The following is a 56769-nucleotide window of genomic DNA, read 5'->3' as shown; positions in this document are numbered from 1 at the left end:
ACCAACATGATGTCTACGCTGAAGGTCGGCAAATGCCGCTATGGCCTGATGTGTTCCGAGAACGGCTTCTTGATCGACGACGGTGTTGTCGCGCGTATCGACGAGGACACGTGGCTGTGCCACACCACCACCGGCGGGGCCGAGCGTATCCATGGCCACATGGAAGAATGGCTGCAGACCGAATGGTGGGACTGGAAAGTCTATGTCGCCAACGTGACCGAGCAATACGCTCAGGTCGCCGTGGTTGGCCCCAATGCCCGCAAGGTGTTGGAAAAGCTGGGCGGCATGGACCTCAGCAAAGAGGCGCTGCCGTTCATGGAGTGGCGTGACGGGAAGATCGGCGAATTCGATTGCCGTGCCTATCGCATCTCGTTCTCGGGCGAGCTGTCCTATGAGATCGCAGTTCCTGCGAGCCAAGGGCAGGCGTTCTGGGATGCTTTGATGCAAGCAGGCAAAGAGTTCGGTGTGATGCCCTATGGCACCGAATGTCTGCACATCCTTCGCGCCGAGAAGGGCTTTATCATGATCGGGGACGAAACTGACGGCACCGTTATTCCACAAGACTTGGGGCTGCACTGGGCGCTGTCTAAAAAGAAAGAGGACTATCTGGGAAAACGTGCCCATTCGCGGACCCATATGGCCGATCCCGAGCGTTGGAAACTGGTGGGGCTTGAGACTGTGGATGGTTCTGTCATTCCCGACGGTGCTTACGCAGTGGGCGAAGGCGTCAATGCCAACGGTCAACGCAACATGATCGGACGTGTGACCTCGACCTATTACTCGGCCAATCTGGATCGAGGAATTGCGATGGGGCTGATCAAGTTCGGCCCGGACCGGATGGGCGAGATTGTCGAGTTTCCGGGAACCGACGGCAAAACCTTTAAAGCCAAGATCGTCGATCCGATCTTCTTCGACAAGGACGGGGAGAAGCAGAATGTCTGAACCCATCAGCGCATTGAACCACGCCAGCTATGACGGCATCGCCAAGGTCGCGGAATGCGGCCTCCAGGGGATGATAACGCTGCGCGGCGATCTGTCCGATAAGGTGCTTGTCAAGGCCGTCAAGGACGCCACTGGACAGAAAGTACCCGGCCAGCGCGAGGCGTTCGTCGACGGGGACACTGGCGTTTGCTGGATGTCGCCGGATGAGTTGCTGGTGCTGGTGCCTTATGCCGAGGTGAACACAAAACTGGCTGCGATGACCAAAGCACTGGGCAGCACGCATTCGCTGGCGGTGAATGTCTCGGATGCGCGGGCGGTGTTCAGCATTTCAGGCGCAAATGCGCGCGAAGTGTTGGGTAAACTGGCCCCGGTTGAGTTGTCAGCCGAGGCCTTCCAACCCGGTCAGATCCGCCGTTCACGTCTTGCGCAGGTGGCAGGGGCGTTCTGGATGGACGACGCGGAAACCTTCCGCGTGGTCTGTTTCCGCTCGGCTGCGGATTACGTTTTCAAGCTGCTGAAAGTTGCCGCCCAACCGGGCAGTGAGGTAGGCGTTTACTGAACCTGGTTTCGGTCTTGAGAGCTGGGTGAGGGGGCTTTGCCCCCTCGGCCTTGCGGCCTCACCCCCAGGATATTTTTAGCCAGATGAAGAGCGGATCTCTGGTCAGGGTTTTGTGCTGAACAGGAAAGTGGGGAACTGGGTCAGGGCGCGGTTTCCGGTGAGGATCGACGCCCCGGCTTCGCCGGTGAACGGATCCTGACACTGGTCATAGAAGGCCAGTGTGTCGGCCAGTTGTTTCATCGCGGGTGCGCGGTTTTCCGCGTCGAGATAGGGCGCGTGGGTCGACAGCAGCAGGGCGGGGTTCGTGGCCTGTAACCACGGGGTTAAAGACGGCAGGACCGGGTATTCGGCACCTTCGATATCCATTTTTACCAAAGCAACGTCCGACAGATCGACCGCGGTTGCGAATTGATCCCAGCCGATCGTCATTGCATCCGTTCCGTGGCTGCCGTCATGCAGCAGGGACGATGTTGAATCGCCAGCCTCGCCATGGGCGGACGCCATGCGCGTCACGCCGAACCCATCCGACAGGGCGATGCTGAAGGCCGAGACGTTTCGGATGTCGTTCAGATGCAGGTTCCAGACCAGATGGCGGTAGGCGACGGGGTCGGGTTCAAAACACCAGACATGCCGGGCGCGGCGTGCGGCATAGAGGACAGTGGGACCAATCCATGCGCCGATATCCAGATAGTCGCGGTTGGGCGACAGGTATTTGTCCAGTACCGCAAAGGTCTCAGGCTCCCAATTGCCTTGGGACGCCTTGCGCCAGAATTTCGAATGGTAGGGGTCCAGACGGAACCGCTCGCCGTTCAGATTGCCCGCATAGTACCCGCGGGCGCGGTAAAACATCTTGCGCGCCTGCGTCAGCATCGCGGACCTCCGGGTTTTCTTGTCTCTGCCCTTGACCTATCGGCGTAGCCAAAGCATTTAACCTTGGGAACCGCAACTTACATTTAACAGGGGGCCGACATGGCTTTTGAACTTCCTGATCTTCCTTATGCACATGACGCGCTGGCAGCCAAGGGTATGTCCGCGGAAACATTGGAATATCACCACGACCTGCACCACAAGGCCTATGTCGACAATGGCAACAAGCTGATCGCCGGGACCGAGTGGGACGGCAAGACGCTGGAAGAGATCATCGTTGGCACCTATGACGCGAACGCTGTCGCCCAGAACGGCATCTTCAACAACATCAGCCAATTGTGGAACCACAACCAGTTCTGGGAGATGATTGGCCCCGGCAGCAACGCAATGCCCGGCGAGCTGGAGAAGGCTCTGACCGAAAGCTTCGGCTCGGTTGACGAATTCAAGTCGCAATTCAGCGCCGCTGGTGCCGGTCAGTTCGGCTCGGGCTGGGCATGGCTGGTCAAGAACACAGATGGCTCGCTGGCCGTGACCAAGACCGAGAACGGTGTGAACCCGCTGTGCTTTGGTCAGACCGCGCTGCTGGGTTGCGACGTGTGGGAGCATTCCTACTACATCGACTTCCGCAACAAGCGTCCGGCTTACCTGTCGAACTTCCTCGACAATCTGGTGAATTGGGAAAACGTCGCTTCGCGGATGTGATCCTTGACCCGTCGAGGGTTTATCAAGGGCCTGCTGGCGGTGACGCTGGCAGGTCTTTTTGTTGCGGCCTATGGGTTTTTCATCGAACCCGCGCTTCGGTTGCGTGTAAGGCGCTGGCGGGTTCGGCGTGATGACTGGGCTGCGCCTCCGCTTCGGATTGCGGTTTTGGCGGATTTACACGTCGGGGAACCCCATGTCGGGCTGAAACGCATCGAACAGGTTGTTAAGCGCACGAATGCGCTGGCACCGGATCTGATTCTGCTGTTGGGCGATTATACGGCCGGGCACAGGATGGTTTCCCAACCGGTTCCGATTGCCGATCTGGCACCTGTGCTGGCCGGGCTTGAGGCAAAACACGGCGTCTTTGCCGTTTTGGGCAACCACGATTGGTGGGATGATCTGGCTGCGCAACGGCGTGGGGGTGGGCCGAATATCTATGCTGAGGCCTTGCGCGAGAATGGCATCCGGGTTCTGTCGAATGACGCGGTGAAACTGGACGGCGCAGGGTGCTGGCTAGCCGGGGTTGAGGATCAACTCGCCATTGTTACAGGGCGGGGGCGATATCGGGGGTTGGATGATCTACCCGCGACATTGACCCAAGTCACCGATGAAGCTCCGGTCGTATTGATGGCCCATGAGCCTGACATTTTTCCGAATGTGCCAGACAGGGTCGCGCTGACACTGTCGGGCCACACACATGGAGGGCAAGTGCGCCTGTTCGGGTGGTCACCCATGGTACCGTCGCGGTTTGGCAACCGTTTTGCCTATGGTCATGTTCGCGAAGGTCAGCGCGATTTGGTTGTGTCCGGAGGCATTGGATGTTCGATCCTGCCAGTCCGATTTGGCGTGACCCCTGAAATCACGGTCATAGACCTGTCCGCCTGACCGATGGGTGGAAACCCGCCGTTTGGTTCGCTTTTGACTGTGAACGGGATTGTATGGACGGCAACAGTGCTTACGTAAGGTGAGCGGAGGGAGAGAGCCGCCAATCAAATGGATAACAGACTGGAAACGCGCAAAAAACCTTGGGCGCGTCACTGTATAACTGTGTCTGACGGATGAGGGATGGTCACATAAAACCATAGCAGGAGATCACAATGGTCGCACTTTCACAGGGAACTTGGGTTGTCATTGCCGACGGGGAAAAGGCGCTGTTCATGGAGAATATCACCGACGCCGACGACCCCAATCTGGTCGTTGTTTCGGTTGAGGAAAACGATGCGCCTGTGGCCCGTCCCACTGATCGGGCAGGGCGCCGCCCTGACACCGGACCGAACCAAAAATCGGCAGTCGAGGAGGCCAAGTGGAAAACCCATGCAAAATCCCTGTTTGTGCAGGATGTGGCCAACCTGCTGAACCGCAAGGGGCTGAAGGGCGCGTATAAGCGTTTGGTTCTGGTTGCGAGCCCGCACGTGCTGGGCTTGCTGCGTCGACGTCTTCACAGCGAAGTTCTGAGCAAGGTCGTCGCCGAAGTCGACAAGACCCTTACCAATCACCCGCTTCACAAAGTCGAACAGGTCTTGACCAACCGTCTGAAACCGGCGGTTTAAGACCCAATCCCATAGCGGGCGGTGACGCCGCCCGTTTACGCACCGGGTTCGGACAGGGGTGGCCGCAAGGCAGACATCGCCGCGTGTGGGCTATCGACCCATGTGATGAAATCGGCCAGAGAGCTGTCTGCGAAACCCTGATCGATGACCTGCTGTACCAGGTCGTGCAAGGCGTTCCAGTATCCATCCACGTTCATGACCAGAATGGGCTTGTCATGCAGGCCCAGTTGACGCCATGTCAGCGCCTCGAACAGTTCGTCCAGCGAGCCCGGACCACCGGGTAGAACCACGACGGCGTCCGCGTTCATGATCATGACTTTCTTGCGTTCGTGCATCGTTTCGGTGACCACGAAACGCGTCAGGTCGGTTTTGCCAACTTCGCGCTGTAGCAGGTGAACGGGGATGACGCCGAACGTATCCCCTCCGGCGGCTTGTGCGGCACGCGCGACCTCGCCCATCAACCCTACATCCCCGGCACCGTACACCAGCCTCCAGCCTTCAGTTGCAAGAAGCTGGCCGAATGTGCGGGCGGCTTCGGAATAGGCTGAGTTCACACCATTGCGTGACCCGCAATACACACAGACGGATTTCTGGGACATAAGAGGGCTTCTCCGGGGTTGTATCTGGGGTTTTGACCCCTGATAGCGAGATTGATAGATTGGCTCAACCGTCTGGCAGAATGCGTTGCTCTGAAACCATTTGCGCGGCGGACTGAAAGGAAAATGATGGACGCGAAGTCGGAAAACGAAAGCCCGGGCCCGAACACCTGGGTTGTGATTGTCGGTATTCTGGTTCTTGTCGGCGCAGGTGGTGCGTATTGGTCGGGTGTCTTTGACGCTGCCCCAGAGGAAGTTACGACAGAAACTGAAGTGGCGGCACAAGCACCGGACGAAGCTGCCGAAGAGGAAACCCCGACAGAAACCGAGGTAACGTCGACCGAGCCGCAGCAGACAGAACCGTCCGTCGATCAGACACAAACGACTGAAGAGACCGCGAACCAAGCCCAGCCCGAAGCAACGGATGGCGAAGCGCAGCCGCAGGTCGCGGCGGAAGCTACGCCACCAACCCTGGACCAGATTTTTGTTGAGCCGGACGGCAATGCAGTCTTGTCCGGAAATGCCGAGCCGGGTGCCGTAATTCGCGTTCTGCTGGACGGTGAGGCTGTCCACAGTTTCACGGTGGACGGCAGCGGACAGTTCGCAGAGTTCGTCAGTATCCCGTTTTCCAACACCGCGCGTGGCCTGACGTTGGAAACAGATGCGGGCGAAGAACAACTGCGCTCCGATGACTACCTCATCGCGGCATTGCCGGAACCACAAGTCGAATCACCGGCGCTGGAAAACTCTGAGAGTGGGGAGGCACAGACCGACGTTGCGCAAGAGTCGAACACAGAAATCGACGAAGCCGCGCCGACCGACACAGCCGAAGCCTCCATCGAACCGCAGACAGAGCAGACCGCGCAAACCGCTGAGCCACAGACTGAACAAACCGCTGAGCCACAGACTGAACAAACCGCTGGGCCGCAGGCGGAGCAGACCGCGCAAACCGCTGAAGCTGCGCCTGAAGCTGTTCAGAACCAGCAGGTTACGGTTTTACGTTCAGGTGAAGATGGTGTGGAGCTGGTGCAGCCTCCGGCGTCTCAGGCAGGAGAGGCCGCACAGGTCGCGCTGGATACGATCGGGTATTCAGACGAAGGCGAGGTTGAACTGACAGGCCGCGTACCGGACGGGTCTGTTGTGCGACTGTATTTGAACAACCGCCTTGTCGCGGATTTGCCGCCTGCGGATGACGGAAAGTGGCGCAGCGAGCTTGAGGGGGTTGATCCCGGTGTCTACACCCTGCGGGTGGATGAAGTCGGCTCGGACGGGACCGTCGTCAGCCGCCTAGAGACTCCGTTCAAACGCGAACCGCTAGAAGTTTTGCGCGCAAGTGATGCGCCAGACAGTTCCGCAGAGCAATCGACACAGGCCACTATCCGGTCGGTGACCGTTCAAGAAGGCGACACCCTTTGGGCCATTTCACGCGAGCGGTACGGTGACGGCATACTGTTTGTGCGCCTGTTCGACGCTAACCGGGACTCGATCCGCGATCCGGATCTGATCTATCCTGGGCAAGTCTTCACCATTCCGGAATAAACCTGTACCTCTGGCCCTCTTGGGTCGGGGGTCTATCTCTGACCGCAGTATTGGTACGTGATGAGACGAGCAGCCCCTATGCATTCTGATGATATGTCCGAGATCGACGAGCAACGATCCGGTTTGCGCACGATCCGCAAAGTCGCGCCCTATCTTTGGCCCGAGGATGAACCCTGGGTAAAGCGGCGTGTTGTACTGGCAATGGGAATGCTGGTGCTGGCAAAGCTCATCGCGGTCTATACGCCGATTCTCTATAAAGGCGCGGTCGATGGTCTGGCGGGTGAGGGGGTGCCACCGCTGGCGTTGGGGGCCGTTGGTCTGACCGTTGCCTATGGCGTGGCCCGGATGATGACTGTGGGCTTTCAACAGCTTCGCGACGCGGCCTTTGCACCTGTTGGTCAGCGCGCGCTGCGCGCCTTGGCCCTTGAGACGTTCAGGCATATTCACCAGCTTTCTATGCGATATCACGTCACGCGCCGGACCGGGGGCCTTAGCCGTATTATCGAACGGGGTGTAAAGGGCGTTGAGTTCCTGCTCCGGTTTCTGCTGTTTTCGATTGGTCCTCTGATTCTTGAGCTGTTGCTGGTGGCTATCATCCTGATGTGGCTGTTCGATGTCTGGTATCTTGTGGTCGTGGCCGTCACGATCGCCCTGTATATCTGGTTTACCTTTGCGGTCACCGAATGGCGCGTGAAGCTGCGCCGCGAGATGAACGATCAGGATACCGAGGCCAATCAACGCGCCATCGACAGCCTTCTGAACTTTGAAACGGTCAAGTATTTCAATGCGGAAACGCGCGAAGCGGAGCGCTATGATGTGTCGATGAAGGCGTATGCGGGCGCTGCGCTAAAGACGGCTTATTCGCTGGCGTTCCTGAATTTCGGTCAGTCTTTCCTGATCACCTGTGGCCTGATCGGTGTTATGGTTCTGGCGGCCATCGGCGTGCAAAATGGCACCCTGACCGTTGGTGATTTCGTGATGGTGAACGCCTATATGATTCAGATTACCGTACCTTTGAACTTTCTGGGTACGGTCTACCGGGAAATCCGTCAGGCCCTTGTTGATATGGGCCAGATGTTTGACTTGCTGGAACAACCTGCCGAAGTCACGGACAAACCCGGCGCGCCGGATTTGGTGGTTTCAGGTGGAGAGGTGACGTTAGAGGATGTCCGCTTTGGCTACGACGCGGATCGGGAAATCCTGAAAGGCGTATCTCTGACCGTTCCGGCTGGTCAAACGGTTGCGATTGTCGGAGCGACGGGTTCTGGCAAGTCCACCATTGGCCGCTTGCTGTTCCGGTTCTACGACGTAACCGGCGGAACGCTCAGGATTGATGGGCAGGATGTGCGCGATGTGTCCCAAAACAGTTTGCACGCGGCCATAGGCGTCGTGCCGCAGGATACCGTGCTGTTTAATGACACCATCGGTTATAATATTGCTTATGGACGTGACAATGCCACGCAAGACGACGTGGAAGCGGCGGCCAAGGCGGCACAGATCCATGACTTCATCATTACTTTACCCGAAGGCTATGACACCAAGGTTGGTGAGCGTGGTTTGAAGCTGTCAGGCGGTGAAAAGCAACGCGTCGGGATCGCGCGGACGTTGCTCAAGAACCCGCCGATCCTCTTGCTGGATGAGGCGACATCGGCGCTGGACACAGACACTGAAATGGACATCAAGGACGCCTTGGCGCGCGCGGGTGAAGGGCGAACCGTCATTACGATTGCCCACCGGCTCAGCACTATTGCCGAGGCGGATCGTATCGTCGTTCTGGAACGTGGTGAGATCATCGAACAAGGCACACATGATGAGTTGCTAGATCAAAACGGGCGCTATGCCCAATTGTGGAACCGGCAGCAAAACGACTTGGAAGCCGCGTAGTATTCTTGTGCGAGGCGTAAAGAAAAGGGGGCCGGTTCTTGACCGGCCCCTTCTGATTCATTCGGCTGCTTTGAGAGGAGAGCCCGGCGGTGCATCCGGTGTGCGATCCGTTTCGAGCTCCGCCGTCCATGGTTCGTCGGTCCAAATTACCTCGGTGGCTTGCGCCTGACGCGCCGCTTTTCCTATGGCCATATCCTGCGCGACCTGACTGGATCGACCCGCCGTTGCGCGTGCCAGAAGTTTGCCCAACCAGATCGTATAGGTCGAAACCCACACACGCAGCGCCAGGAAAGAAGGCGTCACGATCAGGGTAAGAACGGTCGCAATGCCAAGCCCGAACACCACCGCCGTTGCAAGCTGTTTCCACCACAAGGCGGTGGGGCTGTTGATGGAATAGCCGCCGTTGATGAAATCGAGCGAAAGGCCGAACATCATCGGTGTCAGGCCTGCCATCGTGGTCAGGGTGGTTAGCAGAACCGGGCGAATGCGGGCTTCGGCGGTGCGCACAATGGCCTCAATCCGCGGCATATAGCGGCTGTATTCCTGATAGGTGTCAATCAGGACAATATTGTTGTTCACCACAATTCCCGCGAGGGCCACAATCCCCGTTCCGGTCATGATGATCGAAAACGGCTGTTGCATAACCAGCATCCCGATCAGGACCCCGGTGGTCGAAAGAACAACCGCCAACAGGACAAGAACGGAATTGTAGAACGAGTTGAACTGCGCCAACAGGATGACAAACATCAGACCCAAGGCACCGGCAAAAGCGTTCATGAGGAACGCACCGGATTCTTCCTGATCTTCCTGATCGCCGGTCCATTCCCAGCTTACTGGGCTGCTAAGCGGATCGGTCTCAAGCCATTCTGTCAGGACGGCGATCCGTTCATTGGGATTGATTGGCGCGATGCGCGCGTCGCCCGAGGTGATCTGCGACCGTATCTGTTCGGCATCCAAGGCACCAGTTGTCTTTACGACCTCGTATTCGGATCCGTTGGGTCCGGTGACAGTCGTGCCTTCGGGAATTGCGTCGTCGGTCAACTCTCTGACGACGGCCACACGCTCTTCCGATCCATCAGAGGCTTCTATGGTCACCTTGCTCAGGCCGGGTTCTACGTCGGCTTTGACATCGTAGTACCGCTGCTGATTCACGCGGTCGATCTGGGCCAGTTTCGCAACGGGCTTGCGGGTGACAAAGTTCGACAAGGGTACAAGGCCATCCGGCGTTCGAACCTTGAGGGTATCGAGGGTCGAAAGAACGCGATCTTCGTCGGGTAGGCGGACGCGGATTTCAATTTCTTCATCCACGTTTTCCGGACGCATTTCACCCAGCAAAAGCCCACGGGTCACCAACTGAACCATGGCACCGACCGTGGCGACATCGGCACCAAAACGACCTGCCTTGGCCACATCGACGTCTATTTGCCAATCAATGCCGGGCAGGGGCAGCGTGTCTTCAATCTTGATCAGGCCGGGTGTGTTATCAAACACGTCGCGCGCAGCCAGAGTTGCCGCGGTCAGCTCTTCCCAGCCATCGCCCTTGATGCGCAGATGCACCGGTTTGGCCGAGGCCGGACCTTGGGACAGCGGCAGAATCTCAACAATGATGCCCGGAATCTCGGCAAGTTCCGCGTTTAGCTGATCCAGCACGAAATCGCCGTCATAGTCTGGCGCAACAGTTTGCCGATCGACCAGCCCACCTAGGATGGGTTCGGACACGTTCGGCCGATCTTCCCATGGAATGATTTCAAACTGAACGCGACCAACCGTGTCAGCGGGCGCTTGTGCGCCGCCATTATTCTGGCTTAGGCCACCTTCGCCCGCGAAGGAAAAGACATTGATGACCGCAGGGTGCGCGCTGATGATTTCTTCGGCCGCCAGCACCATCTCGTCTTTTTCCGCCAGAGAGATGTTGCCACGCGCCCTGACATATGCCGTTGCTTGCTCAGGCTCATTCTCGACGAAAAACTCTACGCCGCGGTTGTTGCTGCCATAGATGGACATGACCGTGACAACGGCAAATCCGACGGCGACGATAGACACGATCGGCATGATCGGATTGCCAACGAGGAACTTGATGACGTGGCCAAAAGGTGTGTGTTCGCGGACCGTGTGCACATGTTGATCCGGGGTACGCTCGATCTTGGCCGCGCTCAGGGTCACGGACCCTGCAAACGCGCCAAGGATAAACAGAAGCGCACCAAAGAGCATTCCACCCGGCGCTCCCGCAGGCAGCAGATAGGCAGGGTTCAGAACCTGCATGGCCCCGAGGAAAATCATGTAAAGCGACGGGGGGACCATCACGACACGCAACCACCAAGGTGTACGCGCTTTCAGCCATTCGGAAGAATGGTCGAAGAAACGGCTCAGCCGCCCGGATACACCGCCCATTACGGGCAGATAAATCAAAGCTACGATCAACGAAGCAGACAGAACAAAGATCAGCGTGACAGGCAGCATTCCCATGAACTCACCCGGAACACCGGGCCAGAACAGCATAGGAAGAAAGGCGCAGAGCGTTGTCGCCGTGGATGACACGATAGGCCAGAACATCCGCTGCGCTGCCTCGACATAGGCGTGCATCGGGCCAACACCTTCCTTGATGCGCTTGTCGGCGTATTCCACAACAACGATCGCCCCGTCGACTAGCATACCCACCGCCAGGATCAGGCCGAACATCACGATGTTGGAAACACTGACGCCCATCACGGCGAGGAAGGCAAAGCACAGCAGGAACGATGTCGGAATGGCAAAGCCCACCAGCAGCGCCGCGCGCGTACCCAGCGACGCCAAAACCACGATCATCACCAGCGCAATGGCTGTCAGGACCGAACCCTCAAGCTGGCTGACCATCGAACCGACGATGCGGCTTTGGTCGTTCGACGTGCCCAGTTCGATGGCGGCCTGCATCTCGGGCGGCCACTTGGCCTGCGCTGCGGCAATGGTCGTTTTGACGGCCTCGACCGTGTCGATCAGGTTGTAACCTTTGCGCTTGACCACTTGCAGGGCAATTGTGGGCTCGCCGTTAAAACGTGCCGTGCCTTCGCGATCTTCGAATGTATAGTTGATCTGCGCAAGCTCGCCCATCGTGACGACCCGGTCGCCATTGACCTTGACCGGCAGGTCATAAACGTCTTGTGCTGTTTTGAAGGACGAAGGGATCTTGACCGAGAATGTTCCTTGCTCAGTCTCGACTTCGCCTGCTGCGATAAGCTGGTTGTTGTTTTGGACGACGTTGATCAGCTCGGCTGCGGTGACGTTGTACGCCTCGAGCCGGAGCGGGTCGATGATGACCTCAAGCAGTTCGTCACGATTGCCTGCAATCCCTGCCTCAAGCACCGAATCCAGCGATTCAAGCTCGTCCTGCAAATCTTTGGCGACGCGGGCCATTGTGCGTTCCGGCACAGCCCCGGTCAGGTTGACGATGACGATCGGGAATTCCGAAAAGTTGATCTCGAACAGTGAATACTGCTCAGCGCCTTCGGGGAATTCAGCCTGTGCGCTGTTCATCGCGTCGCGCACGTCGGCCATGATCGCGGTTTTGTCCCAGCCAAAATCGAATTCCAGCGCGACCCCTGCATAACCTTCCGAGGCCGTAGACGTCATTTCCTTTAGGCCGTCCAGATCGGCCAGCTCGGTCTCCATCGGCTTGACCAGCAGGTTCTCGGAATCTTCAGCCGAAATGCCGGGGAATTGAACCGAGACAAACAGGGCAGGGATTTCAATGTCGGGCTCACCCTCTTTGGGCAAATTGACATAGGCAAACCCGCCCACAACAAGCGAGATTGCGATAAAGGCCAGAACCATTCGCGCCCGGCCAGCAGCCCAACTGACGATTCCGGTCATTTTGCAGCGTCCCGATAGGTGGGCTTAACGCTTACGCCACTTGTCACGAATTCCTGCCCGATGACGATTATGTCCACGGTTTCAGGAAGGCCGCCGACCCATACGCCTTCCGACGTGTCACGCAATAGCTCGACAGGGAAGAAATCGGCAACGTCGCCTTGCCCGACGCTTCGAACGCCAACCTGACCTTCTTTATTGAGCGTCAGGGCAGATTGCGGCAGCAGATGCGCCTTGGCACCTTCGGCAGAAATGCGGATGTCTGCGGTTTGCCCGTCCCGAATGGCAAGTTCGGGGTTCGGAACAGTGATCTCAACTTCGAAGGTCCGGGTTGTTTCGTCGGCGGACCGGCTCAGGAATGTCACGCGACCCGCAACCTGCAGGCCTGTGACCAGTTGCGCCGAGGCCTCGGAGCCTACGATGACGCGGTTAACTTCGGCCTCGGGGACAAAACCTACCAGTTTGATCGGATCAAGCTGAATGACGGTTGCGCAAAGCGATCCGGGCTGCATCAGGCTGCCCAACTCAGCCGTGTCGCTTTCCAGCAGACCCTTGAACGGGGCCTCGATGGTCTGGCGGTCAATTTCGCGTTCTGCGGCGGCGACCTCGGCTGTTGCCGCTTCAATCCCTGCGCGCGTCGCCTCTAGACCAGCTTCGGCTGTCTTTACGCCTGCTTCGGCGCTTCGCATTGCGGCCTGGCTGGATATCCTGCGCGTTTCCGAGCCGAACCCGGTTTCCGAAAGTTTCTGCGCAGCCGTCAGGTTGATCTGAGCTTCGGCGACCAAGGCATGTGCTTCTTCAAGACGCGCTTCAGCTTCGGGGATGCGGCTCTCGGCCTCAAGCTTGCCTGCCATCGCCTCAGCAAGGCTGGCGGGGCGGGTGCCGGGATCCAGTTCACACAGCAGGTCGCCCGATTCTACGAACGTTCCTTTGCGCTTTGGTTCCGAAATGACCGTCGAGGTCGTTTCGGCCAGAACTTCGACCTGTCGGTTGGCTTTTGTTTGGCCGCGCAGCAACACGGCGCTGTCAATCTCGCGCGCTACCGAGCGGACGGCCACCACGCCGATAGCATTCCGATTCTCGGATGCGGAGCCTTCGGATTCATCCGCAGATGACGGGCTTGCCTCGGCTTCGGCCCGGCCAGCAATCGCAAATAGGGTATCGCGTTCAAACACAAGCAGGAATAGTGCAACGACCACCAGCAAAGCATTTACGATTGAAATCAAACGCATTCAGAATTTCTCCCCAAATTCTTCGCCCGGATTTCTACGGCGCCTAATCTTAAATGTGGGGCGCATTATGTATCTTTTCCACACTGAACTGAATAGTTCGGTTTGTTTTTTTCCGCAAGCGGTGTTCAACCCGCCTTAAATGCCCAAAATCGCACCCTTGGCTTGGCAAGGTCGCCGGGGTATGACATTGCGCCATACGTAATTGAATTAGCCCGGAGCGCAGGGATGAGCGACGTCGACAGTTTTATTGATGAGGTGACCGAAGAGGTGCGCCGTGACCGTCTGTTTCTGCTGCTGCGCCGGTGGGGATGGGTTGGTGTGCTGGCGGTTGTCCTGATTGTTGGCGGCGCCGCATTCAATGAAATCCGCAAAGCACGCGCAACGTCGCAGGCCGAAGAACTGGGCGATGCGATTCTTTCGGCGCTAGCTCAGAATGACTCGGTTGAACGGGCCGGTAGCCTGGAAAGCGTCGCGGCGGCTTCACCGGGTGGCGATGCGGTAGTAGATATGCTGTTGTCTGCGTCCCAATCCGAGGCCGGTTCGGTGGAAGAGGCTGTGAACAGCCTGAATGCGATTGCGGTTCAGGGTGATCTGCCGGAAATCTACCGCGCGATTGCGACGTTTAAGGCGTTGCTTCTGCAAAGCGATACCCTGCCAGCAGCGGACCGGCGTCAGCAATTCGAGGCTTTGGCCGCACCCGGCGCTCCACTTAGGTTGTTGGCCGAAGAGCAACTGGCCCTAATCGACATATCCGAAGGCAATGTCGACGCCGCTATCGAAAGATTGCAGGCGCTACGGCAGGATGCCGAGATTGGCGTTGACCTTCAGCAGCGCGCAGCCCAGTTGATCGTGGCACTGGGGGGTGAACCCGAACCGTTGGTAGCCCGGCAGGGATGATCCGCAGCGTAACGAATAATGGCAGGCGAGTTCGGAAAACCATGGTAACAAATCTTCTTTCCCGAGTTGGATTGTCGGTTGCGGCTGTATCCCTGACTGTTCTTGCGGCTTGTGAGGAACCCGAAGTCATCCTGCCCGGTCCGCGCGAAGACATCCGTCCTGCGGCGGATACGGAAACCGTCGAGACGCGCGGGTCTAAGCCAATCAGCCTGCCGGCTCAGAAGGCGAATGCAAGTTGGCCGCAAAGCCCGGGAACGGCAGCGTTTCGCACGACGAACGCTCAACTTCGGGCCACGCCACAGCGGGTTTGGTCCGCGTCGATCGGCAAAGGTGACTCGCGCAAGCAGCGGATCACGGCGGAACCGGTCGTTGCTGGTGGATTGATCTACACGCTCGATTCCGGGGCGACGGTTTCCGCCGTTTCGCCCCAGGGTCAGCGGGTCTGGAGCACGGATCTTATTCCTGCTTCGGACGGTGACTCGGACGCGACTGGCGGCGGCATCGCTTATGCCGATGGTGTATTATATGTCTCGTCGGGATTTGGGCGGCTGACCGCGCTGGATGCCAGATCAGGGGCAATCCGGTGGCAAAAACGTCTGAATGCGACTGGCAGCGGCGCTCCGCTGGTGAATGGTGGCCTGTTGTATCTTGTGGCCGGTGATGAAACCGGTTGGGCCATTGATACCAAAGACGGCCGCATCGCGTGGCAGATTCAAGGCACGCCAAGCGTCGGCAATGTGCTGGGCGCGCCTGCGCCTGTGATCGCGTCCGAATTCGCGGTCTTCGCGTTCGGGTCTGGAGATGTTTCCGCAACCTTCCGCAAGGGCGGTATCCGTCGGTGGAACGCCTCGGTCGCCGGAGGACGGCGGGGTCGGGCCGCAGCTCAGATCATTGACGTGACCGGTGGTCCGATGGTGTCTGGTGACACGATCTTTATCGGGAACCACTCGGGCCGGACCGTGGCCTTTGATGCAAGCTCGGGCGAGCGGAAATGGACGGCGGATGAGGGTGCGGTCGATACGGTTTGGCCCGCCGGGAACAGCCTTTTCCAAATCAGTGACCGCAGTCAGCTTATTCGTCTGGATGCTGCGACGGGTGAAGTTGTCTGGGCGCAGGACTTGCCCGGCTTTGTGAAGGACAAGCCTAATCGCCGGGGCCCCATTGTGGCGCATTACGGGCCGATCATGGCTGGGGGGCGTCTGGTGATTGCATCCAATGATGGATACCTTCGGTTCTTCAGCCCGGTTGACGGCACCCTTGTGCACCGCGTCGAAGTACCCGGCGGTGCGACCACGGCACCGGTTGTTGCCGGGCAGACGCTTTATGTCGTGTCCACCAAAGGTGATCTACACGCTTTCCGTTGACCGAAAGATGCGCTAAAGGGCGCGTCTGAGTCTTGAAAGTTGAGTATCATGTCGCTGACCCTCGCCATTGTGGGGCGCCCCAATGTGGGCAAATCCACCCTGTTCAACCGCCTTGTGGGTAAACGTCTTGCTTTGGTCGACGACCAACCCGGCGTGACGCGTGACCTGCGCGAAGGCGAAGGGCGCTTGGGCGATCTGCGGTTCACCGTGATCGACACCGCTGGGCTTGAGGATGCGACTGACGACAGCCTGCAGGGCCGGATGCGTCGCCTTACAGAACGCGCCGTGGATATGGCCGACGTGTGCCTGTTCATGATCGACGCGCGGGTGGGGCTGACGCCGACGGATGAAATGTTCGCCGAAATCCTGCGCAAACGCTCCAAGCACGTTATCCTTGCGGCCAATAAGGCAGAGGGCAGCGCAGCGGATGCAGGTGTGCTTGAGGCCTATAACCTTGGTCTTGGCGAACCGGTGCGTTTGTCCGGCGAGCATGGCGAGGGGATGACAGACCTTTATGCGCAATTGATGCCTCTGGCCGACGCTGCGGCTGAAAAGGCGCAGGATGATGCGCCGGAAACCGATATCGAATTGGATGAGGATGGCGAGGGCGAAACGCCGCTCATCTCCGCTGACAAGCCGTTGCAGGTCGCCGTTGTGGGCCGTCCGAATGCCGGGAAATCCACGCTGATCAATAAGATCATGGGTGAAGATCGCCTGCTGACCGGCCCCGAGGCCGGGATCACCCGCGACGCGATCAGCCTTCGGATCGACTGGGCCGACCCAGATGGCAACAGCACCCCGATGCGCATTTTCGACACCGCCGGGATGCGCAAAAAGGCCAAGGTGCAGGAAAAGCTGGAAAAACTGTCGGTCTCGGACGGTCTGCGTGCCGTGAAGTTTGCCGAGGTCGTGGTGGTCCTGCTGGATGCGGCTATTCCGTTTGAACAGCAAGACCTGCGAATTGCGGATCTGGCAGAGCGCGAAGGGCGTGCTGTGGTCGTCGCCGTGAACAAATGGGACATCGAAGAGGACAAGCAAGAAAAGCTGCGCGACCTCAAAGAATCCTTTGAACGCCTTCTTCCGCAATTGCGCGGCGCGCCGTTGATTACCGTGTCAGCCAAGACGGGCAGGGGTTTGGAACGTCTGCGTGCCGCCATCCTGCGCGCCCATGACGTGTGGAATCGTCGTGTGCCGACCGCTGCGCTAAACCGCTGGCTGACTGCAATGCTGGAACAACATCCACCTCCAGCACCGCAAGGCCGTCGCATCAAGCTGCGTTATATGACTCAGGCCAAAACCCGCCCACCTGGATTTGTCGTCATGTGCTCGCACCCTGACAAGATGCCCGAAAGCTATAACCGGTATCTGGTCAACGGACTGCGCGAGGATTTTGATATGCCGGGCACTCCGATCCGCCTGACGTTGCGTGGGCAGGGCGACAAGAACCCCTATAAGGGACGCCGCAAGAAAAACGCGGGCGCGCTGGCAAAGCATCTCAAGGGCCGCGCGTAACTGCGCCAATTTTCAGCATTTTTGGCTCAGGGGCGTGACAGCCCGAGTTCCCCGCGCTAGCATTCAGGTGCGTGCATTTGTTTTCGCACGCGCTGCTTGTTTGCGGAGTTTCCGCACATAGTTTCGAACCCATATTGAAGCGGGCCATCGTGGGGAGCGGACGTGATGGATTTGAGGGAATACACTAGGCAATATGCGGTGCAAGATAATCGTCTGGCCGCGCTAAGTTACTTCGGGACTTTTGCGGTGTATTTTGCATCGCTGGCTTTGGCGATCATCTATGTGGATCGCTGGTACATCATGGTCCCCGCCGGAATCGTCTTCGCGTTCTCGGCTGTGCGTCTTTACGTTCTGCAACATGACTGTGGGCACCATTCCCTGTTTGAAACGCGTCAACAGAATGAATGGGCCGGGCATGGGCTGTCTCCGTTCACATTTGCTCCGTTTGAAGTGATGAAGCAAAACCATAACCTTCATCATTCGGGCATCGGCAACCTCGAACATCGCGAGACCGGCGAGATTCATACGATGACTGTGCGCGAGTGGAATGAGGCGGATTGGAAGGCGCGGTTGTTCTATCGCCTTTACCGCAACCCGTTTATCCTTGTCCCGGTGGGCGCGCTGTTTACCTATTTCATCCGGTACCGCTGGCCCAAGAATACAGTCCGGTTTGGTGTCACGGGTGTCCTGTTGCACAACCTGTCAATTGTTGTGTTCCTTGGGCTGCTTTACTTGATCGCAGGGATGACCGGTATTCTGGTCTGGCTTATATTTTCCCTTTTGGGCGGGATGTTGGGTGTGTTCCTTGTCTACCTGCAACACAATTTCGAGGACACTTATTGGGACCGCCGCCCGGATTTGGACCCCAAGCTGGCAGCGTTGCAAGGATCGTCGGCGCTGGATTTCGGCTGGTGGTTTGACAATGCCGTGGCCTGCATCACGTTACACGATATTCACCACTTCAACGCACGTATTCCGTCGTATCGACTGCGTGCATGTCATTATAACCTGCCACCGGAATACACCCCGCGGCGGATCAAATTCCCCGAGGCGGTCGCGGCCCTGAACCTGAAATTGTGGGATGAGGACGCAAAGCGCCTTGTTCCGTTTCCCAAAAAGGATCGGTCTGCCGGGCTTGCCCACAGTAATTGACGCCCGATCGGGATCTACGTGTTACCCTGTCTTGTGGATGCGTATATCCAGCGTATATACGTATGTGCTGGGAGAAACTGAAAGGACAAAGAATGACCGCAGTGACCGACGTAAATGGTGTAGGTGAGGCGCTTGGCCAATTGCTGACCGCCAATGGCTTCAAAACTGCCGAAGCCATCGCCAAGGCAACCCCCGACGCTCTGGTCAAAGTCCCTCGAATAGGTGCGGCACGTGCTCCAGTGCTGATCGCCGCCGCGAAACAGGCGATCGCAGCCAAACCCGCTGCGAAGCCGGCGACGCGCCGTGCGCCTTCGCGAAAAACTGCGGCCCGAAAGCCAGCCGCGCGTAAAACCGTGGCCGCCGCCGCAGCAGAAAAGCGAGCCGAGGAAGCGGCCCGTAAAGCAGCCGAAGAAAAAGCAGCGGCTGCGATGGCAGAGGCTAAAGCCAAGAAGAAGGCAAAGGCCAAAGCCAAGGCTGAGAAAGCTGCCAAGAAGCGCGCCGAAATGGAGGCTGTGTTCTCGAAAGCCAAGGACAAGGTAAAGGCCAAGGCGAAAAAGGATAAAAAGTCCAAAAAGGACGGTAAGAAGAAAGACGATAAGAAAAACAACGATAAGAAAAAGGGCGACAAGAAGAAAGACGCCAAAAAGAGCGACAAGAAGAAGGATAAGAAAAAGGCGAAGAAGTAGGCCTTCCTCGCCTTTGATCGAATAGAAACCGGCGGCTGTGGCGCGTCGGTTTTCTTATGCCAATGTGCCGTCCAGTTGCAGCGTCAGCTTGCCACCCAGATAGGGGGCCAACACCTCGGGCAGGGTGACGGTGCCATCGGCGTTCTGGCCGTTTTCCAGCACCGCGATCAGGCAGCGCCCCACCGCCAGGCCCGAGCCGTTCAGCGTGTGGACATATTCCGGTTTGCCGCCACCTTCGGGCCGGAAGCGCGCATTCATGCGGCGGGCCTGAAAATCGCCGCAGGTCGAAACCGAGCTGATCTCGCGATACGTGCCCTGACCGGGCAGCCATGCTTCGATGTCATAGGTACGGCGTGCGCCGAAGCCCATATCGCCGGTACACAGGATCACGGTGCGATACGGGACGCCCAGTTTCTCAAGAATCCCTTCAGCGCACCGCAACATACGCTTTTGTTCATCGTCGGAATTGTCCGGGTGCGTGACCGAGACCATCTCAACTTTCTCGAATTGGTGCTGGCGCAACATCCCGCGGGTGTCCTTGCCCGCGCTGCCTGCCTCGGACCGGAAGCACAGCGAATGCGCGGTATAGCGGCGGGGCAGGTAGCTTTCCTCGATCATCGTGTCGTTCACGATGTTGGTCAGCGAGACTTCGGAGGTCGGGATCAGCCACCAACCTTCACGGGTCTGATAGCTGTCTTCGCCGAATTTCGGCAACTGGCCAGTGCCCTGCATCATCTCGGACAGAACCAGAACGGGACCGTTGACCTCGGTCAACTCGTTTTCGTTGATATGCGTGTCCAGCATGAACTGCGCCAACGCGCGGTGGATGCGTGCAACGCCGCCCGACAGCAATACAAAGCGCGAGCCGGACAGTTTGGCAGCGGTCTCGAAATCCATGCCGGTTTGGACGGCCTCAACCTCAAAATGCTCTTTCGGGGCAAAGTCCAGTTCGCGCGGGGTGCCCCAGCGGTTCACCTCGACATTGTCGTTTTCATCTGCGCCTTCGGGCACATCCTCGGCGGGTAGGTTGGCGATGCGGATCAATTGATCTGTCAACAGCGCGTCCAGATCCTTAGCTTCGGTCTGCATCCGGGCGACTTCGGCCTTCTTTTCGGCGACCAGAGCCCTCAAACGCTCGAATTCGGCCTCATCACCGCGACCCTTGGCAGCGCCGACTTCTTTGCTGGCCTTGTTCTGTTCGGCCTGCGCGGTCTCAGCCGCCAAAATCTTGGCGCGGCGGCTTTCGTCCAACCGCAACAGGTCTGACGACACCGGCGCGTCCCCACGGCGCGCAAGTGCGGCGTCGAAGGCGGCTGGGTTTTCGCGAATGGCGCGGATGTCGTGCATGGTTCAGGTCCTTGAATGCGTGAATCACTGAAACCGCTTATGCACCATCTGAAAGGCGGGGTGTAGCACCGGTTACGACTTATCGGTGTCCTCGTGGGTTTCATGCGCCAGATGCCCGTTCCAGTCCTCGGTCGGGATTTTCGGTTCGGGCGGGTCAGCCATGTAAGAGGGCGTCATGATCTGCACGTTGTTCTCATTGAACACAGCGACGATGTTGCGATGCAGGTCCGAGCGGATCTTTGGGATAATACTGCCGCGCGTCGAATATCCGTTGATCTGATAGTTGATCGCGTAATCGGCCAAAGCCGTCCATAAAACAAAAGGTTCCGGCTTGGCCTTGATCCCCTTGGTGCGGCTTGCTGCTTCGATCAGCATGGCCTCAACTTTTTCAGGCGGTTCCTCGTATCCGATTCCCACGGTGGTGTGCAAAAGCAACCCGCTGCCGTCGGTTTTCTTGGAGAAGTTCACCACATCCGAATTCATAAGCTGCGCGTTGGGGATCGAGATTAGCTCGTTCTTTATCGACTTCAGATGTGTTTCCATCAGCTTGATCTGGACGACATCGCCGATGTGATCGCCGATTTGAATCCGATCCCCGATTGAGGTTGACCGGCGATAGATCACGAACAGCCCGGCTAGCATGTTTGATACGACCGAGTTCGCACCCAGCGAAAGCATCGCGCCGACCAGAATGGTCAGCCCTTGGAAGGCGGCAGAATCTGAACCGGGGATGTAAGGCACGGCAAATACAAGCGCGATCAGGATGACGACGACGCGGGCGATGTTGAAGGTCGGGTTGACCCAGTGACGCTCGAAATCGCCCATGTCGAATGTGCCAGCCTCGACGGCATCGAAGAAAACGCGCATTCCCTTGATGATGTACATCGCCACCCACGAGATCAGCGCAAGCATGATCAGGTTGGGGATATAGCTGATGATCCCCTTGAAGATCAGAAGAACCGGCTCGGTCAGGTACGTCAGCAATAATTGGGCGAAATAACGAGTCTCGGCAAAGGCCAGCAGGACGAAAGACAGGTAGTAGTAGAACCCAAGGAAGAAAATCACGAGCAGGACGAAGTTCAGCCCGTACCGTACTAAGGCTGCGATTGCTTCGGCCTGAACGCTTTTGGCTGTGGCGGTCTCGACATCTCTCAGATGACGCTTCACGAATTTTACGGTTCGGCGTCTGATCCGTCGATGTATCCAAAGGATCAGGGCGACGAATGCTGCAAAACCGGCAGTCCACGCGATGGCTTCGATTGCGCCGGACACTCGCGCCTGGTCGGTCCGATTGGCCCTGTATGCCACGATTGCATCTTCGATCGCTTCACCATGGAGGAAGCTGAGAACGTCCAGCTCCATTTGTTCCAGTTCGGAATCGGCGACGGTGACCACTGAAACCGCAAAACCGTCAACAAGGATGCGGGTGCCAAGATCCGTTTCCTCGTAGGCAATCGTCACGGTCGGGCTGTCGGAGGATTCGGCCGCTTTGACGATGTTGTCCTGAACGGTTTCGGCACGCTCTTGCGCGGGAAGGGCGCTTGAACCCCTTAGGAAAAACAGCGTATCGCCATCCACAATCACGGGGGCTTTGAACGTATCAGATTGTTCTTCGGCAATTTCGGTTTGCGTGTCCGTTTCCTGCGCAAATGCAAAGGGTGCCAGCAACGCGAAGAATAAGACTGCAATCAGCAGTTGGCGAAACAGGCCAAGGGTATGGATTAATTGCGTCATTCGCCCTCCCACGGCTCAACTATATCTACCCAATCCGGTGTTCCTAGAACGCAGTCGCAACTTCGGCCTGCCACTGTGATTAATATGAGCCAATCATTGAAAAAACCTGCGCCACCATTCCTTGCAAACAGGCGGTTCAAAGAATAGGTTCTCGCCAAATTTGCGGAGCGCTTCCGCAAGACCAAACCAAAAGGAATATCCCATGGAAGGTGGCGCAATCGCCCAGTTTCTCCCGCTGATCCTGATCTTCGCGATCATGTATTTCCTGCTGATCCGTCCGCAGCAGAAGAAGATGAAGGAACATCAGGCCATGGTCGAAGCCGTGCGCCGGGGCGATCAGGTGGTCACCCAGGGTGGCCTGATCGGCAAGGTGTCAAAGGTCAAGGAAGGCGACAACGAGATCGAGGTTGAGATCGCAGAAGGCGTCAAGGTCCGTGTGGTCAAATCGACCATTGCGCAGGTTCTGAACAAGACCGAGCCAGCGAAGTAACTTCGCACGACATCTCGTTGAAAAGGCAGGGTAATGCTGCAAATTGATACCTGGAAGCGGGTTCTGATCTGGGCGGTCTGTGTGATCGGTCTGCTGATGGCCCTGCCGAATGCGTTTTACACGCGCGTCGAGCAATCCAACGATGCCAAGGCCGCAATTGAGCTTGGCATCGACACCCCCGAGATGCAGGCCGAGGCGGGGCAATGGCCGAATTGGTTGCCGTCATCTCTGGTCAATCTTGGCCTTGATCTTCGTGGGGGCGCGCATCTGCTGGCCGAAGTGCAGGTTGGCGATGTCTACGAATCTCGCATGGATGCGATGTGGCCGGAAATCCGCGATGCATTGCGTGATGAGCGGGGCACAGTTGGCACAATTCGCCGGCAGGATTCGGCTCCGGACGAGATTCGGGTGCGCATCAGCCAGCCAGAAGGCATGCCTCGCACGCTGGAAGTCGTGCGCGGATTGGCCCGTCAGGTGCAGACTCTGACCGGCGTAGGCGCCACGGATATCGAAGCGCGGGCCGAGGGTGACACGATCATTGTGCGATTGTCCGAGGCTGAACAGCTTGCCTCGGACGACCGCACAGTGCGTCAGTCGCTTGAGATCATTCGCCGCCGGATCGACGAAGTCGGCACCCGAGAGCCGACGATTCAGCGCCAAGGCACAGACCGGATTTTGATTCAGGTTCCGGGCATCGGCAGCGCGGGTGAGTTGAAAGAGATTATCGGCACAACCGCGCAACTGACGTTTAACCCGGTTGTCAGCCGTGGCACCAACCCCGATGCGGTTGCTGGTGTGGGTGAGAAAGTTGTCCCGTCCATCGACGAAGATGGCGTGTATTACACGCTTGACGCTGCGCCCGTGGTGACGGGCGAAGAATTGGTGGATGCGCAACCTGCGTTCGACCAGAACGGTCGCCCTGCGGTGAACTTCCGGTTCAACACGTCCGGAGCCCGCAAATTCGGCGACTATACGCTGGAAAATATCGGTGCGCCCTTTGCTATTGTTCTGGATGATGAGGTGATCTCGGCCCCCGTAATCCAAAGTCATATTCCGGGCGGATCGGGGATCATCACCGGTAACTTCACCGTTGAAGAAAGCACCAATTTGGCTGTTCTGTTGCGTGCAGGTGCTTTGCCAGCCGGGTTGGAGTTCCTGGAAGAACGCACCATCGGCCCGGAACTGGGGCAAGACAGCATCGACGCCGGTAAGGTCGCAACCATCGTGGCATTCGTCGCCGTGCTGGTCTTTATGGCGCTCAGCTATGGTCTGTTTGGTGTTTTTGCCAATATCGCGCTGATCCTGAACGTGGGACTACTGTTTGGCCTGCTGTCTATGATCGGGGCCACGCTGACCCTGCCGGGGATCGCGGGTATCGTACTGACGGTCGGTATGGCGGTGGACGCCAACGTGCTGATCTTTGAACGTATCCGCGAGGAACTGAAATCCGCCAAAGGCCCCGCCCGCGCCATCGAACTGGGCTATGAAAAGGCGCTGTCAGCCATTCTGGACGCAAACGTGACCACCTTCATCACTGCCGTGATCCTGTTTGCCATGGGCAGCGGGCCGGTGCGCGGCTTTGCCATCACTCTGGGTCTGGGTATCCTCACCTCGGTCTTCACCGCGATCTTCGTGACGCGCCTGATGATCGTGATGTGGTTTGAACGCCGCCGCCCGAAAACGATCGAGGTTTGATCATGAGACTGAAACTTGTCCCGCAAAACACCTCGTTCGATTTCTTCAGTCGCTGGAAGATCTGGCTTGGCATATCCGGTCTGATGATGGTGATCGCCTTCACGTCCTTCCTGTTGCAAGGGCTGAACTTCGGTATCGACTTCCGAGGAGGCACTACGATCCGCACCCAATCAGCGCAGGAAATCGACGTAGGCGCTTATCGCGATGCCATTGCGCCGCTGGAATTGGGTGATGTAACTATTACAGAGATTTTCGATCCGACCTTCGGTGAAGACGAAAACGTCGCAATGATCCGTATTCAGGCGCAAGCCGATGCCGAGGCTGTTTCGGCCGCAACCGTCACGGCCGTAGAAGCAGCGCTGAAAGGGGCGGCCCCGGACATTGTTTTCGTATCCGTCGAATCCGTCGGCCCCAAGGTTTCGGGTGAGTTGATCCAGACTGCTGTGATCGCCGTTGTCCTCGCGATTGGGGCTGTGCTGGTCTATATCTGGCTGCGCTTTGAATGGCAGTTCGCATTGGGTGCGGTCGCCGCACTTGTGCACGATGTGATCCTGACAATCGGTATCTTCTCGGAACTGCAAATCCGCTTCGACCTTGCCATCATCGCGGCGCTTTTGACCATTGTGGGCTATTCGCTGAACGATACCGTGGTTGTCTTCGACCGCGTCCGTGAAAACCTGCGCAAATACAAAAAGAAAGAGCTGAAAGAGGTTCTGAATATCTCGATCAACGAAACCCTCAGCCGGACGGTCATGACCTCGGTCACAACCCTGCTTGCGCTGATATCGCTGTACGTACTGGGCGGGGACGTCATCCGAGGCTTTGTCTTTGCGATGATCTGGGGTGTGATCGTGGGGACGTATTCCTCGGTCTTCGTGGCGTCGACCATCCTGCTGTGGCTGGGGGTCAAACGCGACTGGTCCAAGCCCTCGAACACGGCGGGCAACCAGTTTGCCAACGTCGATGCCTGATGTTTTCGGCCAGTCCCCGACGGGGCTGGCCGTCATTATTTTCGCGGCCTTTCTGGGCGGTATAGTTCGCGGCTTTTCCGGCTTTGGAACCGCGCTGATCTTTTTACCGATCGCGACGCCCTACCTTGGCCCGTTTGGGGCGCTGATCGGCCTAACCATTATGGATATCTTCGGACCCCTGCCGAATTTGCGCCGCGCTTGGGGGGCTGTCGATCGGGGCGACTTGCTTCGGCTTGTCGGAGGCTGCGCGATACTGCTGCCTGTGGGATTGTGGCTGCTGACGCAAGTTGAGCCGGACGTTTTTCGCTATACGGTCAGTATTCTGGCGATTGCAATGCTGGTGATCTTGATTTCGGGGCTGCGCTATCACGGTCGCGTCGGTCGAAAGATGGTTATGAGTATCGGTGCCGCGGCAGGTTTTCTGGGCGGTGTGGCGGGGCTGCCAGGGCCAGCCGTCATTCTTTTCTACATGTCTCGCCCTCTGCCGATTGAAGTTATCCGCGCCACTATTTTGCTTTTTCTGTTTGCCTTCGATTTCCTGATCTTGGGTTATTTGTCCGGCATGGGATTGGTCACGTTGTCCGCGGCTGCATTGGGATTTCTGCTGGCGATTCCGAACTTTTTGGGCAATTGGCTCGGTGGCTGGCTGTTTCGACCCTCGCGTGAAAAGGCCTATCGCATTGCTGCCTATCTTGCGATCGCGCTTGCGGCCTTGTCCGGCCTGCCTCTTTGGGGCTAGAACGCATCCATGCGCCTGAATGAGATCACGTATAACAACGCAGTACCCATTGACGGCTATGGCCCGGGGTTCTTCCGGATTGGCGGTGAGGTCCACGAAGGGACGGTTCTGACCAGCCCTCAGGGGACAACGGTTTGGAATGGCTATTCGGACGAAGCCGCATTGTTGGCGTTGGCCGATCACATAGATGTACTGTTCATCGGTACCGGGGCCGAACTTGTCCATATTCCGGCCGATCTCCGGACCAAACTTGAAAGCGCGGGCATCGGGGTCGAGATCATGAGCTCTCCCGCTGCCTGCCGCACGTATAATGTACTGCTGTCCGAGGGGCGCCGCGTCGCGCTGGCCCTAATCCCTGTCTAAGGGATCCGTCTTCATCTGGCCAAAAATATCCCGGGGAGCCGGCATAGGCGCGCCTTTGGTTCAAGCGCCATTGGCGGCGGGGCAGGCCCCTCGCTTCCTCCAGTGTCACTACAAACCCTATTCAAGTTCTGCTGCAAATCCTTCCTTTTGTCCGTTCGTGCAATCCGTTAAGCGAAGGACATGACACTGACTGTAACTGAACTGGCCATCGCCCGAGGGGGCGTTCCCGTGCTCGAAGGGCTCAACTTTGCGCTTCAGCCCGGCAAGGCGCTTATCCTGCGCGGCCCGAACGGGATCGGGAAGACAACCCTTCTTCGGACACTTGCGGGGCTGCAACCTCCTATCGCAGGTCAAATCGAGGGGGGCGAGGATCAGATCGCCTATGCCTCTCATTCAGACGGGATTAAGCCAACTCTGACAGTGGTCGAGAATTTGGCGTTTTGGGCATCGGTTTTTGGCACAAGGGGTATACAGCCTGCATTGGACGCATTTGCTCTGAATGAGCTATCGGACCGGCATGCGGGCAACCTGTCGGCCGGACAAAAGCGGCGGCTGGGGTTGGCCCGGATGCTGGTCACGGGGCGGCCGATCTGGATGCTGGACGAACCCACCGTATCGCTGGACAAAAATGCGGTGAAAATGTTCGCTGATGCCGTACGTGCGCATCTGGGGCAGGGGGGCTCGGCCCTGATCGCCACCCATATCGACCTCGGCCTGGACGGGGAGGTTTTGGATGTCGGCCCCAACAAGGCCAAACCCAAACTTATTGACGATTTCGACGGAGGTTTCCTGTGATCGCTCTGCTGCTGCGTGACCTGAAACTCGCCTTCCGCGCGGGCGGAGGGTTTGGCCTGGGACTGGCCTTCTTCCTGATTGTCACTGTGCTGGTGCCGTTCTCAGTCGGGCCGCAATCCTCGCTGTTGTCGACCATCGCGCCGGGTATCCTGTGGCTAGGCGCGCTGCTTGCCTGCCTGCTATCGCTGGACCGCCTACTGGCGCTGGATTGGGAGGACGGCTCGCTTGACCTGCTGGCCACCGCGCCGCTGCCACTGGAATCGGTAGTGACGATCAAGGCTCTGGCCCATTGGCTGACCACTGGCCTGCCGCTGGTTCTGGCCGCACCCTTTTTGGGCGTTCTGCTGAACCTGCCGGTGCCGGGGTATTTCTGGCTGGTCATCTCGCTGCTGATCGGCACCCCGGCCATGAGCGTTATCGGAACCTTCGGCGCTGCCCTGACCGTGGGCCTGAAACGTGGCGGCTTGCTGCTGTCGCTGCTGGTCCTGCCGCTTTATGTCCCCACGCTGATCTTTGGCGCCGAAGTCGCCCGGCGTGGTGCCACGGGGATGGAGACACAGACCCCACTGCTCATGCTGGCCGGGATCACCGCCGCGACAATTGCGCTGTTGCCCTTTGCCAGCGCCGCCGTTTTGCGTATCAACCTTCGGTGACCCATTTAAAGATTGACCAAGGTCAATTGAGAACGAAACCGACTCGGACTAGATAAGGCCCATGTCTATCGCAGCTAAAGCCAACGCCCTCTGGGAATACGCCAATCCGCGCAAGTTCCTTGCCACCAGCGAACGGGTAATGCCGTTTTTCTGGATCACCTCTGTCGCGAGCATCGTGGTGGGGCTGGTGTGGGGGTTTTTCTTTACGCCGGATGACTACAAACAGGGCTCGACCGTCAAGATCATCTACCTGCACGTTCCTGCGGCGCTGATGGCGATCAACTGCTGGCTGATGATGCTGGTAACCTCGTTGGTCTGGCTGGTACGCCGTCACCATGTCAGCGCGCTGGCGGCCCGCGCGGCTGCCCCCATCGGCATCGTGATGACACTGATCGCATTGGCGACGGGCGCAATCTGGGGTCAACCCATGTGGGGTACCTGGTGGGCGTGGGATCCGCGCCTGACCTCGTTCCTGATCCTGTTCCTGTTCTACCTGGGCTACGTGGCCCTCTGGGAAGCGATCGAAGACCCTGATACAGCCGCCGACCTGACATCGGTCCTGTGTCTGGTGGGCTCGGTCTTTGCGATCCTCAGCCGCTATGCGGTGAATTTCTGGAACCAGGGCCTGCATCAGGGGGCTTCGGTAATGCGCGCTGCTGCGATTACCGGAGTGGATACAGAAGAAAAGGTCAGCAACATCTATTTCTACCCGCTGCTTCTGTGCATCATCGGGTTTGTCCTGCTGTTCATTGCGCTGGTGCTGTACCGCACGGGTACGGAAATTCGCGCGCGCCGGATCAAGGCACTGCTGGCACGGGAAAGGGTAAACGGATGATCCCTGATCTTGGAAAATACGCCGATACGGTTATCTGGTCTTATGTCGTATCCATCGGCCTGTTGGTGGTGCTGGTCGCATTTAGCGTAATGCGAGGGCGCAAGGTTCGGGTCGAACTTGAGAAGGTCGAGGACAGGATGACCCGAAATGGCTAAAATCTCGCCGTTGATGATCGCTCCGCCAGTGATCTTTGGAATTTTCGCGATCACAGCCTTAGTGCAATTGCAAAGCGGGTCTGATGAAACACTCCCATCGGCTTTGGAGGGGCATCCGGCGCCGCCCGTCGTTTTGACCGAATTTCCCGGCAAAGCCAGCTTTGATGACGCCACGCTGCGCGATGGCGAGGTCAAGTTGGTGAACTACTGGGCCAGTTGGTGCGCGCCTTGCCGGGTCGAGCATCCTAATCTGCAAGCTCTGTCGGATGAGGGTATCCCGGTTTATGGAATCAACTACAAAGATCAGTTGAACAATGCCGAAAGCTTCCTGTCCGAACTGGGCGATCCCTATGCCGGGATTGGACGGGATGAACAAGGGCGGTTGGGCCTTGACTGGGGCGTTTACGGCGTGCCTGAAACCTATGTCATAGACGGGCAGGGCACGATCATCTTGCGGTTTCCCGGACCAATAACGCAGCGCGTGATCGAAAGCACGATCCGACCGGCCCTAGAAAAAGCGGCAGCCAACTAAACCTCGCCCCTTCTTCTGTTGAAAAATACTTCGGAGCGCGAGGCAGAGCCTCGCAAGAATAAAGGACGCCCGCAGGCGTCCTTTATTGTTCGGGCTTACCCAACGATCACCCCGCCTTGGCGAGGTTCCGCAGAACATATTGCAGCACACCGCCGTTTTCGATGTATTCGATCTCGGGCGCGGTATCGATGCGGCACTTCAGAGTGATGGTTTTCTCGGTGCCGTCACCGTAAACGATTGTGCAGGGCACCTCTTGCAGGGGCTCGACCGCGTCCAATCCTTCAATCGAAACAGTCTCGTCGCCCTTCAGGCCCAGCGTCTTGCGGGTGTCACCGCCGGTGAATTCGAACGGGATCACGCCCATTCCAACAAGGTTCGAACGGTGAATGCGCTCAAAGCTTTCGGCAATTACGGCCTTGACGCCCAGCAATGCTGTTCCTTTGGCGGCCCAATCCCGCGAAGAACCCGCGCCATATTGTTCACCGCCAAAGACAACCAGTGGGGCGCCTTGTTCTTGATAAGCCATCGATGCCTCGTAGACCGTGGTTTGCTGCCCATCGGGGCCTTTGGTGTAGCCGCCTTCAACACCATCCAACATCTCATTCTTGACGCGGATATTGGCGAAGGTGCCACGCATCATGATCTCGTGGTTGCCGCGGCGCGACCCGTAAGAATTGAACTCGCGCGGCTGAACCTGCCGGTCGATCAGATACTTTCCAGCTGGCGTTGTCGTCGCAAACGACCCAGCGGGTGAGATATGGTCGGTGGTGATCATGTCACCCAGGATCAGCAGAACCTTGGCTCCTTCGATATTCGAGATGGTGCCCGGCTCAGCGCCCATGCCCTGGAAATAGGGTGGGTTCTGGATGTAGGTCGACGCGGGTGGCCAGTCATAAGTTTCCTGCTGCGGAACCTCGACGCTCTGCCATTTCTCGTCGCCCTTGAAAACGTCGGCGTATTTCGACTGGAACGCTTCGCGCGTCACTGTCTGTTCAACCAGTTCGGCAATCTCTTGGGTCGACGGCCAGATATCCTTCATGAAGACATCGTTGCCATTCATGTCCTGGCCAATCGGTTCCGACGTCAGGTCAATGTCCAGAGTGCCGGCAAGTGCGTAGACCACGACCAGCGGCGGCGAGGCTAGATAGTTGGCGCGCACATCGGGCGAAATGCGGCCTTCAAAGTTGCGATTGCCCGACAGAACCGAAGTAGCGACCAGATCGCCCTCGGCAATGGCTTCCGAGATCTCTTTCTGGATTGGACCTGAGTTACCGATGCAAGTGGTGCAGCCATAACCAACAAGGTTGAATCCGATCTTGTCCAGATCTTCCTGAAGACCCGCGGCCTCCAGATAGGCGGACACGACCTGCGACCCCGGCGCCAGTGAGGTTTTGACCCACGGCTTGCGATCCAAACCCAATGCCGCTGCTTTGCGTGCCACAAGCCCCGCGCCGATCATCACGTAGGGGTTCGACGTGTTGGTGCAAGAAGTGATCGAGGCGATCACGACCTTGCCCGATTCCATGCCATAGTTTTCACCTTTGACCTCAACCTGCTTGCCCATCGGGCGCTTGAAAATCTCGGCCATCTCTTTGGTGAACGCGGCCTTCGCATCCGTCAACGCCACATAGTCCTGAGGACGTTTCGGACCCGAGATCGCGGGGACAATAGTCCCCATATCCAGCGAGAGGGTGTCGGTATAGATCGGCGCATAATCCGCGCCGCGCCAGAACCCGTTTTCCTTGGCATAGGCTTCGACCAGCGCAATACGATCCTCGTCGCGACCGGTATTACGCATGTAGCGCAGCGTTTCGCCGTCGATTGGGAAGAAGCCGCAGGTTGCACCGTATTCCGGGGCCATGTTCGCAATGGTCGCTCGGTCGGCCAGCGGCAGACGGTCCAGACCCTCGCCATAGAACTCGACGAATTTGCCTACCACGCCTTTCTCGCGCAGCATTTCGACCACTTTCAGTACCAGATCGGTGCCGGTTGTGCCTTCGACCATCTCGCCGGTCAGTTCAAAGCCCACAACCTCGGGGATCAGCATCGAGATCGGCTGACCCAGCATCGCAGCCTCGGCCTCGATCCCGCCAACGCCCCAGCCCAGAACGGCCATACCGTTGACCATGGTGGTGTGGCTGTCGGTGCCAACCAGCGTGTCAGGGTAGGCGACTTCGTTGCCGTCCTGATCGGTGTCGGTCCAGACGGTTTGGGCCAGATATTCCAGGTTCACCTGATGGCAGATACCGGTTCCGGGGGGCACAACGCGGAAGTTGTTAAAGGCATTCTGGCCCCACTTCAGGAACTGATAGCGTTCCATGTTGCGCTCATACTCGCGGTCCACGTTCATCTGGAACGCGCGCGGGTTGCCGAACTCATCAATCATGACCGAGTGGTCGATGACCAGATCAACCGGGTTCAGCGGGTTGATCTTTTGCGCGTCGCCGCCCAAGCCCTTGATGCCATCGCGCATCGCGGCCAGATCAACCACCGCCGGAACGCCGGTGAAATCCTGCATCAGCACGCGGGCCGGGCGATAGGCGATCTCACGCGGGTTCTGACCGCCATTCGCGCCCCATTCGGCAAAGGCTTTGATGTCGTCGACGGACACGGAAAACCCGTCATCCTCGAACCGCAGCATATTCTCTAGCACCACTTTCAGCGCGGCTGGCAATTTGGAAAAGTCACCCAGACCGGCATCCTGCGCCGCGGGGATAGAATAATAAGAGATGGACTTGCCATTCACGTTCAGGCTGCGACGTGTCTTGGCGGTATCCTGTCCGACTTTGATGGGCATAATTTTGGCCTCCCTCTCAAATGACTTGGATTTTGGGACTCGCTGATGGTTATCTGCATTACCACAGCGCGCGGTTCAAGGTTCTAGGCGCTCAACCCCCTGTTTTTTGTATACCATTGCACACATTTTTCCCGGCGCCTATGTCCAGACTCTCAAGAAACCTTGATTGGAGGTTGAACGACGATCCGTTTAAACCGACTGGGCACCGTACAAAATCTTGAGACCAAAATGTCCAGAATCGCTCAGTTGACTGCGTTCGTTTCCCTGCTTTTGGCTACGTCAGCCGCTGCTGAAAGTGATCAGGTGGTGGTCGAGTTGTTTACATCTCAGGGGTGTTCGTCGTGTCCGCCTGCGGATCGGATCATGCACGATCTTGCAAGCCGAGAGGATGTCATCGGCCTGGCCTTGCACGTGGATTACTGGGACTATATTGGTTGGAAAGACGAATACGCCGACCCCGGTCATACAACACGGCAGAGAGCCTATGCCCGCGAGGGCGGTCGGACAATGATCTATACGCCGCAGATGGTGGTCAATGGCCAGCAGGACGTCGTTGGCGCGCAATCTCGTGAATTGGACAAACTGATTGATGCGCATTTGAAGGCAGCGCCCGAGGCATCTGTAACGGCGAAACATGCAGGGGATCAGGTGACAATCGACGTGACCCCGGTTGATGTGCCAAAGGGCGCGCTGTTTGACATTCGGGTTGTCCAGTATTCGCCGATGCGCCACGCGTCGATACGGCGCGGTGAGTTGGCCGGGCATGAACTGGATTACGCAAACGTGGTCGAAAGCTGGCAGATCGCCGGTCAGTGGACCGGCGATGCCCCGCAAGAGTTTTCCGTCTCATTGGTATCCGACCTGCCAGCCGTTGTTCTTGTTCAGAGGGTGGGGCACGGCCCCATCATTGCCGCTGCTCGGGTGGAATGATCAGGGCATGTCTTGGGGTTGAACCCCAAGCCCGTTCCATGGTTTCCAGCGTCGGTGAATCCAGAACCACTGTCCCATGTGCTGTCTGACTACGGATTCCAGATCGTCATTGGTGTACTGAGTCATCGTTTTGGCATCGGTGTGCGGCACCGGATCGTGGAGCACAATTTCAAAATCCAGCCCATTTTCTTGCCGTACGGCGTAACAGGGGATCATGACTGCCTTGTACTTCATCGCAAGTTCCGCGTTCAGCACTGATGTGACTGCGGGTTTGCCAAAGAACATCAGTTCCTCTCCGCCATGGGCATGGAGATCGGAAACGATCGCGATGATCTCACCCTTTTTCAACGAGCGCACCATTTCAACCATGCCACGGCGTCCTTGTTCGAACATCGGAGCTCCGGTTTTGTAGAAGGCATCCACATACATGTCGTTGAAATAGGGGTTCGCCATACGGCGGTACAGGCAACCGATTGCTTTTCCGCTTCGTGCCTGTAGCGCGACGCGCGCTGCAAGATAGTGCCCGAAATGCGCCGTGATCATCATGATCGGCTTTCCCTCGGCAATGGCTGCATCAAATGCCTCGACCCCGGGGCCCGAGATTTTTGCAGTGCGCTGACGCTCAGTAAACCCTTCGGGCGAAAAATGCTCCATGATCGCCCGGCCCGCATTGTCGGGAACGGCACGGCAAATACGCGCCACTTCGGCTTCGGAAAGCTCGGGGCAGGTCAGGTTCAGGTTGTTGCGGACCCGTTTCGAGAAGCCCACTACAGGGGCAAGACCGCGCACAATAGCACCCATCGTAGCGATGCGCCGTTCATAAGGCAAAAGCCGCATGGTTCCCACGACGCCCTTGAGAAACAGGCCTGTCAGGTAGTATTTGCCAAGCTCAAAGCGGCTGAGTTCAGACTTTTCAACGGGCATCAGGGGGTCTCGGCGACTATTTGAAATTGCCGGGTCAGACATACAAGCCGGAACCCGTAACCACAAGCATTCAACGCAGAGCCAGTGGTATGCGCAGTTGCGTCGGCCTATTCTTCTTTCTCTTCCTCGATCAATGTGATGGTTTCGGCTTCCACCAAGGCCCGAACGGCGCCAACGATTTGTGCCATGGCGTCTTCGGCCTCGGCCTGTTTGACCTTGCCGCGTTCGCCGATTTCGTCGCGCAGATTTTCAGCCATGCGCGACGACATGTTGGACAACATAAAATCCACAGCAGCCTTGTCTCCGTCGGTTTCTGCGCCTGCGAGGGCTGCGACCAATACGGGCTGGTCCACCCCTCGTAAAACAGCAGGTACATCCCGAGGCATCAGGCGCGCAGGGATATGCGCGAAGGTAAAGATCGACTGTCTTACGATACTGGCAAAATCCGAATCCTCTTCGTCCAGCGCGACAAGCAATCCGTCTCGCATTGCGGCGGCAGATTGGTTCAAGATGGCGCCTACGCGTTCCCCGGGCCCGTCAGCGAAGGCTGTGGCAGGGCGCTGATCGAGCTGCGCCGCAAGAGACCACCCGATCTGTTCAACGGCCTCGGGGGTGACATTGGCGGTTTTTGAAATGGCATAGGTAATACGTCGCGCGACCGGACCCGGAAGATGCCCCAGAAGCTGCGCGGCCTTTGCTGTTTCAAGTTTTGACAGCATGACAGCGGCGATTTCGGTGCTTTCCGCTTGAACCATCTCAGCCAATTCCTCGGGCGGGATCTGGCGCAGGCGTTCCCATGGATCACCAACCTGACGCACACCTGCGACCTTGCGCAGGCGCGCTGCCGTTGTGGGTGCAATTTTCCCGTTCACCGCGTCCAGAGCCCCCGCAAGTCCATGCGGAAAAGACAGGCCGACGCTTTCCAAAGCCTCAGCAAACTCTTGTGCGACCGCGTCAAGTGTTACGCGGTCCACCAAGCCCATCTGGCCAAGTTGGTGGGTCAGCGTTTCCTGCAACGCATCCGGAAGCTCTTCCAGGGGTATATCCGCGCCATCGTTCAACAAAAGGCGCACGACGACCGCAGCCTTTTGCCTGTTGCTGAGCTTGCGTGGAACTACACGCGGCGTTTCGTGGTTTTGTTCGGGCAACGGGGCGTTTGCGCCCGATGCCACCTGTACCAAAGTATTCGCGTCCTGCATCTGCCTGCGGTGCCACTCTTTTGTTCCGCAGTCAGGTTAGCGAGAGTCGGGTAAAGAAAGACTGAACCTCAGTAGCTATATGTCAGGCCTGTGCGGATCGCTTCGCGCAGCGACGCTTCGGCCCATGTACCTTCGCCGCCGCGTGCTTTGATTTCACGCCACTGCTCTATCGCGAGGTCGGTTTTTCCTTCTGAAACAAAACCCTGTGCCATGTAGGACCGGGCCAACAGGTTGTCCGGGTTCGCCTGAATCGCGTTGGTGTAGAAAGCATTCGCCAACTCTAGTTCGCCTATCTTACGGTAGGTGAAGCCCCAGTATGTCATCACGCGATCATCGTTCTGATCCATGACCTGAAGAATGCTTTGCGCATTCTCAAACTGCCCGTCATAAGCCAGTTCGCGAACGGCCTCATAAAGTTCGTCTTGGGTGAAGTTTGTTTTGTCAGGCTTGACGCAGCGACCGCGTTCTTTGTCAAAAACGCGTCCGAACAGGCATTTCTTGGTGGTGTTCGTCGGCTTGGGAGGGCTTGCGCTGTCCCCGCCTGCTGCGTGCAACGCAGGTGCGAATGCGAATGCCTGAAGGACAATAGCTGAAGCGAATACGATGCGCATTTTCCTACTCCGTTATCTGGGCCGTTCTGACCAAACTAGCGCGTTCTGGCGAAAAGCTACCAGCAGTTCGCTCGCTTTTATTCACAAGTAGGAAAGATATTCTCAGCTATTCACAATTTTTGCGCAACTATGGCTATCGGCGTCCCAATAGGTGCCGGGCGCACAGGATTGCGTTTGCTTTGAATGGCCGCTGCAGGCCAACGCGGCGGAAGTTGTGCAAGAAAGTGCAAGTGCGCAAAGAAGGATGCGGATCATCTTTGGGTCTCCTGTTCGGAAATACACCGACATGTTACCCGAAAATGAACGTTCTGGCAAAAAGAACGGCCCGGACCTGATCTTGAGGTCCGGGCCGTTTTCGCTGTTTGAATAGGCTTACTTATTCTCCAAAAACACGGGCGAAGATCGTATCGACGTGCTTTGTGTGGTAGCCGAGGTCGAATTTCTCTTCGATTTCATCAGTGCTCAGGGCGGCGGTAACGTCGGCATCCCCAAGAAGCTCGGTTTTGAAGTCCTTGCCTTCTTCCCAGACCTTCATCGCGTTGCGCTGTACCAGACGATAGGCGTCTTCGCGGCTGACGCCAGCTTGGGTCAGGGCAAGAAGCACGCGCTGGCTCATGACCAGACCACGGAACTTGTTCATGTTGGCCAGCATGTTTTCGGGGTAGACGACGAGTTTGTCGACCACGCTGGTCAGGCGTGACAGGGCAAAGTCCAGCGTAACGGTGGCATCAGGGCCGATGTTGCGCTCGACCGAGCTGTGCGAGATATCACGCTCGTGCCAGAGGGCCACGTTTTCCATTGCGGGGACTACGGCCATACGAACCAGTCGGGCCAGACCAGTCAGGTTTTCGGTCAGAACCGGATTGCGCTTGTGCGGCATCGCGGACGAGCCTTTTTGACCTTTCGAAAAGAACTCTTCGGCCTCCAGAACCTCGGTCCGCTGCATGTGGCGGACTTCGATGGCGATGTTTTCAATGCTGCTGGCGATGACGCCCAGCGTTGCAAAGAAGGCTGCGTGGCGGTCGCGGGGGATAACCTGCGTGCTGATCGGCTCGGGCACCAGACCCAGTTGATCGCAGACATGTTCTTCGACGCGCGGGTCGATATTGGCGAATGTACCGACCGCGCCACTGATCGCGCCGGTGGCGATTTCGGCACGCGCGTCGCGCATACGGGACAGGTTGCGGTCCATCTCGGCATAGAAGCGCGCAAAGGTCAGGCCCATAGTTGTGGGTTCGGCGTGGATGCCGTGGCTGCGGCCAATACGAACAGTTTCCTTATGCTCGTAAGCGCGGCGTTTCAGGGCAGCCAGCAGACCTTCGAGATCAGCGATCAGGATATCTGCCGCGCGGGTAAGCTGTACGTTGAAGCAGGTGTCCAGCACATCCGAAGACGTCATGCCCTGATGCACAAAGCGGGCCTCTTCGCTGCCCACATGCTCGGCCAGGTGGGTCAGGAATGCGATGACGTCGTGCTTGGTGACGGCCTCGATCTCGTCAATGCGGGCCACGTCGAATTCCACGTCCTTGGCTTTCCACACAGCATCGGCGTTTTCGCGCGGGATCACGCCCAGATCGGCCATGGCTTCGCAGGCATGGGCTTCGATTTCGTACCAGATGCGGAACTTGGTCTCGGGCGACCAGATGGCGACCATCTCGGGGCGGGAATAGCGGGGAATCATTGGCGGCAGCACCTTTTTGTGATTGGGATGAGGCGTTGGCGCGGGGTTTAGCCGTGCAGGTCTGTGGGAACAAGGTACGAGTGCAGGTATGAGACGGTTTGCCCTGATTTTGTTGCTCTGGCCTAGTATTTTGGCCGCAGAGGAGTTCCGCGCGCTGACTGGAGATGAGATTCTGGAGGCTTTGACCGGCCATAAGCTTGGCTACGGCAAAGGCATCTGGCAGACATTCGACGCATCTGGGGTGACAAACTACTTCTCAGGCGGTCCAAGCGCGGGGCGTTGGGTTGTGCGGGGGGACCAATACTGCTCGGTCTGGCCCCCGTCAGAGCTTTGGGCCTGCTATGACGTGCTCCGTTCGGGGCATATCATTCGGTTTGTCGACAGCAATGGCGAGCTAACAGACGGAACTTACGCTAAATGACCTTGCCGCAAAGCCTTTCGGACTTTGAGGGCCGCTGGAGCCTGACCCGTGTCATTCGCGATGCCAGGGCAGGGCACGTCGTGCGCGCAGACGGAACAGCAATTCTGAGCTGGTCCGACGATGGGCTGGTCTATGATGAAGACGTTACTTTGCGCCTTCCGGGGCAACCAGCTATGAAGGGAACGCGTCGCTATCTTTGGCGTGATGGCGGCGATGGTATCGCCGTGCATTTCGACGACGGCCGCTTTTTCCACACGCTAAAGCTGGGAAAGACCTTTGCGTCGGATCACCATGACTGCCCGCCGGACAGCTATGATGCAGAGTACGATTTCTCGAACTGGCCGCATTGGAAGGTGCGGTGGATCGTGTCCGGACCTCGAAAATCCTATGAAATGGACACGGAATTTATGCTGCGGTAGCGTAATCATCTTGCAGAATTAGCTACGACAGGGCATTGCTGTCGCAGAATTTCGTTCCGAATTGGGAGAAGTGAAGATGAATGCAAATGTTCTGGCCAACGCGATTGGTCCGCGCGAGGGAACAGCGCTGCGTGTCAAGCAGGTTGTTCTGGTTGCGCTGGGCATCGTTGCCCTGGCCGTTGCCGCGAAAATCAAAGTACCGATGTGGCCTGTGCCGATCACGATGGGTACTTTTGCTGTTTTGACCATCGGCACCGCCTATGGCGCCCGTTTGGGTCTGGTGACGATGCTGGGTTACCTGCTGGTTGGGGCGCTGGGCTTTGACGTTTTCGCCGGGTCTTCGGCTGAAAAATTCGGCCTGACTTACATGATGGGTGGCACTGGCGGCTATCTGGTGGGTTACCTGATGGCGACCGTCCTGCTGGGCGCTCTGGCTGCGCGCGGCTGGGACCGTTCGGTTGGCAAGCTGGCGCTGGCACTGGTTCTGGCCAACGTCCTGATCTATGTCCCCGGCCTGCTGTGGCTGGGTCAGCTTTATGGCTGGGACAAGCCAATCCTGGAATGGGGTCTGACACCGTTCCTCGTGGGTGACGCGATCAAGCTGGCTTTGGCTGCGCTGTTGATCCCTGGCCTGTGGAAGCTGGTCGGCGACGCCCGCACCTGATCCACGGCATATTCGCAATGAATGAACCCGCGCCGGGAAGACCCGGCGCGGGTTTTTTGTTGCATTCAGATACTGGACAAGTCGCACCGCCACAGTTCAGTTTGAATTGACTGAAACAAAAGGTTTTTGAGACATGCATATTCGATTGGCTGCCGTCTTGCCCACGTGCGCGGCATTGCTGTTGGGCGGTGCTCCGGCTGTTGCGGATACTCCGATCACTTACACAGACCAAGGGCGTGCCCTGTTCAGTTTTGCAGTCCCTGATTTCTGGGCCGTCCGTACCGGCGGCCCGCGCGAGATTGAGGATACCGAACTGGGCGACCCGCGCGCCGTTGCGCGCGTGATTGGCGTTCGCCCCGTGACCGATGACGGCGCGTGGATGGGGTTTGTTTCGCCTGCCGGTGTCGCCTCAATCGACGGAGGGCTTCGTTACTTGCAGGATATAGACAAGTTCCTTGTAAAAGACCCTGACGTTTCCGAGACCGTCACTACGCAGATCGGTGGTTTGCCTGCCCGAGTGATCCGAGGGACAGGCGCGCGCGAGGGGCGTGGCGTGAACTTTACCGCTACCGTGATTGACCTGCCGCGCGACCGTGTCGCGGTGATCATAGCCGTACTGCGCGACGGCGCTGATCCGGCCTATGTGGACGATCTGAACGCTGTGTTCGCATCGTTCCGGTCCGCGCAGTAAGGAGGCTCGGATGACACATAAACTGTTGAAACGGTCTATTCTGGCGCTGGGTCTTGGTGCTGCAAGTTTTACCCTGTCGGCTTGTGATGGCGTGACGGTCGGGGTTGGGTATGGGTACGATCCGTTCTACGACTCGATGCTGTGGAACGATTATTATCACGACGTGGACATCGACATTGACGTAGACCGCCCAGGTCGTCCACGTCCGCCCGTGGCCAAACCACCAGCGCGTCCCAAACCGCCCGTGGCCAAGCCGCCCGCACGCCCCAGACCACCCGTGGCCAAACCACCGGCGCGTCCGCGCCCGCCGGTCGCGCGCCCACCTGCGGCGCGACCGCCAATTCACCGTCCGGCTCCACGGCGCTGAGTTCGTCAGGTCAGGAGCTCGGTTGTGATCTGAGCTGAGCCCTCAAGTGTCCTGTGTACAGGGCACTTGTCGGCAATCTCTAGCAGGCGCGCGCGTTGGGTTTCGTCAAGCGGACCCTCCAGACGGATTTTCCGCCGAAACAGGTCGACTTTGCCGTCACTGACCAGACCAGCGTCCTGTGCGTGAACCTTGTCGTGGCAGACGTCTACAGTGATGCCGGTCAGCGGCCAGCCCTTGCGCCGCGCATACATGCGGATCGTCATCGAGGTGCAGGCCCCTAACCCTGACGACACAAAGCCGTAGGGCGACATGCCCTGATCGGTGCCTCCGTACGAGGCGGGCTCGTCGGCTACGGCGTGATGCCGGGGGCCGGACTGGATATCCTGCAGAAACCCCGCAGGATCAGCCTCGGTCACGCGCACGACACCTTCGGGCGCGCCCGGCGGAGGGGCTGGCGGGCACAGAGGAACATAACGTGTGACCCATGCCGCGATTACGTCAGCGGCATATTCAGCATCCGCTGCTCGTGTGATCAGGTGATCCGCATCGTCCAGCGTCACAAAGCTTTTGGGATGTTTGGCTGCTAGAAAGATCGTGCTGGCGTTGTCTACACTGACCGTTTCATCCAACGGGGCGTGCAAAACCAAAAGCGCGGCTTTCAGATTAGCAATGGCAGGTGTCAAAGCGGATTCCGAGATGTCGTCTACGAAGGCTTTGCCAATACGGAAAGGGCGCCCGCCCAGCGTGACCTCGGCAGAGCCTTGCTGTTGAATCTCGGGTAGGGCGTTTTCAAAGTGGTGCGACACATGCCCCGGATCGGCCGGGGCACCCAGTGTTGCGATGGCTTTGACGGTGGGAATGCCCGCGCGCGCGCGCAATACGGCTGCGCCCCCCAGCGAATGACCAATCAACAACGACGGAGCCATGTTGCGCCCGGCCAGATACTGGGCTGCGGCGATCAGGTCCTCGACATTCGACGTGAAAGTGGTGTTTGCAAACTCGCCTTCCGAATGGCCAAGGCCGGTAAAGTCGAAACGCAGAACGGCAATACCCATACCCGCCAAGCGCGCCGCAATCCGGCGGGCCGCAGGAATATCCTTGGAACAGGTAAAACAATGCGCGAACAAGGCTGTTGCCAGAACTGGTCCGTCCGGAAGATCAAGGCGAGCCGCCAACTGGTTGCCGTCGTGACCGGCGAATGTGATGCGTTCCGTAGGCATGGCGGCTCCTTACACTTCTTGATGCCGTCAATATTGTGGTCAACAAGTGGGCTGCTCAACCCCTATGTAGGAAGCGTAACGGGAAGGTGAGCCGACAGTGGTAGGTCGGGGACGTCTGATGTTGGGGAGCAAATTAAAGTATAAATGTTTGTGATGTTTATGCGAATAAATATTCGTTTTTAAAATTGACCTCTCACCCTCATCTTTTGCCTGTCATTAGTTTGCAGCCAAGGAGGGTATCATGGCGCATATCATCACAGCATCACAGCATCACAGCATCACAGCATCACAGCATCACGCGGATTTGCCCCGCGTCCTGACATTTTGATCGCGATTGTCCTGACCGGGATTATCGGCTTCGCTGCCGGTCAATATTCGTCGCAACCTTTGGTGACCCCGTCGGTTGGCACGGAAGTCGAAGACTGGCACGGCAATGTGCGGCGTTCAAACTGGCCTGGCTAAGGGGTCAGCTTTGTCCCATCAGCATCGGATCGAACGGGTAGGTGGTGAGGTTTTCGTACCCATCCTCGGTGATCAAAACCTGATCTTCGAGTTTGATTGAAAAGTCACCACCAACCTCTCCGACTGCGGCTTCGACGCATAGCACCATGCCGGGTTCCAGTGGGTAATCATAAGCGCCTTCCACCGCCTTGTCCGGGTAAGCAACCAGCGGCCATTCATCACACAGTCCGACCCCGTGCATCAGGCAGCCATATTTCTGAGCCTGAAATTTGTCGTCCAACCTGTGGGTGTTGGCGGTCAGGTCGGGGATCATCACGCCGGGTTTCAGCATCTCCATGTTGGTCATGATGTGCTCGTGCGCGTGCTGCATGGCATAGACCATATCGGCCCGAGGTTTCTTGTCCCCAACCCACCAAGTGCGCGAGATGTCGATGCAGATGCCGTAAGATCCAATCAGGTCGGTATCAAAGGCGATGATCTCGTTCTTTTGCGTGATCCGAGGCCCGCATTCCTGAAACCACGGGTTCGTGCGTTGCCCCGAGGCCAACAGGCGGGTTTCAATCCATTCACCGCCACGTCGGATGTTTTCCGCGTGCAGAACGGCCCAAATGTCATCCTCGGACGTCTTTCCATCGCCCACATTGGCGCGGGCGAATTTCTCCATCTCGGCCACGGCGGTTTGGCAGGCATGGTTGGCGCAGCGCATGGCCAGTATTTCATCAGGGCCTTTGATCGCGCGGGTTTTCTCGGTGACCTCTTCGCCCTCCGTGATCTCGAACCCTTGTGCCTCAAGCGCGCGCAGGCCGTGCAGCATGATCTTGTCGACTGCCAGCCGCTTGTTGCCGCCGCCATGCTCTTCGATCAACACACGTACTTCGTTTGAAAACACATCTGCTGCGATATCAATCTTGTCGCCTCGGTCGAAGTAGAACAGATCAGCACCGGATCGTTGCTCGCGCACCAGCGGGTTGAACGTCGAAAGGAACGGTGAATTTTTGTAGTCCCAGATCACCATGTAGCCATCGGCGCACAGCAGAGCCGCGCGGAACGGGTTATGGGTGTTCCAAAGTTGCATGTTCGTGCTGTCGGTCGCATAGCGGATGTTGAGGGGGTCAAACATCAGCAAACCGCCATACCCCCGGTCCACGATTGCCTGCGTCAAACGTTTCCACCGAAACTCTCGCATCTGGCTCAGGTTGGGTAGGCTCAGGCCCGCTGCCTCCCACTCGGCGAAGGCGAGTTGGGTGGGGCCGATCTCGATCCGGTCCAAATCGTTCGGGGTGCCGTCCCCAAGAGTGGCTCCTTTTGTCGGGTCGATCTTGCGGTTGTCCCGATAGTGTTCGTTCATGTTGGGCCTCCCTGCTTGTTCGTAAACCGTGGAGAAACATTACTGTCTCGTCTGGAAAAAATGCGACGACCTGTTCGTCGCTTTTTGACCGACAGGGAGGGCTTCTGGTGATAGGTGAATCTCATGACGATCATACTGCAAAACTCGATCCCTTATGACCCGCTGACTCCCCGGCCTTTGCCGGGCATTCAGCCAACGTCGCTGGACACTTGGCTGCACCGCGATGACGCCTTTGCCGCCCAGATGCAGCACCGGGAAGCCCTGCTAAGGGAAAGGCGCGACGATGTTCTGGCGTTGGATACTTCCGCCGAACCCGCAGCGCAGGAGGTTCTGGACCTCGTGCTGCAACACGCCTATCCGGGGTGTTCGGATCACGTCGTTAGACCGGATGGCAAAGAGGTGTCGGTCGACCATAAAAATCCGATGGATACTTTGTGCCGCCTGGTTCAAGAGGACATCTGCATTCTGCAAAAACATGGGGATGAGCATGTACTGACGGGTGCAATTCTGTGTTTTCCTGCCAGTTGGCGCTTGTCCGAAAAGTTCATGCGCCCCTTGGTCGATATCCACGTGCCGGTTGCGAGTTATGACGAGAATATCGCGCGTCGTGTCCAGCGTTTGTTCGACGGGATTCAACCTGACCGTCCGCTCTGGCGGTTCAATGCGTTGTGGTATGAGGATGCCGAGCTGCACCAACCCCGAAGTGAAAACGCACGGCGCGAAACAACGACGCCCGGCGACGCCCGGTATTTACGCAGTGAACGGCAAACCCTATTGCGACTGCCCAAGACCCGAGCGGTGGTGTTTTCAATTCATACCTATGTTCTGGAGGCAAGCAGCCTGCCAAAAATGGAAAACCCCGCCTGATGGCGGGGCCTCCTAGGAGGGTCTTTGGAGTGTGAACTACATGCCCAAGGCGCTGGCAACGCCGGCGAACGCACCGCTTGTGCTGAGAGCGGATATCGCGACCGTATAGGCAAGTACCTGCGTGTTCAGACGAAAGTCTTCGCCCCTGATCAGGTTCACAGCGGCCATGGACGCCGCAATCGGGACCGACACACTAGCCACGGCACCCGTGAGCCCCCAGCTTGTAAGCCGGAGGATATCACTGGGTTGGTCGTGGTCGAGGGGGGGCGTGTCGTCCCGATCTGATGACTGCTCGGTTGTTTCTGTTTCTGTCCGAAAAGCGATGCTGAGCAACTGCTCATCCGACAACTGGATCGGCCGGGCTGCTGGTTTCAGCGCCGTTTTTTGTGGCTCGTCCAGGACTTCTTCATTAATTTTCTGCCCCGCGAAAGGGCCGGAAACTGCCTCGAAAATCTGTTTTCTATTCCGCTTTTTTGCGGGCGGTAGAGTGTCAAAGGCACTCAGGAACTGTTCGATTGTCAGTACGGTATTGGGTGTTAGCCATTCAACCCGCTGTGTCGCACAAATGTCGACCATACGGTACAGGATCACAACCAGCATAAGCTCGGAGATCTCACTGTCGTCCAACAGGGCGGATACCGGGCTGATCGTGATTGTAAGCCGGTTTTCAGGCAGCGTTACAGCGGGTCTTTCAATGGTTTTCAAACCCGCCGCACGATCCATACGTTCAAAGCGGTCTTCGGTCTGAACAACCTGCGTGTCCAAAGTCATGCGCACGAGGTACTGGCTGGATACGATGCTGGCCTCGGTCGTGTCCCGAACGGTCTTGCGCTCGACCAGATGACCGTAGTCTTCCAGCGTGGCCGCGACGATTGCTGCGAACCGCTCGATCGCGCCATCGGTATTACCGTTGAATTGCAGACCGCCATGGTAGCTGTGCTTCGGTGTCACTGCTTTTTCCTTTGTCGCATCCCGTCGTGCAAACAAATTTACCAAGCGATATTGGGCAGATTTAGGCGAAAATGGAAAAAAATCAGAAAACGCCAAGATTGATTACGCTCTGGAAACCTAGGCATTTTAGGGGCCGTTTAATGTATATGGCAGCAATGTGGCGGAATTGAGGAGGTTTGGCTTGAAATTGTGGCGCCTTCAGCCGTCGATTCGGGCGGCCATGATCGCAATAGATTGCTGATACACAGTGGCCGCGTTCCACTGTTGAATGACGGCAAAATTAGGTTGTCCGGGCTGATAGCCCCGGCCAGGTTTCCAACCCTTCTTGCGCAAAAAATTGGCGGTTGAGGCCAATGCGTCAGTCATATTGTAGAAATCGACCTTGCCGTCGCCTGTGGCGTCGACCCCATATGTCAGAGCGTTACCGGGCAGGAACTGCGTGTGCCCCAATTCGCCATGTTTCGCCCCCTGTGTCGCTGTCGTAATGCTGCCTTGATCGACCAGTTTAAGGGCGCCGATGGCATGAGGGACAAAGAACTCGGATCGGCGACAATCATAGGCAAGCGTCGTTATTGCTGACACTACCTGACTGTCCCCCATAAAGTTGCCAAAGCCGGTTTCCATGCCGTGAATCGCGATCAGTACACCCGCCGGCACCCCGTATTGACGCTCAAGAGCTGCATAAAACTGTGGGTTGCGGGCTTTGCGTTTGCGGCCTTGTGCGACGATCGCACTTGCGCCGCGCACCTGCATGAACTTGTCCAGCGAGTACTTAAAGCTCTTTTGGTTGCGATCAGCAGCGATGGTGCGCGTCGCGTAAGTTGTCTGGGATAAGGCTTGCAGCCCCCGCTTTTTCACTCCGGCGCGTTTGGCTGTCCGGGCAAAGTCGGACTTCCACGCCTCAAAACCTGCGCCGGTATTTCCGCAGGGCGCTGCTGCGCCAATCGTTGGAAGCGACATGGCAAGGATGAAGGCTAATCGAAGCAAGGTCAAAATCCGGTCGGCTGAAATACTGTATCCAAGCCTATGCCGTATTCCCCGATGCGCAAAGAAGTTTAATACAGGTCCAGTTCGCCTGTTCCCTTCAGGCTTTCAAACCACTCATCAGGCGTTTTGTTGATTTTGGCATGTTTGACCATCATCGCGTTCATGTTTGGCAGATCCGACGAGTCCGCCCAAGCATCCGGCTGCCAGATGCCTGACCGAATGACGCATTTGGGGCAGTGGGCAAAAACGGTCTGAACCTGAATCAGCAGGGCGAGTTTGGGAGGGCGATCCTGCACCGCCATTTTACGTAGCAACGCAGGGTCCGCGCAAATACGGGCTGCGCCGCGGATACGCAGTGTCTCCATCTTGCCAGGAACAAACAAAATCAGGCTGACGCGGGGGTCTTTCAGAACATTGTGAAACGTATCCACGCGTTTGTTGCCGGGGCGGTCGGGAATTGCGATCAAACTGTCCGACAACACGTGAACAAAACCTGCCGGATCGCCGCGCGGTGAAACATCCAAATGTCCGTCGGGGTTGGCCGAAGCGATCACGCAGAAGGAAGACATGGCGATAAAGTCACGACACATCTGATCCAGCGCAAGCAGCTCTTTGGCGATAACCTGAGGCAGAGGAGCGCCGGTTATCTGCTCTAACTCTTCGGTGGTGGTCACGAAGTCTGAAAATTCAGTGTCCATGCGATCTTCTCCTGTCGTCCCAGTTTGGAAGATCGCCCCAAATGAAACAAGGGCGCCCGAACGGACGCCCTTGTAGATGTAAACCCAATCCGGATCAGCAGCTGTAGTACATGCCGTATTCTACCGGGTGCGGGGTGTGCTCGTAGGTTTCGACCTCTTCCATCTTCAGTGCGATGTAGCCGTCGATCTGGTCTTTGGTGAACACGTCGCCCTGCAGCAGGAAGTCGTGATCGGATGCCAGAGCTTCCAGAGCCTCACGCAGCGAACCGCAAACGGTCGGGATGTCGGCCAGTTCTTCGGCAGGCAGATCGTACAGGTTCTTGTCCATGGCTTCGCCCGGATCGATCTTGTTCTTGATGCCGTCCAGACCAGCCATCAGCAGCGCAGCAAACGCCAGGTAGGGGTTCGCGGCTGGGTCGGGGAAGCGGGCCTCGACGCGCTTGGCTTTCGGGCTTTCGGTCCACGGAATACGGACACAACCCGAACGGTTACGGGCCGAGTAGGCGCGCAGAACGGGGGCCTCAAAGCCCGGGATCAGACGCTTGTAGCTGTTGGTCGACGGGTTGGTGAAGGCGTTCAGCGTCTTCGCGTGCTTCAGGATGCCGCCGATGAAGTAGATCGCTTCGTCTGACAGGTCGGCATATTTGTCGCCAGCGAACAGCGGTTTGCCGTCTTTCCAGATCGACATGTTCACGTGCATACCGGTGCCGTTGTCCCCTGCGATCGGCTTCGGCATGAAGGTGGCCGATTTGCCGTAAGCATGTGCAACGTTGTGGATGACGTATTTGTACTTCTGCAGCTCGTCGGCCTGTTTGGTCAGGCTGTCAAAGATCAGGCCCAGTTCGTGCTGACAGGACGCAACTTCGTGGTGGTGCTTGTCGACTTTCATGCCCAGACGTTTCATGGTCGACAGCATTTCCGAACGCAGGTCCTGCGCTTCGTCAACCGGGTTCACCGGGAAGTAGCCACCCTTGACGCCCGGACGGTGGCCCATGTTGCCCATCTCGTACTCGGTGTCGGTGTTCCACGACGCGTCGGTTGCATCAACTTCGTAGGATACCTTGTTGATGCTGTTCGAGAAACGGACGTCGTCAAACAGGAAGAATTCAGCTTCGGGGCCCATGTAAGCCACATCGCCGATACCCGAAGATTTCAGGTAAGCTTCGGCTTTCTGGGCGGTGCCGCGCGGGTCACGCTCATAGGCTTCGCCGGTGTCGGGCTCGACGATCGAGCAGTGCAGGCAGATGGTCTTTTCCGCGTAGAACGGATCGACATAGGCGCTTTCCGTGTCGGGCATCAGTTTCATGTCTGATGCTTCGATCGACTTCCAGCCAGCGATCGACGAACCGTCGAACATGAAGCCTTCTTCCAGGAAGTCTTCGTCAACCTGATCGGACATGATGGTGACGTGCTGAAGCTTGCCGCGCGGGTCGGTAAAGCGGATGTCGACGTATTCTGCGTCTTCATCGCGGATCAGCTGAAGAACTGCGTCCTTGCTCATACTTTCTATTCCTCTGATTTGAGTGCGTTCGATTACAGTGCTTCCGAGCCGGTCTCACCGGTCCGAATGCGAATGGCTTGTTCAACGGGCGAGACAAAGATCTTGCCGTCGCCGATCTTGTCGGTCTTAGCGGCTGAGACGATGGAGTCGATGGCAGCATCGACCTGATCGTCGTCCAAAACGACTTCGACCTTCACCTTGGGCAGAAAGTCGACCACGTATTCCGCACCGCGATACAGTTCGGTGTGACCTTTCTGACGACCAAACCCTTTCACCTCGATCACGCTGAGGCCCTGGACGCCGACGTCCTGCAATGCCTCTTTCACTTCATCGAGTTTGAACGGTTTGATGATCGCTTCGATCTTCTTCATCCCGGGCTCCCTTTAACTCTTGTCAGATTGGGACTGACCACGTCTAAGATCGGTCGGCAATCTGATTGCGTAATTGCCCCTGTTTGGGTGAAGAGAAAATAGTGCGCCGGTTAAATTTTGATCGACTTGCACAAAAAGTAATCAGCATTGAATCGACCCGGGGGATTGAGATGACGGAATTACTGACCGCCGCGCAGATGAGGGCCATTGAACAGGCAGCAATTGAGTCTGGTGAAGTCACCGGGCTGGAGTTGATGGAGCGCGCCGGGCAGGGTGTTGTCGAGGCAATTTTCGAGGAATGGCCGGAGTTGGACAGGCGAGGGGCCAGCCCCTCGCGCTCCCCGGGATATTTGGGGCCAGATGAAGGGGATCCGCTGCGCGCTGTGGTGCTGTGCGGGCCGGGAAATAACGGCGGTGACGGGTTTGTCGTGGCGCGGCTGTTGCATGGGCTGGGGTGGCAGGTTGACGTGTTTTTGTATGGGGACGCCGAGAAGCTGCCGCCGGATGCAAAGAAGAATTTTGCAAATTGGTCAGCCTCCAACGTCGTTCATGATTGGGATGATGAAGAAATCGAGGACATTTTGGATGAGCAAGAGCATGACCTAGTTGTCGATGCGTTGTTTGGGACAGGAATAACCAGATCAATGCCGGATGATACATATCGAACATGGAATGGGTTCGTTCCAACGGTCACCGGTACTCATCCACAGGATCGCAGGCCGAAATATGTAGCAGTGGACTGCCCTAGCGGGCTGTGCTGCGATTCCGGAATGAATTTCGGCGCTCTGCCAACGGATTTGACCGTTTCGTTTCACTCTCCAAAACTGGGACTTTTCTTGATGGGAGATGGTCATTATGGCGAAGGACCGGGGCTTTCGGGTAAACTTGTGATTTCCGATATTGGCCTAAAGCCCGCCTATGCCAAGAGTATTGTTCAGTTGGCGCCTGATCCTGCAAGTAGGGGATTCCACGGCAAGTGGACTGGACAGCACAAATACACCCACGGTCATGCCCTTATCCTTTCGGGCGGTGCGGCTAAAACCGGCGCTGCGCGGTTGGCGGCGCGGGGGGCTTTGCGGATTGGGGCGGGGTTGGTGACGCTTGGGGTGCCGGGCTCGGCTCAGATGGAAGTGGCGGCGCAGGTGACGGCGATCATGTTGCGGCGGGTCGAAGGGGCGGACGGATTGTCCGATGTGCTGAGGGATGAACGTCTGAATGCCCTGTGTCTTGGTCCCGGTATTGGGGTTGAGCGAGCGCGGGAATTGGTGCCGGTTGCGCTTGAGGCAAGGCGGGGAACGGTGCTGGATGCCGACGCGCTGACGGCTTTTGCGGATGATCCGGCGGCCTTGTTTACCCTTCTGCATGAAAATTGCGTTTTGACCCCGCATGGGGGAGAGTTCGCGCGGCTGTTCCCGGATATTGCCGAGAAACTGTCAGCCACCCCGACCACAGGCCCGGCCTATTCCAAAGTAGACGCCACCCGCGAAGCCGCCGAAAGGGCGGGATGTGTCGTGTTGTTCAAAGGCCCGGATACAGTCATTGCTGCTCCGGACGGGAGGTGCTCGATCAACGGGGCATTCTATGAGCGCGCGGCGCCCTGGCTGGCGACGGCAGGGTCGGGGGATGTGCTGTCAGGGTTCATCGCAGGGCTTTTGGCGCGGGGATTTGACCCGATGCAGGCAGCAGAATTTGCCGCCTGGTTGCATGTTGAATGCGCGCTGACATTCGGTCCCGGGCTGATTGCAGAGGATTTGTCCGAACAATTGCCTTGCGTTTTTAAAAAAATGAATATGTGATTGTTTCGGCGGTATTTGGCCGAGCGTAATCAATCTCGGCGGCTATTGGCTTACCGAAGCATTGCGGATCAGCAGCGAATGTTTGCAACACGCGTGGCTGGGCGGCACTCTTTAAGCGAGGGAGGGAATAAACGAAACACCTTTTGAGATTTTAAATAATATAAATATTACAGGCGTTTGGTTGCAGCGGTTGCGCTCGACTTACGCGACTTGATCTGAATGGCTGGATGCTTGTGAAAAAATGGGGATTGGTGCGCGATTGGGCAGTGCCGGAAACCGGAATTTTTTCATGGTGAGTGAAATGACCCAGAGAATTGTGCTTAGTTCAGTGGCAACTGTTTTGGCGGCGTCTGCAGCAGCGCCTGCTGTGGCAGAGCTTAAGTATGAAAACAACAGTGGTGGATATGTCGAGTTATACGGGCAATTCCACCCGGTGATTGTCTCTGTTGACGATGGCGAGGAAACGGAAACGCGCTTGCTTGACAACGATCTGTCGAACAGCCGCGTTGGGCTGCGTCTGATGCAACCCTATGGCAGCAACGAGTTTACGTTCTGGTTCGAAACCGGCCTTGGCCTGCCCAGCACAGGTTCGGCCAACCAGGATGGAACCAACAACGATGGTTGGTCACGAGAAGATCTGCGCCACGTGGATTTTGCGCTGCGGGGAAGCTATGGAAAATTCTCGGCAGGACAGGGCAGCATGGCGTCGGACGGCGCTGCCGAAGTTGATCTGTCTTATGTCGGTACGACGCTCTATTCGTTCACAAACGATGAAAACGGGGCGTTCTTCTACAGGCAGCCTGACGGTCTGCTGAGTGCGATCACGGTTGGCGATTCGGCCAGCAACTTCGACGGTGGTCGCAGGGGAAGAATTCGCTATGACACCCCGGATTTCAACGGTTTTTCTGCGGCCATCGCATACGGCCAGAATATCCTGTCCGACAGCGATGATGATGACTATTACGATATCGCGGTTTCATACGGGAACACCTTTGCCAACGGGGTAGAGTTCGCCGCAAGCATTGCTTACGCAGTACGTGATTTCGATGACAGTTCCGGAGAGCGGAAGGACACGATCGGGTCGGCCTCTGTTCTGTTGCCCAGCGGATTTAGCTTTACGGCGGCCTTGGGTACACGTGATGACACAGCCGCAGGCGCAAGCGACCCCGATTATTGGTATGCCAAGGTTGCCTATGAAGACGACTGGATTTCGTGGGGGCAAACCGGGATCGGCATCGACTATTTCGACGGTTCTGACTTCAATAACGAAGGGTCCAGCACCAAGTCCTGGGGGATCGCGGTCGTTCAGCGGATCGACAGCATCAATACCGATGCTTACCTGAAATATCGCAGCCATGATTTCGATGGAACTGTGGATTTTGACAACAACGAAGCCTGGGCCTTAGGTGCGCGCTGGCGCTTCTGATCTGTTGTAAAACGGCCTGAAACGTCCCGGCGCATTTCGGGGCGTTTTTTTGCTTTTTTCGGCGGTAAAACAAGGTTGATCCCGGCTTTGCCTCTTGCACGCGGGCTACAGGACAAATAGAAGGCGTCAAATTTGCCCGGCGCGCCGTTTTGCGCGCCCCGAATCCTATGGGGACTACCATAATGCAGGTTACCGAGACGCTGAACGAAGGTCTGAAACGCGGCTACAACATCGTCGTATCCGCCGCTGAGCTGGATGAAAAGGTCAACGAAAAGCTGACCGAAGCGCAGCCGGAAGTCGAAATGAAAGGCTTCCGTAAAGGCAAGGTGCCGATGGCGCTGTTGAAAAAGCAGTTCGGTCAGCGCCTGCTGGGCGAAGCGATGCAGGAAAGCATCGACGGTGCGATGAACAAGCACTTTGAAGACAGCGGTGAGCGTCCTGCGCTGCAGCCCGAGGTCAAGATGACCAACGAGGACTGGAAAGAAGGCGACGACGTCCATGTCGAGATGTCTTATGAGGCGCTGCCTGCGATCCCCGAAGTTGACCTGAAATCGGTTGAACTGGAAAAGCTGGTCGTCAAAGCCGACGACGCGGCCATCGAAGAAGCACTGAACAATCTGGCCGAAACCGCGCAAGACTTTAAAGCGCGCCGTAAGGGTTCAAAAGCCAAGGATGGCGATCAGGTCGTGATCGACTTTGTCGGCAAAGTGGACGGCGAAGAATTCGAAGGTGGTTCGGCCGAAGATTACCCGCTGGTTCTGGGTTCCAACAGCTTCATCCCTGGTTTTGAAGAGCAACTGGTTGGTGTGAAAGCCGAGGAAGAAAAAGACGTCAACGTCACTTTCCCCGAAGAATACGGTGCCGAGCATCTGGCGGGCAAAGAGGCTGTCTTTACCTGCACTGTGAAAGAAGTGAAAGAGCCTGTCGCAGCCGAAGTAAACGACGAGCTGGCCACTAAGTTCGGTGCCGAAGATCTGGAAGCCCTGAAGGGACAGATCGCCGAGCGTCTGGAAGCTGAATATGCGGATGCTTCGCGCGCGGTGATGAAACGTGTGCTGCTGGACGTGCTGGACGAGAAGGTTTCGTTCGACCTGCCACCGTCGCTGGTGGAAGCCGAAGCTAAACAGATCGCGCATCAGCTTTGGCATGAGGAAAACCCGGACGTGGAAGGCCACGACCATGGTGAGATCGAGCCTACAGACGAGCACAACAAGCTGGCTGAACGTCGCGTACGTCTGGGCCTGCTGCTGGCGGAGCTGGGCCAGAAGGCCGAGGTTGAGGTGACTGATGCCGAAATGACTCAGGCGATCATGAACCAGGCACGTCAGTACCCGGGTCAGGAACGTCAGTTCTTTGAATTCGTTCAGCAGAACGCCCAGATGCAGCAGCAACTGCGCGCGCCGATCTTTGAAGACAAAGTCATCGACTACATTGTCGAGTTGGCTCAGGTGGCTGACAAAGAAGTCAGCAAAGACGACCTGCAAAAAGCTGTAGAGGCTTTGGAAGAGGAATAAGCCTTTTCCGCCCATCTTGGGTGGGCAAAGAAAAACGCGGAGCCGTCTGGTAATGACGGCTCCGCTTGAGTGGCTTTAGTTGAATGAGGTAAGGGGGTTAGGCCTCATAAGCTAAAGCACGGGGGGTATTCAGCAGAGCGATCTTTTGCTCTGGCGTGAAACTCGCGGACAGCGTTTCAATCAATTGCAGAACGGATTTGACCTCTGCTTTGGTTGTGGCGGCTTTCATCTGTTCCACAAAATATTTTTCCAATTGGGTCAGTGGCTTGCGGTCGAAGTTTGCAGCCTGCTTTGGCTTGATTTTCGTTCCGGCGAACAGATCCAGCGCAGCCTCGTCGCTTAGAAAGACATCATGTTTGATACCCGCGTAGTCCCGAATTCCTGAAATCCGCTCTTCGGAGCAATCCATCAACGCCGCCATTGCGACCACTTTGCCCATCGGCTTGGCAGTGCCGACATAGTCGTATGGTGCGTTGCCGGACCGTTGCAGAACCCGGTTCATGACGGGATCAATCACGGCAACAGAGTCCAGTACCCCGGCGGCCATCGCATATTCGAAAGAGCCGATCATGACTTCGCTGGTGACACATGAAACGGTGTTCTTGCCACGACCATGCGATAACTTTTTGGTGTCGACGCAAAACCGGGTGGCTTCCCAGACCTGCGCGCTGCGGATCGGAGGTTCACCGTCCAAAATCGAATGAAACACATCGGACAGCATGTGTGGTCCCGTGGTCTGCAACAGCCGCATGCAGCCAACGACATCCCCATCGTCGTTGATGCTGACAACATGTGCAGGGTGCAAATCGTCGAACTGATCGCGTTCGCGCCCGTTTTCAATGTTTACATCCCATCCCAACCGGTCGCCGAATACACGCGCCCGCAATTGGTACATTTCATCAAGGACATCTTTGAATTTATGTTGGTTGATACCATCAATTACGATGATCATACCCATCCCCCTACAGTCTGGTTACCGTGGAGGCAAAATTAACCATGTTCGAATCTTAGGCTATTGGGGGTATCCCGTAGGGTTTTGTGGTTTTGTTAACCAGGAGCTATCAAACCAAGACCAATTGCGCGCCCAATCGCCTGCGGAGTCGTCAAGGCCCCAAGCTTTTCCCGACCAGGCCGCATGTGTACTTCAACTGTACGATGCGAAATTGAAAGGATGTCGCCGATGTCCTGCTGAGACTTACCTTCCGCGACCCATTGCAGGATTTCTTTTTCCCGCGTCGACAAGGCGGGCAGGTATAGCGCTTTGGCCAACAGGCCGGATTGCATGACCGTGTCATGGGCTTGCACCGCGGCCAGTTGCAAATCGCCCATGATATGTCTTTTCAGCCTTTCCCACTCGTCATCCGAGCAGTCCCGGGTAACATTTAGCAGCCCACAATCGCCGTAAGGCCCCCGCACCGGCACCGTTAATCCGCGGGACGTAATCCCGAAATCATGCGCGTCGCGAAATACGGTGTGGAATTTTTCGTCGTGATGGAACCGGCTCCAATCCACAGGTGCGATGCTGAGGAGGGATTGATGCAGGGTGGGGTCAAAATGGTGAAAACCTTGGTTCCCATAGTGAATCTTCCATTCATCGTGATAGTTCGCGTACCCCTGCACATCCCCCTTGACGGGATTGAACGTGGCGTAAGACGCATAGTCAAAGCCGAGCTCCTGGCAGACGGCATTTAATATGTCGGCGGCCGACTTCTCCTCATGGTCGATCGCGGCCAAGTCTATTAGTTTCACTTGTCCAACCTTTGTGGCGGCAGTTCTTTCCCCAAAGAAAAGCCATATCTGTCCATACTAAATTATACGTTGTGTCGCCTATGCCATGAAGGGCAAGCAATTTGTGAGGCTTCGGCAGGTGTGTCGCAGGGAAATAGCTGCAAACAAAGGGCAAACGTGACATTTTGTCGGTGGATTTTTGCTTGTCGCGACGCCGCTATTCTGCCCTCAGGCCGGTCTCGACAAGCATCCCGCGCGCTTTCGCCTCGGGGTAATACCCTTTCGCGTACAAAAAGATTGCGCGCTGCTGATCGCCGTCAGACAAAAGCCAAGCGCCTCGCAGGTATTTTCCTGCAAACTCCAGATTGGTATCCGCATCAAGCAAGCCTTTGGGGGTACCGGTATATCCCATTGACCTTGCAGTCGCGGGAAGGATCTGGAGCAAGCCATAATAAGGCCGGTTTACTGCCCATGGGCGGTGGGTGCTTTCCCGGATTGCCAGTTTGTGGACAAGCTCGCGAGGCAATTCATAATGATCGGCCCATTTGTTGATCGAAGCACGCAGTTCGGGCGTTTCGTTGGGGTAAAGCGGCGGATCGAACTGGGCGCGGGTTGGCGTTTCAGGGCCACCGCAAGCGGCTAGGGGGGCGGCAAGCAGCATGGCCAAAACGCTGCGTCGTAGGAGGAGGGGCATAAAAGGTCTCCGGTCATTCTGGGCGTGATGATAGGAATCAATCGTCAGACTGCAAGCGTAGGTAAAAAATTTGGCCGAATTTTGCCCGTAAAACGAGCCGACAAAAAAAGGCCGCACGAACCGTGCAGCCTTTTCATGGGTTAGACTACCAAAATCAGGCTTTGGTTTCGTCTTCTTCCTCAGCCGGAGCTTCTTCGGCCACCAGATCTTCGTCTTCAGACGCAGCGGACCCAATATCATCAAACAGCTCGGCGATCTCGAACTCTGCGGCGGCTTCTTCTTCAGCCGCCAGTTCTTGAATCGATTTGCCCGAAGCCTGCAGTTCGGCTTCTTCTTCCGAGCGGGCGACGTTCATCTTGATCTCAACTTCGACTTCGGGGTGCAGTTTGACTGCAACCGCATGAAGGCCCAGCTCTTTGATCGGGGCGACCAGAGCGACCTGTTTTTTGTCGACGGTAAAGCCAGCTTCGGTCGCGGCGTCTGCGGCGTCACGCGGGGTGACCGAGCCGTACAGCGCGCCAGCATCCGATGCCGAGCGAATCACGATGAACTGCTGACCGTCCAGCTTTTCAGCCAGCGCTTCAGCTTCTTTCTTGGTTTCCAGGTTGCGTGCTTCAAGCTGTGCTTTCTGGGCTTCGAACGACGCGATGTTGGCGTCCGATGCGCTCAGGGCTTTGCCTTGGGGCAGCAGGAAGTTGCGGGCAAAGCCGGGCTTTACGTCAACGACGTCGCCCATCTGACCCAGTTTCGCAACGCGTTCCAGCAGGATAACTTGCATGTCAGTCTCTCCTTACTTCACGGCGTAGGGCAGCAGGGCGAGGAAGCGGGCGCGCTTGATAGCACGGGCCAGTTCACGCTGCTTTTTGGC

The 56769-nt window shown here is 57.3% G+C and carries 55 protein-coding genes (2 of these 55 cut by a window edge); 32 read left to right on the top strand and 23 right to left on the bottom strand.

What is annotated here, in order from left to right; all coding sequences use genetic code 11:
* Together GOX73_RS16500 and GOX73_RS16495 are read left to right on the top strand one after the other, a co-directional pair.
* On the top strand, positions 1-942 hold the end of the coding sequence (locus GOX73_RS16500) for a sarcosine oxidase subunit alpha family protein (protein ID WP_171126490.1). The gene continues 2073 nt to the left of window position 1, outside the view; only the last 942 of its 3015 coding nucleotides appear in the window; the start codon falls outside the window, past its left edge; the stop codon is at positions 940-942.
* Positions 935-1501 (top strand): sarcosine oxidase subunit gamma, encoded by a 567-nt coding sequence (locus GOX73_RS16495; protein ID WP_171126491.1) that lies wholly within the window; start codon positions 935-937, stop codon positions 1499-1501. The genes GOX73_RS16500 and GOX73_RS16495 overlap by 8 nt, the downstream gene beginning before the upstream one ends.
* Positions 1502-1603: 102 nt before the next feature.
* Here GOX73_RS16495 and GOX73_RS16490 read toward each other — a convergent pair whose 3' ends face one another.
* Positions 1604-2371 (bottom strand): FkbM family methyltransferase, encoded by a 768-nt coding sequence (locus GOX73_RS16490; RefSeq protein WP_171126492.1) that lies wholly within the window; start codon positions 2369-2371, stop codon positions 1604-1606.
* Positions 2372-2470: 99 nt separating this feature from the next.
* Here GOX73_RS16490 and GOX73_RS16485 point away from each other — a divergent pair, with 99 nt between their 5' ends.
* The 3 genes from GOX73_RS16485 to GOX73_RS16475 all read left to right on the top strand — a co-directional run bounded on the left by GOX73_RS16485 (position 2471) and on the right by GOX73_RS16475 (position 4620).
* A complete protein-coding gene (locus GOX73_RS16485) occupies positions 2471-3070 on the top strand; it encodes a superoxide dismutase (protein ID WP_171126493.1) in 600 nt (199 codons plus the stop codon).
* 3 nt (positions 3071-3073) lie between these two features.
* Entirely contained in the window at positions 3074-3955 is an 882-nt protein-coding gene (locus GOX73_RS16480) for a metallophosphoesterase (protein ID WP_171126494.1), read from the top strand.
* Between the two features lie 212 nt (positions 3956-4167).
* Positions 4168-4620, top strand: coding sequence for a host attachment family protein (locus GOX73_RS16475; RefSeq protein WP_171126495.1), 453 nt, complete (start codon positions 4168-4170; stop codon positions 4618-4620).
* Positions 4621-4655: 35 nt separating this feature from the next.
* Here GOX73_RS16475 and GOX73_RS16470 read toward each other — a convergent pair whose 3' ends face one another.
* The gene (locus tag GOX73_RS16470) at positions 4656-5219 is read right to left on the bottom strand and encodes a TIGR00730 family Rossman fold protein (RefSeq protein ID WP_171126496.1); all 564 of its coding nucleotides are present in this window, start codon (positions 5217-5219) and stop codon (positions 4656-4658) included.
* Positions 5220-5342: 123 nt separating this feature from the next.
* Between GOX73_RS16470 and GOX73_RS16465 the strand changes: the two genes are divergently transcribed.
* Positions 5343-6755, top strand: a complete 1413-nt coding sequence (locus GOX73_RS16465) for a LysM peptidoglycan-binding domain-containing protein (RefSeq protein ID WP_254429223.1) — start codon at positions 5343-5345, stop codon at positions 6753-6755.
* A gap of 78 nt (positions 6756-6833) precedes the next feature.
* Positions 6834-8639: an ABC transporter ATP-binding protein/permease gene (locus GOX73_RS16460; RefSeq protein WP_171126497.1), complete on the top strand. Its 1806-nt coding sequence runs from the start codon at positions 6834-6836 to the stop codon at positions 8637-8639.
* Between the two features lie 57 nt (positions 8640-8696).
* On the opposite strand, the gene GOX73_RS16455 is transcribed toward GOX73_RS16460, so the two are convergent.
* Together GOX73_RS16455 and GOX73_RS16450 are read right to left on the bottom strand one after the other, a co-directional pair.
* Entirely contained in the window at positions 8697-12485 is a 3789-nt protein-coding gene (locus tag GOX73_RS16455) for an efflux RND transporter permease subunit (protein ID WP_171126498.1), read from the bottom strand.
* A complete protein-coding gene (locus GOX73_RS16450) occupies positions 12482-13714 on the bottom strand; it encodes an efflux RND transporter periplasmic adaptor subunit (protein WP_171122126.1) in 1233 nt (410 codons plus the stop codon). Before GOX73_RS16450 ends, GOX73_RS16455 begins: the two co-directional genes overlap by 4 nt.
* Before the next feature lie 225 nt (positions 13715-13939).
* On the opposite strand from GOX73_RS16450, the gene GOX73_RS16445 reads away from it, so the two are divergent.
* The 5 genes from GOX73_RS16445 to GOX73_RS16425 all read left to right on the top strand — a co-directional run bounded on the left by GOX73_RS16445 (position 13940) and on the right by GOX73_RS16425 (position 19325).
* Positions 13940-14611, top strand: a complete 672-nt coding sequence (locus GOX73_RS16445; RefSeq protein WP_171126499.1) for a hypothetical protein — start codon at positions 13940-13942, stop codon at positions 14609-14611.
* 41 nt (positions 14612-14652) lie between these two features.
* Positions 14653-15975, top strand: coding sequence for a PQQ-like beta-propeller repeat protein (locus tag GOX73_RS16440; RefSeq protein WP_171126500.1), 1323 nt, complete (start codon positions 14653-14655; stop codon positions 15973-15975).
* A 48-nt stretch (positions 15976-16023) separates the two neighbouring features.
* Positions 16024-17487 carry a ribosome biogenesis GTPase Der gene (der, locus tag GOX73_RS16435; RefSeq protein ID WP_171126501.1) on the top strand — a complete coding sequence of 488 codons (1464 nt, stop codon included), beginning with the start codon at positions 16024-16026 and terminating at the stop codon, positions 17485-17487.
* A 165-nt stretch (positions 17488-17652) separates the two neighbouring features.
* Positions 17653-18639, top strand: a complete 987-nt coding sequence (locus tag GOX73_RS16430; RefSeq protein ID WP_171126502.1) for a fatty acid desaturase — start codon at positions 17653-17655, stop codon at positions 18637-18639.
* A 92-nt stretch (positions 18640-18731) separates the two neighbouring features.
* Positions 18732-19325, top strand: a complete 594-nt coding sequence (locus GOX73_RS16425) for a helix-hairpin-helix domain-containing protein (protein ID WP_171126503.1) — start codon at positions 18732-18734, stop codon at positions 19323-19325.
* A gap of 54 nt (positions 19326-19379) precedes the next feature.
* Here the strand turns inward: GOX73_RS16425 and serS are convergent, their stop codons facing one another.
* Entirely contained in the window at positions 19380-20672 is a 1293-nt protein-coding gene (serS, locus tag GOX73_RS16420) for a serine--tRNA ligase (RefSeq protein WP_171122132.1), read from the bottom strand.
* A 72-nt stretch (positions 20673-20744) separates the two neighbouring features.
* Complete coding sequence (locus tag GOX73_RS16415; RefSeq protein WP_171126504.1) at positions 20745-22406, bottom strand: mechanosensitive ion channel family protein; 1662 nt, start codon at positions 22404-22406, stop codon at positions 20745-20747.
* Positions 22407-22608: 202 nt separating this feature from the next.
* Here GOX73_RS16415 and yajC point away from each other — a divergent pair, with 202 nt between their 5' ends.
* The 10 genes from yajC to GOX73_RS16365 all read left to right on the top strand — a co-directional run bounded on the left by yajC (position 22609) and on the right by GOX73_RS16365 (position 29634).
* Complete coding sequence (gene yajC / locus GOX73_RS16410; protein ID WP_155151194.1) at positions 22609-22896, top strand: preprotein translocase subunit YajC; 288 nt, start codon at positions 22609-22611, stop codon at positions 22894-22896.
* 33 nt (positions 22897-22929) lie between these two features.
* The gene (gene secD / locus GOX73_RS16405; protein WP_171126505.1) at positions 22930-24591 is read left to right on the top strand and encodes a protein translocase subunit SecD; all 1662 of its coding nucleotides are present in this window, start codon (positions 22930-22932) and stop codon (positions 24589-24591) included.
* 2 nt (positions 24592-24593) lie between these two features.
* Positions 24594-25562: a protein translocase subunit SecF gene (gene secF / locus GOX73_RS16400; RefSeq protein WP_171126506.1), complete on the top strand. Its 969-nt coding sequence runs from the start codon at positions 24594-24596 to the stop codon at positions 25560-25562.
* Positions 25555-26301 (top strand): sulfite exporter TauE/SafE family protein, encoded by a 747-nt coding sequence (locus tag GOX73_RS16395; RefSeq protein ID WP_171126507.1) that lies wholly within the window; start codon positions 25555-25557, stop codon positions 26299-26301. Before secF ends, GOX73_RS16395 begins: the two co-directional genes overlap by 8 nt.
* A gap of 9 nt (positions 26302-26310) precedes the next feature.
* The gene (locus GOX73_RS16390) at positions 26311-26664 is read left to right on the top strand and encodes an Mth938-like domain-containing protein (protein ID WP_171126508.1); all 354 of its coding nucleotides are present in this window, start codon (positions 26311-26313) and stop codon (positions 26662-26664) included.
* 180 nt (positions 26665-26844) lie between these two features.
* Entirely contained in the window at positions 26845-27459 is a 615-nt protein-coding gene (gene ccmA, locus GOX73_RS16385) for a heme ABC exporter ATP-binding protein CcmA (RefSeq protein WP_171126509.1), read from the top strand.
* Positions 27456-28112, top strand: a complete 657-nt coding sequence (gene ccmB / locus GOX73_RS16380; protein WP_171126510.1) for a heme exporter protein CcmB — start codon at positions 27456-27458, stop codon at positions 28110-28112. The genes ccmA and ccmB overlap by 4 nt, the downstream gene beginning before the upstream one ends.
* Positions 28113-28173: 61 nt before the next feature.
* A complete protein-coding gene (locus tag GOX73_RS16375) occupies positions 28174-28947 on the top strand; it encodes a heme ABC transporter permease (RefSeq protein ID WP_171126511.1) in 774 nt (257 codons plus the stop codon).
* Positions 28944-29102 carry a heme exporter protein CcmD gene (gene ccmD, locus GOX73_RS16370; RefSeq protein WP_171126512.1) on the top strand — a complete coding sequence of 53 codons (159 nt, stop codon included), beginning with the start codon at positions 28944-28946 and terminating at the stop codon, positions 29100-29102. The genes GOX73_RS16375 and ccmD overlap by 4 nt, the downstream gene beginning before the upstream one ends.
* Complete coding sequence (locus tag GOX73_RS16365; RefSeq protein ID WP_171126513.1) at positions 29095-29634, top strand: DsbE family thiol:disulfide interchange protein; 540 nt, start codon at positions 29095-29097, stop codon at positions 29632-29634. Before ccmD ends, GOX73_RS16365 begins: the two co-directional genes overlap by 8 nt.
* A 106-nt stretch (positions 29635-29740) precedes the next feature.
* Here the strand turns inward: GOX73_RS16365 and acnA are convergent, their stop codons facing one another.
* Complete coding sequence (gene acnA, locus GOX73_RS16360; protein WP_171126514.1) at positions 29741-32431, bottom strand: aconitate hydratase AcnA; 2691 nt, start codon at positions 32429-32431, stop codon at positions 29741-29743.
* Between the two features lie 228 nt (positions 32432-32659).
* Between acnA and GOX73_RS16355 the strand changes: the two genes are divergently transcribed.
* Positions 32660-33361 carry a thioredoxin family protein gene (locus GOX73_RS16355; RefSeq protein ID WP_171126515.1) on the top strand — a complete coding sequence of 234 codons (702 nt, stop codon included), beginning with the start codon at positions 32660-32662 and terminating at the stop codon, positions 33359-33361.
* Here GOX73_RS16355 and GOX73_RS16350 read toward each other — a convergent pair whose 3' ends face one another.
* The 4 genes from GOX73_RS16350 to purB all read right to left on the bottom strand — a co-directional run bounded on the left by GOX73_RS16350 (position 33362) and on the right by purB (position 37776).
* A complete protein-coding gene (locus tag GOX73_RS16350) occupies positions 33362-34285 on the bottom strand; it encodes a lysophospholipid acyltransferase family protein (protein WP_171122145.1) in 924 nt (307 codons plus the stop codon).
* A gap of 107 nt (positions 34286-34392) precedes the next feature.
* Complete coding sequence (locus GOX73_RS16345; RefSeq protein WP_171126516.1) at positions 34393-35484, bottom strand: flagellar motor switch protein FliG; 1092 nt, start codon at positions 35482-35484, stop codon at positions 34393-34395.
* 68 nt (positions 35485-35552) lie between these two features.
* Positions 35553-36095, bottom strand: coding sequence for a hypothetical protein (locus GOX73_RS16340; protein ID WP_171122147.1), 543 nt, complete (start codon positions 36093-36095; stop codon positions 35553-35555).
* 376 nt (positions 36096-36471) lie between these two features.
* Entirely contained in the window at positions 36472-37776 is a 1305-nt protein-coding gene (gene purB / locus GOX73_RS16335) for an adenylosuccinate lyase (protein WP_171122148.1), read from the bottom strand.
* Positions 37777-37864: 88 nt separating this feature from the next.
* Between purB and GOX73_RS16330 the strand changes: the two genes are divergently transcribed.
* From GOX73_RS16330 to GOX73_RS16310, 5 genes are all read left to right on the top strand, one after another.
* Entirely contained in the window at positions 37865-38197 is a 333-nt protein-coding gene (locus GOX73_RS16330; RefSeq protein ID WP_171126517.1) for a hypothetical protein, read from the top strand.
* On the top strand, positions 38194-38616 hold the full coding sequence (locus GOX73_RS16325; RefSeq protein WP_171126518.1) for a DUF6314 family protein: 423 nt from the start codon (positions 38194-38196) through the stop codon (positions 38614-38616). The genes GOX73_RS16330 and GOX73_RS16325 overlap by 4 nt, the downstream gene beginning before the upstream one ends.
* Positions 38617-38692: 76 nt before the next feature.
* Complete coding sequence (locus tag GOX73_RS16320; protein ID WP_171122151.1) at positions 38693-39280, top strand: biotin transporter BioY; 588 nt, start codon at positions 38693-38695, stop codon at positions 39278-39280.
* A gap of 133 nt (positions 39281-39413) precedes the next feature.
* Positions 39414-39971 carry a hypothetical protein gene (locus GOX73_RS16315; RefSeq protein WP_171126519.1) on the top strand — a complete coding sequence of 186 codons (558 nt, stop codon included), beginning with the start codon at positions 39414-39416 and terminating at the stop codon, positions 39969-39971.
* Between the two features lie 10 nt (positions 39972-39981).
* Positions 39982-40338, top strand: coding sequence for a hypothetical protein (locus GOX73_RS16310; RefSeq protein ID WP_171126520.1), 357 nt, complete (start codon positions 39982-39984; stop codon positions 40336-40338).
* Positions 40339-40343: 5 nt separating this feature from the next.
* Here GOX73_RS16310 and GOX73_RS16305 read toward each other — a convergent pair whose 3' ends face one another.
* The gene (locus tag GOX73_RS16305; protein ID WP_171126521.1) at positions 40344-41558 is read right to left on the bottom strand and encodes a bifunctional alpha/beta hydrolase/OsmC family protein; all 1215 of its coding nucleotides are present in this window, start codon (positions 41556-41558) and stop codon (positions 40344-40346) included.
* Between the two features lie 466 nt (positions 41559-42024).
* Positions 42025-43368 carry a dimethylsulfonioproprionate lyase DddP gene (gene dddP, locus GOX73_RS16300; RefSeq protein WP_171126522.1) on the bottom strand — a complete coding sequence of 448 codons (1344 nt, stop codon included), beginning with the start codon at positions 43366-43368 and terminating at the stop codon, positions 42025-42027.
* Positions 43369-43491: 123 nt separating this feature from the next.
* On the opposite strand from dddP, the gene GOX73_RS16295 reads away from it, so the two are divergent.
* Positions 43492-44235, top strand: a complete 744-nt coding sequence (locus tag GOX73_RS16295; protein ID WP_171126523.1) for a DUF3445 domain-containing protein — start codon at positions 43492-43494, stop codon at positions 44233-44235.
* A gap of 36 nt (positions 44236-44271) precedes the next feature.
* On the opposite strand, the gene GOX73_RS16290 is transcribed toward GOX73_RS16295, so the two are convergent.
* The 5 genes from GOX73_RS16290 to GOX73_RS16270 form a co-directional block, all read right to left on the bottom strand.
* Complete coding sequence (locus GOX73_RS16290) at positions 44272-45186, bottom strand: hypothetical protein (protein ID WP_371808144.1); 915 nt, start codon at positions 45184-45186, stop codon at positions 44272-44274.
* 198 nt (positions 45187-45384) lie between these two features.
* Positions 45385-46146 (bottom strand): lytic transglycosylase domain-containing protein, encoded by a 762-nt coding sequence (locus tag GOX73_RS16285; protein WP_171122354.1) that lies wholly within the window; start codon positions 46144-46146, stop codon positions 45385-45387.
* A 95-nt stretch (positions 46147-46241) separates the two neighbouring features.
* On the bottom strand, positions 46242-46871 hold the full coding sequence (locus tag GOX73_RS16280; protein ID WP_171126524.1) for an MSMEG_1061 family FMN-dependent PPOX-type flavoprotein: 630 nt from the start codon (positions 46869-46871) through the stop codon (positions 46242-46244).
* Between the two features lie 94 nt (positions 46872-46965).
* Positions 46966-48372 carry a type I glutamate--ammonia ligase gene (gene glnA / locus GOX73_RS16275; protein ID WP_171122160.1) on the bottom strand — a complete coding sequence of 469 codons (1407 nt, stop codon included), beginning with the start codon at positions 48370-48372 and terminating at the stop codon, positions 46966-46968.
* A 32-nt stretch (positions 48373-48404) separates the two neighbouring features.
* Complete coding sequence (locus GOX73_RS16270; RefSeq protein ID WP_171126525.1) at positions 48405-48743, bottom strand: P-II family nitrogen regulator; 339 nt, start codon at positions 48741-48743, stop codon at positions 48405-48407.
* Positions 48744-48913: 170 nt separating this feature from the next.
* Between GOX73_RS16270 and GOX73_RS16265 the strand changes: the two genes are divergently transcribed.
* The 3 genes from GOX73_RS16265 to tig all read left to right on the top strand — a co-directional run bounded on the left by GOX73_RS16265 (position 48914) and on the right by tig (position 53479).
* Complete coding sequence (locus GOX73_RS16265) at positions 48914-50539, top strand: NAD(P)H-hydrate dehydratase (protein ID WP_171135009.1); 1626 nt, start codon at positions 48914-48916, stop codon at positions 50537-50539.
* Between the two features lie 301 nt (positions 50540-50840).
* Positions 50841-51965, top strand: a complete 1125-nt coding sequence (locus tag GOX73_RS16260) for a porin (RefSeq protein ID WP_171126527.1) — start codon at positions 50841-50843, stop codon at positions 51963-51965.
* Positions 51966-52147: 182 nt separating this feature from the next.
* On the top strand, positions 52148-53479 hold the full coding sequence (gene tig / locus GOX73_RS16255; protein WP_171126528.1) for a trigger factor: 1332 nt from the start codon (positions 52148-52150) through the stop codon (positions 53477-53479).
* A gap of 97 nt (positions 53480-53576) precedes the next feature.
* Here the strand turns inward: tig and GOX73_RS16250 are convergent, their stop codons facing one another.
* The 5 genes from GOX73_RS16250 to rpsR all read right to left on the bottom strand — a co-directional run.
* A complete protein-coding gene (locus GOX73_RS16250; protein WP_171126529.1) occupies positions 53577-54431 on the bottom strand; it encodes an acyl-homoserine-lactone synthase in 855 nt (284 codons plus the stop codon).
* Positions 54432-54526: 95 nt separating this feature from the next.
* Complete coding sequence (locus GOX73_RS16245) at positions 54527-55228, bottom strand: LuxR family transcriptional regulator (protein ID WP_171126530.1); 702 nt, start codon at positions 55226-55228, stop codon at positions 54527-54529.
* A gap of 196 nt (positions 55229-55424) precedes the next feature.
* Complete coding sequence (locus GOX73_RS16240; protein ID WP_171126531.1) at positions 55425-55901, bottom strand: lytic transglycosylase domain-containing protein; 477 nt, start codon at positions 55899-55901, stop codon at positions 55425-55427.
* 154 nt (positions 55902-56055) lie between these two features.
* Positions 56056-56679: a 50S ribosomal protein L9 gene (gene rplI / locus GOX73_RS16235; RefSeq protein WP_171122167.1), complete on the bottom strand. Its 624-nt coding sequence runs from the start codon at positions 56677-56679 to the stop codon at positions 56056-56058.
* A 12-nt stretch (positions 56680-56691) separates the two neighbouring features.
* Positions 56692-56769, bottom strand: partial view of a 30S ribosomal protein S18 gene (gene rpsR / locus GOX73_RS16230; protein ID WP_005608650.1) — the final stretch only. It continues 150 nt past the right edge of the window; only the last 78 of its 228 coding nucleotides appear in the window; its start codon lies off the right edge, out of view — the gene reads right to left on this strand; the stop codon is at positions 56692-56694.

It is taken from the genome of Ruegeria sp. HKCCD7221, from assembly GCF_013031225.1.
In the GTDB taxonomy this organism is placed as follows: Bacteria; Pseudomonadota; Alphaproteobacteria; order Rhodobacterales; family Rhodobacteraceae; genus Ruegeria.
Note: the sequence above shows the minus strand (reverse complement) of the source record. Positions and strands in the feature narration are given on the sequence as shown.

What these genes read in the sequence shown, in the direction of transcription:
- GOX73_RS16430 (WP_171126502.1), top strand. Translation starts at nt 17,653, where the DNA reads ATGGATTTGAGGGAATACACTAGGCAATATGCGGTGCAAGATAATCGT.
- GOX73_RS16295 (WP_171126523.1), top strand. Translation starts at nt 43,492, where the DNA reads ATGACGATCATACTGCAAAACTCGATCCCTTATGACCCGCTGACTCCC.
- GOX73_RS16240 (WP_171126531.1), bottom strand. Translation starts at nt 55,901, where the DNA reads ATGCCCCTCCTCCTACGACGCAGCGTTTTGGCCATGCTGCTTGCCGCC.
- ccmD (WP_171126512.1), top strand. Translation starts at nt 28,944, where the DNA reads ATGATCCCTGATCTTGGAAAATACGCCGATACGGTTATCTGGTCTTAT.
- GOX73_RS16270 (WP_171126525.1), bottom strand. Translation starts at nt 48,743, where the DNA reads ATGAAGAAGATCGAAGCGATCATCAAACCGTTCAAACTCGATGAAGTG.
- GOX73_RS16315 (WP_171126519.1), top strand. Translation starts at nt 39,414, where the DNA reads ATGCATATTCGATTGGCTGCCGTCTTGCCCACGTGCGCGGCATTGCTG.
- GOX73_RS16265 (WP_171135009.1), top strand. Translation starts at nt 48,914, where the DNA reads ATGACGGAATTACTGACCGCCGCGCAGATGAGGGCCATTGAACAGGCA.
- GOX73_RS16375 (WP_171126511.1), top strand. Translation starts at nt 28,174, where the DNA reads ATGTCTATCGCAGCTAAAGCCAACGCCCTCTGGGAATACGCCAATCCG.
- GOX73_RS16280 (WP_171126524.1), bottom strand. Translation starts at nt 46,871, where the DNA reads ATGGACACTGAATTTTCAGACTTCGTGACCACCACCGAAGAGTTAGAG.
- GOX73_RS16260 (WP_171126527.1), top strand. Translation starts at nt 50,841, where the DNA reads ATGACCCAGAGAATTGTGCTTAGTTCAGTGGCAACTGTTTTGGCGGCG.
- GOX73_RS16490 (WP_171126492.1), bottom strand. Translation starts at nt 2,371, where the DNA reads ATGCTGACGCAGGCGCGCAAGATGTTTTACCGCGCCCGCGGGTACTAT.
- GOX73_RS16320 (WP_171122151.1), top strand. Translation starts at nt 38,693, where the DNA reads ATGAATGCAAATGTTCTGGCCAACGCGATTGGTCCGCGCGAGGGAACA.
- yajC (WP_155151194.1), top strand. Translation starts at nt 22,609, where the DNA reads ATGGAAGGTGGCGCAATCGCCCAGTTTCTCCCGCTGATCCTGATCTTC.
- rplI (WP_171122167.1), bottom strand. Translation starts at nt 56,679, where the DNA reads ATGCAAGTTATCCTGCTGGAACGCGTTGCGAAACTGGGTCAGATGGGC.
- GOX73_RS16445 (WP_171126499.1), top strand. Translation starts at nt 13,940, where the DNA reads ATGAGCGACGTCGACAGTTTTATTGATGAGGTGACCGAAGAGGTGCGC.
- GOX73_RS16485 (WP_171126493.1), top strand. Translation starts at nt 2,471, where the DNA reads ATGGCTTTTGAACTTCCTGATCTTCCTTATGCACATGACGCGCTGGCA.
- GOX73_RS16460 (WP_171126497.1), top strand. Translation starts at nt 6,834, where the DNA reads ATGCATTCTGATGATATGTCCGAGATCGACGAGCAACGATCCGGTTTG.
- GOX73_RS16450 (WP_171122126.1), bottom strand. Translation starts at nt 13,714, where the DNA reads ATGCGTTTGATTTCAATCGTAAATGCTTTGCTGGTGGTCGTTGCACTA.
- GOX73_RS16340 (WP_171122147.1), bottom strand. Translation starts at nt 36,095, where the DNA reads ATGCGCATCGTATTCGCTTCAGCTATTGTCCTTCAGGCATTCGCATTC.
- der (WP_171126501.1), top strand. Translation starts at nt 16,024, where the DNA reads ATGTCGCTGACCCTCGCCATTGTGGGGCGCCCCAATGTGGGCAAATCC.
- GOX73_RS16475 (WP_171126495.1), top strand. Translation starts at nt 4,168, where the DNA reads ATGGTCGCACTTTCACAGGGAACTTGGGTTGTCATTGCCGACGGGGAA.
- acnA (WP_171126514.1), bottom strand. Translation starts at nt 32,431, where the DNA reads ATGCCCATCAAAGTCGGACAGGATACCGCCAAGACACGTCGCAGCCTG.
- GOX73_RS16350 (WP_171122145.1), bottom strand. Translation starts at nt 34,285, where the DNA reads ATGCCCGTTGAAAAGTCTGAACTCAGCCGCTTTGAGCTTGGCAAATAC.
- GOX73_RS16495 (WP_171126491.1), top strand. Translation starts at nt 935, where the DNA reads ATGTCTGAACCCATCAGCGCATTGAACCACGCCAGCTATGACGGCATC.
- GOX73_RS16470 (WP_171126496.1), bottom strand. Translation starts at nt 5,219, where the DNA reads ATGTCCCAGAAATCCGTCTGTGTGTATTGCGGGTCACGCAATGGTGTG.
- secD (WP_171126505.1), top strand. Translation starts at nt 22,930, where the DNA reads ATGCTGCAAATTGATACCTGGAAGCGGGTTCTGATCTGGGCGGTCTGT.
- GOX73_RS16465 (WP_254429223.1), top strand. Translation starts at nt 5,343, where the DNA reads ATGATGGACGCGAAGTCGGAAAACGAAAGCCCGGGCCCGAACACCTGG.
- GOX73_RS16285 (WP_171122354.1), bottom strand. Translation starts at nt 46,146, where the DNA reads ATGTCGCTTCCAACGATTGGCGCAGCAGCGCCCTGCGGAAATACCGGC.
- GOX73_RS16395 (WP_171126507.1), top strand. Translation starts at nt 25,555, where the DNA reads ATGCCTGATGTTTTCGGCCAGTCCCCGACGGGGCTGGCCGTCATTATT.
- GOX73_RS16440 (WP_171126500.1), top strand. Translation starts at nt 14,653, where the DNA reads ATGGTAACAAATCTTCTTTCCCGAGTTGGATTGTCGGTTGCGGCTGTA.
- GOX73_RS16415 (WP_171126504.1), bottom strand. Translation starts at nt 22,406, where the DNA reads ATGACGCAATTAATCCATACCCTTGGCCTGTTTCGCCAACTGCTGATT.
- GOX73_RS16305 (WP_171126521.1), bottom strand. Translation starts at nt 41,558, where the DNA reads ATGCCTACGGAACGCATCACATTCGCCGGTCACGACGGCAACCAGTTG.
- glnA (WP_171122160.1), bottom strand. Translation starts at nt 48,372, where the DNA reads ATGAGCAAGGACGCAGTTCTTCAGCTGATCCGCGATGAAGACGCAGAA.
- GOX73_RS16250 (WP_171126529.1), bottom strand. Translation starts at nt 54,431, where the DNA reads ATGATCATCGTAATTGATGGTATCAACCAACATAAATTCAAAGATGTC.
- GOX73_RS16455 (WP_171126498.1), bottom strand. Translation starts at nt 12,485, where the DNA reads ATGACCGGAATCGTCAGTTGGGCTGCTGGCCGGGCGCGAATGGTTCTG.
- GOX73_RS16310 (WP_171126520.1), top strand. Translation starts at nt 39,982, where the DNA reads ATGACACATAAACTGTTGAAACGGTCTATTCTGGCGCTGGGTCTTGGT.
- serS (WP_171122132.1), bottom strand. Translation starts at nt 20,672, where the DNA reads ATGCACGACATCCGCGCCATTCGCGAAAACCCAGCCGCCTTCGACGCC.
- tig (WP_171126528.1), top strand. Translation starts at nt 52,148, where the DNA reads ATGCAGGTTACCGAGACGCTGAACGAAGGTCTGAAACGCGGCTACAAC.
- ccmA (WP_171126509.1), top strand. Translation starts at nt 26,845, where the DNA reads ATGACACTGACTGTAACTGAACTGGCCATCGCCCGAGGGGGCGTTCCC.
- dddP (WP_171126522.1), bottom strand. Translation starts at nt 43,368, where the DNA reads ATGAACGAACACTATCGGGACAACCGCAAGATCGACCCGACAAAAGGA.
- purB (WP_171122148.1), bottom strand. Translation starts at nt 37,776, where the DNA reads ATGATTCCCCGCTATTCCCGCCCCGAGATGGTCGCCATCTGGTCGCCC.
- GOX73_RS16330 (WP_171126517.1), top strand. Translation starts at nt 37,865, where the DNA reads ATGAGACGGTTTGCCCTGATTTTGTTGCTCTGGCCTAGTATTTTGGCC.
- GOX73_RS16355 (WP_171126515.1), top strand. Translation starts at nt 32,660, where the DNA reads ATGTCCAGAATCGCTCAGTTGACTGCGTTCGTTTCCCTGCTTTTGGCT.
- secF (WP_171126506.1), top strand. Translation starts at nt 24,594, where the DNA reads ATGAGACTGAAACTTGTCCCGCAAAACACCTCGTTCGATTTCTTCAGT.
- GOX73_RS16325 (WP_171126518.1), top strand. Translation starts at nt 38,194, where the DNA reads ATGACCTTGCCGCAAAGCCTTTCGGACTTTGAGGGCCGCTGGAGCCTG.
- GOX73_RS16365 (WP_171126513.1), top strand. Translation starts at nt 29,095, where the DNA reads ATGGCTAAAATCTCGCCGTTGATGATCGCTCCGCCAGTGATCTTTGGA.
- GOX73_RS16425 (WP_171126503.1), top strand. Translation starts at nt 18,732, where the DNA reads ATGACCGCAGTGACCGACGTAAATGGTGTAGGTGAGGCGCTTGGCCAA.
- GOX73_RS16390 (WP_171126508.1), top strand. Translation starts at nt 26,311, where the DNA reads ATGCGCCTGAATGAGATCACGTATAACAACGCAGTACCCATTGACGGC.
- GOX73_RS16345 (WP_171126516.1), bottom strand. Translation starts at nt 35,484, where the DNA reads ATGCAGGACGCGAATACTTTGGTACAGGTGGCATCGGGCGCAAACGCC.